The sequence below is a fragment of the Streptomyces sp. NPDC042364 genome, assembly GCF_056437585.1.
This window is the reverse complement of sequence record NZ_JBWKAJ010000009.1, coordinates 306295-357966: the sequence shown is the minus strand read 5'-3', so window position 1 is coordinate 357966 and position 51672 is coordinate 306295. Positions and strand designations below refer to the sequence as shown.

At 71.1% G+C, this 51672-nt stretch carries 39 protein-coding genes and 4 pseudogenes; 18 read left to right on the top strand and 25 right to left on the bottom strand.

Translation table 11 applies throughout. The annotated features are described in order from the left end of the window. A partial coding sequence (locus tag AC067N_RS20895; protein WP_478680371.1) for a maltotransferase domain-containing protein occupies positions 1-739 on the bottom strand: 739 nt, incomplete at its 3' end. Between the two features lie 229 nt (positions 740-968). Then, positions 969-2180, bottom strand: a complete 1212-nt coding sequence (locus tag AC067N_RS20890; RefSeq protein WP_478680385.1) for a S8 family peptidase — start codon at positions 2178-2180, stop codon at positions 969-971. 329 nt (positions 2181-2509) lie between these two features. Here AC067N_RS20890 and AC067N_RS20885 point away from each other — a divergent pair, with 329 nt between their 5' ends. Further along, positions 2510-5131: a glycosyltransferase family 1 protein gene (locus AC067N_RS20885; protein WP_478680370.1), complete on the top strand. Its 2622-nt coding sequence runs from the start codon at positions 2510-2512 to the stop codon at positions 5129-5131. A gap of 205 nt (positions 5132-5336) precedes the next feature. Here AC067N_RS20885 and AC067N_RS20880 read toward each other — a convergent pair whose 3' ends face one another. Continuing rightward, on the bottom strand, positions 5337-5828 hold the full coding sequence (locus AC067N_RS20880) for an LPXTG cell wall anchor domain-containing protein (RefSeq protein ID WP_478680369.1): 492 nt from the start codon (positions 5826-5828) through the stop codon (positions 5337-5339). A 376-nt stretch (positions 5829-6204) separates the two neighbouring features. Between AC067N_RS20880 and AC067N_RS20875 the strand changes: the two genes are divergently transcribed. After that, on the top strand, positions 6205-7020 hold the full coding sequence (locus AC067N_RS20875; RefSeq protein ID WP_478680368.1) for a glutaminyl-peptide cyclotransferase: 816 nt from the start codon (positions 6205-6207) through the stop codon (positions 7018-7020). A 141-nt stretch (positions 7021-7161) separates the two neighbouring features. Here the strand turns inward: AC067N_RS20875 and AC067N_RS20870 are convergent, their stop codons facing one another. The 9 genes and pseudogenes from AC067N_RS20870 to glgX all read right to left on the bottom strand — a co-directional run bounded on the left by AC067N_RS20870 (position 7162) and on the right by glgX (position 19358). After that, positions 7162-7770, bottom strand: a complete 609-nt coding sequence (locus AC067N_RS20870) for a hypothetical protein (RefSeq protein ID WP_478680367.1) — start codon at positions 7768-7770, stop codon at positions 7162-7164. A 38-nt stretch (positions 7771-7808) separates the two neighbouring features. Further along, positions 7809-8345, bottom strand: a complete 537-nt coding sequence (locus AC067N_RS20865; RefSeq protein ID WP_478680366.1) for a DUF1990 family protein — start codon at positions 8343-8345, stop codon at positions 7809-7811. 71 nt (positions 8346-8416) lie between these two features. Next, positions 8417-10078: a M4 family metallopeptidase gene (locus tag AC067N_RS20860; RefSeq protein ID WP_478680365.1), complete on the bottom strand. Its 1662-nt coding sequence runs from the start codon at positions 10076-10078 to the stop codon at positions 8417-8419. Between the two features lie 306 nt (positions 10079-10384). Continuing rightward, on the bottom strand, positions 10385-12469 hold the full coding sequence (locus tag AC067N_RS20855) for a M4 family metallopeptidase (protein WP_478680364.1): 2085 nt from the start codon (positions 12467-12469) through the stop codon (positions 10385-10387). Between the two features lie 279 nt (positions 12470-12748). Beyond that, positions 12749-13003, bottom strand: a pseudogene (locus AC067N_RS20850) (ABC transporter ATP-binding protein); the annotation flags it as partial. Next, a pseudogene (locus tag AC067N_RS20845) lies at positions 12999-13223 on the bottom strand (ABC transporter ATP-binding protein); the annotation flags it as partial. The pseudogenes AC067N_RS20850 and AC067N_RS20845, both read right to left, overlap by 5 nt. Before the next feature lie 71 nt (positions 13224-13294). After that, positions 13295-15157: an ABC transporter ATP-binding protein gene (locus AC067N_RS20840; RefSeq protein ID WP_478680363.1), complete on the bottom strand. Its 1863-nt coding sequence runs from the start codon at positions 15155-15157 to the stop codon at positions 13295-13297. Beyond that, entirely contained in the window at positions 15154-16989 is a 1836-nt protein-coding gene (locus AC067N_RS20835) for an ABC transporter ATP-binding protein (RefSeq protein ID WP_478680362.1), read from the bottom strand. The genes AC067N_RS20840 and AC067N_RS20835 overlap by 4 nt, the downstream gene beginning before the upstream one ends. A 110-nt stretch (positions 16990-17099) precedes the next feature. Continuing rightward, a complete protein-coding gene (gene glgX, locus AC067N_RS20830; RefSeq protein WP_478680361.1) occupies positions 17100-19358 on the bottom strand; it encodes a glycogen debranching protein GlgX in 2259 nt (752 codons plus the stop codon). Between the two features lie 204 nt (positions 19359-19562). Between glgX and AC067N_RS20825 the strand changes: the two genes are divergently transcribed. From AC067N_RS20825 to AC067N_RS20770, 12 genes and pseudogenes are all read left to right on the top strand, one after another. Next, positions 19563-20789 carry a L,D-transpeptidase gene (locus tag AC067N_RS20825; RefSeq protein ID WP_478680360.1) on the top strand — a complete coding sequence of 409 codons (1227 nt, stop codon included), beginning with the start codon at positions 19563-19565 and terminating at the stop codon, positions 20787-20789. Positions 20790-20994: 205 nt separating this feature from the next. Further along, positions 20995-22254 (top strand): L,D-transpeptidase, encoded by a 1260-nt coding sequence (locus tag AC067N_RS20820; RefSeq protein WP_478680359.1) that lies wholly within the window; start codon positions 20995-20997, stop codon positions 22252-22254. Between the two features lie 84 nt (positions 22255-22338). Beyond that, entirely contained in the window at positions 22339-23106 is a 768-nt protein-coding gene (locus tag AC067N_RS20815) for an enoyl-CoA hydratase/isomerase family protein (RefSeq protein WP_478680358.1), read from the top strand. 294 nt (positions 23107-23400) lie between these two features. Further along, positions 23401-23904: an ATP-binding protein gene (locus AC067N_RS20810; RefSeq protein ID WP_478680357.1), complete on the top strand. Its 504-nt coding sequence runs from the start codon at positions 23401-23403 to the stop codon at positions 23902-23904. Positions 23905-23946: 42 nt separating this feature from the next. Further along, positions 23947-24062, top strand: a pseudogene (locus AC067N_RS20805) (IS110 family transposase); the annotation flags it as partial. A 25-nt stretch (positions 24063-24087) separates the two neighbouring features. Further along, entirely contained in the window at positions 24088-24249 is a 162-nt protein-coding gene (locus AC067N_RS20800; protein ID WP_478680356.1) for a hypothetical protein, read from the top strand. A gap of 163 nt (positions 24250-24412) precedes the next feature. Then, positions 24413-25144, top strand: a complete 732-nt coding sequence (locus AC067N_RS20795; protein ID WP_478680355.1) for a hypothetical protein — start codon at positions 24413-24415, stop codon at positions 25142-25144. A gap of 26 nt (positions 25145-25170) precedes the next feature. Further along, entirely contained in the window at positions 25171-26694 is a 1524-nt protein-coding gene (locus AC067N_RS20790; RefSeq protein WP_478680354.1) for a radical SAM protein, read from the top strand. Then, positions 26660-29233, top strand: a complete 2574-nt coding sequence (locus AC067N_RS20785) for a CHAT domain-containing protein (RefSeq protein WP_478680353.1) — start codon at positions 26660-26662, stop codon at positions 29231-29233. The genes AC067N_RS20790 and AC067N_RS20785 overlap by 35 nt, the downstream gene beginning before the upstream one ends. 11 nt (positions 29234-29244) lie before the next feature. Then, the gene (locus AC067N_RS20780; RefSeq protein ID WP_478680352.1) at positions 29245-29724 is read left to right on the top strand and encodes an NUDIX hydrolase; all 480 of its coding nucleotides are present in this window, start codon (positions 29245-29247) and stop codon (positions 29722-29724) included. A 34-nt stretch (positions 29725-29758) separates the two neighbouring features. Beyond that, the gene (locus AC067N_RS20775; RefSeq protein WP_478680351.1) at positions 29759-30634 is read left to right on the top strand and encodes a carbohydrate kinase family protein; all 876 of its coding nucleotides are present in this window, start codon (positions 29759-29761) and stop codon (positions 30632-30634) included. Positions 30635-31173: 539 nt separating this feature from the next. Further along, positions 31174-32394: a YncE family protein gene (locus AC067N_RS20770; protein ID WP_478680350.1), complete on the top strand. Its 1221-nt coding sequence runs from the start codon at positions 31174-31176 to the stop codon at positions 32392-32394. A gap of 13 nt (positions 32395-32407) precedes the next feature. On the opposite strand, the gene AC067N_RS20765 is transcribed toward AC067N_RS20770, so the two are convergent. Then, the gene (locus tag AC067N_RS20765; protein WP_478680349.1) at positions 32408-33040 is read right to left on the bottom strand and encodes an N-acetyltransferase family protein; all 633 of its coding nucleotides are present in this window, start codon (positions 33038-33040) and stop codon (positions 32408-32410) included. Positions 33041-33257: 217 nt separating this feature from the next. On the opposite strand from AC067N_RS20765, the gene AC067N_RS20760 reads away from it, so the two are divergent. Beyond that, complete coding sequence (locus tag AC067N_RS20760) at positions 33258-33470, top strand: EF-hand domain-containing protein (RefSeq protein WP_478680348.1); 213 nt, start codon at positions 33258-33260, stop codon at positions 33468-33470. 93 nt (positions 33471-33563) lie between these two features. Here AC067N_RS20760 and AC067N_RS20755 read toward each other — a convergent pair whose 3' ends face one another. From AC067N_RS20755 to AC067N_RS20700, 12 genes are all read right to left on the bottom strand, one after another. Beyond that, a complete protein-coding gene (locus AC067N_RS20755) occupies positions 33564-35075 on the bottom strand; it encodes an NADase-type glycan-binding domain-containing protein (RefSeq protein WP_478680347.1) in 1512 nt (503 codons plus the stop codon). Continuing rightward, a complete protein-coding gene (locus tag AC067N_RS20750) occupies positions 35072-35629 on the bottom strand; it encodes a phage tail protein (RefSeq protein WP_478680346.1) in 558 nt (185 codons plus the stop codon). Before AC067N_RS20750 ends, AC067N_RS20755 begins: the two co-directional genes overlap by 4 nt. A 175-nt stretch (positions 35630-35804) precedes the next feature. Then, on the bottom strand, positions 35805-37763 hold the full coding sequence (locus AC067N_RS20745) for a putative baseplate assembly protein (RefSeq protein ID WP_478680345.1): 1959 nt from the start codon (positions 37761-37763) through the stop codon (positions 35805-35807). Beyond that, on the bottom strand, positions 37763-38197 hold the full coding sequence (locus AC067N_RS20740; protein ID WP_478680344.1) for a GPW/gp25 family protein: 435 nt from the start codon (positions 38195-38197) through the stop codon (positions 37763-37765). Before AC067N_RS20740 ends, AC067N_RS20745 begins: the two co-directional genes overlap by 1 nt. Before the next feature lie 191 nt (positions 38198-38388). Continuing rightward, on the bottom strand, positions 38389-40290 hold the full coding sequence (locus AC067N_RS20735) for a VgrG-related protein (protein WP_478680343.1): 1902 nt from the start codon (positions 40288-40290) through the stop codon (positions 38389-38391). Beyond that, entirely contained in the window at positions 40290-41015 is a 726-nt protein-coding gene (locus AC067N_RS20730) for a CIS tube protein (RefSeq protein WP_478680342.1), read from the bottom strand. The genes AC067N_RS20735 and AC067N_RS20730 overlap by 1 nt, the downstream gene beginning before the upstream one ends. Positions 41016-41031: 16 nt before the next feature. Beyond that, positions 41032-41457: a phage tail protein gene (locus AC067N_RS20725; RefSeq protein ID WP_055521704.1), complete on the bottom strand. Its 426-nt coding sequence runs from the start codon at positions 41455-41457 to the stop codon at positions 41032-41034. A gap of 76 nt (positions 41458-41533) precedes the next feature. Continuing rightward, the gene (locus tag AC067N_RS20720) at positions 41534-42370 is read right to left on the bottom strand and encodes an extensin (RefSeq protein WP_478680341.1); all 837 of its coding nucleotides are present in this window, start codon (positions 42368-42370) and stop codon (positions 41534-41536) included. A gap of 2985 nt (positions 42371-45355) precedes the next feature. Next, positions 45356-45514 (bottom strand): DUF6760 family protein, encoded by a 159-nt coding sequence (locus tag AC067N_RS20715; RefSeq protein ID WP_099970623.1) that lies wholly within the window; start codon positions 45512-45514, stop codon positions 45356-45358. Further along, the gene (locus AC067N_RS20710; RefSeq protein ID WP_478680340.1) at positions 45511-46032 is read right to left on the bottom strand and encodes a hypothetical protein; all 522 of its coding nucleotides are present in this window, start codon (positions 46030-46032) and stop codon (positions 45511-45513) included. Before AC067N_RS20710 ends, AC067N_RS20715 begins: the two co-directional genes overlap by 4 nt. Further along, positions 46032-46475 (bottom strand): phage tail protein, encoded by a 444-nt coding sequence (locus AC067N_RS20705; RefSeq protein ID WP_478680339.1) that lies wholly within the window; start codon positions 46473-46475, stop codon positions 46032-46034. The genes AC067N_RS20710 and AC067N_RS20705 overlap by 1 nt, the downstream gene beginning before the upstream one ends. 78 nt (positions 46476-46553) lie before the next feature. Continuing rightward, positions 46554-48134: a phage tail sheath family protein gene (locus AC067N_RS20700; protein WP_478680338.1), complete on the bottom strand. Its 1581-nt coding sequence runs from the start codon at positions 48132-48134 to the stop codon at positions 46554-46556. Positions 48135-48389: 255 nt separating this feature from the next. Here AC067N_RS20700 and AC067N_RS20695 point away from each other — a divergent pair, with 255 nt between their 5' ends. From AC067N_RS20695 to AC067N_RS20685, 3 genes and pseudogenes are all read left to right on the top strand, one after another. Further along, a complete protein-coding gene (locus AC067N_RS20695; RefSeq protein WP_478680337.1) occupies positions 48390-50078 on the top strand; it encodes an eCIS core domain-containing protein in 1689 nt (562 codons plus the stop codon). A gap of 123 nt (positions 50079-50201) precedes the next feature. Further along, positions 50202-51362: a hypothetical protein gene (locus tag AC067N_RS20690; protein ID WP_478680336.1), complete on the top strand. Its 1161-nt coding sequence runs from the start codon at positions 50202-50204 to the stop codon at positions 51360-51362. A 121-nt stretch (positions 51363-51483) separates the two neighbouring features. Beyond that, positions 51484-51672, top strand: a pseudogene (locus AC067N_RS20685) (hydrolase); the annotation flags it as partial.

Below are 51672 nucleotides of genomic sequence, written 5' to 3'. Positions count from 1 at the left end.
CCCGTTCCCGTTCCACCAGCAGCGGCAGCGGGTCGGAGGAGGTGACCAGCTCCCGCAGCGGATACCGGGCCAGCACCTCCTCCACCTCCGGTGCCGACGCCGCCGCGAGACGGGAGGCCGCCGGCCGTTCGGTGTCGCGGAGCGCGTCCACGGCGGCGAGGAGGGCACCACGGGCGCGCCCGCCCTTCGGGACCCCGGCGGCGGCGCGTTCGTGGAGCCGCGCGCCCTCCTCCAGGACCAGCTCCGTGTCGATGCCGGCCGGGACCTTGATCCGGGCGTGGTGGCGCCAGGTGGTGACCGGGTCGCCCCAGGCCTCCACCGCGTACGTCCACCGGCCCTCGCTCGGCGCGGAGACGGTGGCGCCCCAGCGGTCCGTGCCGGGGGCGAGTTCCCGCATCGGCGTCCACGGGCCCGGACGGCCCTCCGGGTCCGTCAGGACGACATTGGCGGCGACCGCGTCATGGCCCTCACGGAAGACGACGGCCGAGATCTCGAACTCCTCGCCCACGACGGCCTTCGCCGGCCGGCGGCCGTGGTGGACGGTGGGCCGTACGTCCAGAACCGGTATCCGGCCGACGGTCGCCGTGTCCGGTGGTGCGGCCGCCGGCGCGGGCGGGCCGGTGCGCGCCCGGCGTGCGGGGCGTGCGGCGGCGCTCGCGGTCGACTCTGAGGGGGTGCTGGCGTGCGCTGTGGTGGTACTGGTCGTCGGGGGTGCTGACGAGTGGTGCGTGGCGGGCATGACCGCTCCTGTCCGCGTCAACGTGGGTGGGCGGATGAGGGTGTGGGGAGGTGGGGCCAGCGGGATGTACCGGTGGAGCCTTCCCACACAGTGCGGGTGAGCATTCCGGCACTTTGTTAACTACTCACGCGTATGTCTACACACAAGACCGGCCTCGTCCGAGAGGGCCGAGGCCGGTCACTGTAGTCGCTTTGGGTAAAGGGGCGTTCACCTGTGGTGTTACAGGGGCCTACGGGACGGCGACCTGGAGAATCCGGTCCGGAGAGCCCGGAAATCCGTCCCTGACCTTGCCCGAAACCGCACCATGCACCAGCGTTTCGGCCACCTGGGCCGGTGTCGCCAGGGGGTGGTCGGCCAGGTACAGGGCGGCCGCGCCCGCGGCGTGCGGGGCCGCCATCGACGTACCGGAAGAGGTCGCCGTCCCGGTGTCGCTCCTGTGGGACGCGGAGGTGATGGACACCCCCGGGGCGAACAGGTCAAGGCTCCGGCCCCAGTTGGAGAAGCCGGCGCGGTTGTCCTTCTTTCCGGTGGCGCCGACCGTGATCGCCTGCTTCACCCGGGTGGGTGAGTAGAGGCTTGCCGCGAGGGCGTCGTTGCCCGCCGCGACCGTGTAGGTCACCCCCGACGCTATGGACGTGCGGACGGCGGCGTCGAGTTGGGCGTTGCGGGGGCCGCCCAGGCTCAGATTGGCCACGGCGGGCTTCCTCGCGTGCCGGGTGACCCAGTCGATCCCGGCGATGACCTGGGCCGTCGTGCCCGCCCCCGTGTCGTCGAGGACGCGCACCGCGACCACCTTCGCCTTCTTGGCGACCCCGAACCTGGTGCCGGCGACCGTGCCCGCGACATGGGTGCCGTGGCCGTTGCCGTCCTGCGCCGTCCTGTCGTTCTGGACGAAGTCCCAGCCGTGGCGGGCCCGCCCGCCGAAGTCCTCGTGGGTGATGCGTATGCCGGAGTCGATCACGTACACGGTGGTCCCCCTGCCCGCGGAATCCGGCCAGGTGTACCGCTTGTCGAGCGGAAGACCGGCCTGATCCAGGCGGTCCAGGCCCCAGGACGGCGGATTCCGCCGGCTGCCGTCGTCCCTGACCGCCGTGTCCTGGACCACGGAGGCCACGCGGGAGTCCGCCGCGAGCCGTCTGGCCTGTTTCTCTCCGGCCCTCACGGAGTACCCGTTGAGGACCGAGCTGTAGATGTGGCGTATTTTCGCCCCGTACTTCCGGGCGATGCCCTTCCCCTCCTCCGACGGGGCCGCCGTCCCCGCTTTGAGGGTCACGATGTAACTGCCGCCGACGGAACCGATGCCCCCGGCCCCCAGCACACGTCCCTCCGGAGCGGCGTGCGCGGGCGCGGGGGCGACCGAGAGCACCGCGGCCGTGATGGCCGCCGTGAGGCCTCCCGCCCAGCTCAGTCGCCTGTTTCTCGCCTCTTCCCCGTGCTGCATGGACACGGACCCCCTCCCCGGTCGGCCGGTACGCCATTCGGCAGCCTCTCGTGCGGGAAGAAGCGCCACAAGGTCGAGCAGAGGGGTGGAATCGGCCATATCGCCCGTGGGGTACATGTGAAGGTCGCGGCGAATTCAGGCCTGAAGGCGGGGGAGCGGACTGCGCGGCCGGGGGGCCGGGGTACGGATGCGCCGTAATTGCATACAGAGGGACGCGCCGTGCTTGCCGACCCGCCCGCCCGCCCGGCTACCGTCGTGGTGACGAACGGTCGCACGCAACAGGTGCGTCCCCTTGGCCCGTACGTCCTGGCGTGAAGGTGGAATCCTCTGTGAAGGCCATCCGCAGATTCACCGTCCGACCCGTCCTCCCCGAAGCCCTTCACCCGCTCAGCGAGCTGGCGCGCAATCTGCGCTGGTCCTGGCACGCGGAGACCCGTGACCTCTTCCAGTCGGTCGATCCCGAGTGCTGGACCGCGTCCGGCGGCGACCCGGTCCGCCTTCTCGGCTCCGTCTCCGCCCGGCGCCTCGCCGAACTCGCCGAGGACCGGCGCTTCCTGCGCCGGCTCACCGTGGTCGCCGACGAACTGCGCGACTACGTCACCGGCGACCGCTGGTACCAGACGCAGACCTCGGAGCCGCCGGCCGCCGTCGCCTACTTCTCGCCCGAGTTCGGCATCACCGCTGCGCTGCCGCAGTACTCCGGCGGCCTCGGCATCCTCGCCGGCGACCATCTCAAGGCCGCCAGCGACCTGGGTGTGCCCCTGATCGGCGTCGGCCTGCTCTACCGGCACGGCTACTTCCGGCAGTCGCTGTCCCGGGACGGCTGGCAGCAGGAGCACTACCCCGTGCTGGACCCGAACGAGCTGCCTCTGGTGCCGTTGCAGGAGGCCGACGGCTCCCAGGCCCGCGTCGGCCTGGCGCTCCCCGCCGGCCGCCGGCTGCACGCCCGTGTCTGGCAGGCCCAGGTCGGCCGCGTGCCCCTGCTGCTGCTGGACTCCGACGTCGAGGAGAACGACCACGGGGAGCGCGGCGTCACCGACCGGCTCTACGGCGGCGGCAGCGAGCACCGGCTGCTCCAGGAGATGCTGCTCGGCATAGGAGGCGTCCGGGCGGTCCGCACCTACTGCCGCCTCACCGGCCATGCCGAGCCCGAGGTCTTCCACACCAACGAGGGCCACGCCGGCTTCCTCGGTCTGGAACGCATCGCCGAACTCTGCGACCAGGGGCTCGACTTCGACGCCGGCCTGGAGGCGGTCCGGGCCGGCACCGTCTTCACCACCCACACCCCGGTGCCCGCCGGCATCGACCGCTTCGACCGGGAACTGGTGGCCCGGCACTTCGGCCCCGACGCCGAACTGCCCCGGATCGACGTCGAACGCATTCTCGGCCTGGGCATGGAGACGTACTCGGGCGGCGACCCGAACGTCTTCAACATGGCGGTGATGGGCCTCCGGCTCGCCCAGCGCGCCAACGGGGTGTCCCTGCTGCACGGCCAGGTCAGCCGGGAGATGTTCTCCGGACTGTGGCCGGGCTTCGACGCGGACGAGGTCCCCATCACCTCGGTCACCAACGGCGTGCACGCCCCGACCTGGGTGGCCCCGGAGGTCTTCCGCCTCGGCTCACGGCAGATCGGCGCCGAACGCACCGAGGACGCCATGACGGTCGGCGGCTCGGACCGCTGGGACTCCGTGGCCGACATCCCCGACGGCGACATCTGGGAACTGCGGCGGAGCCTGCGCGAGCAACTGGTGCTGGAGGTACGGGAGCGCCTCGCGGCCTCCTGGCGCCAGCGCGGCGCGGGCACCGCCGAACTCGGCTGGATCGACGGCGTGCTCGACCCGGACGTCCTGACCATCGGCTTCGCGCGGCGCGTCCCGTCGTACAAGCGGCTGACCCTGATGCTCCGGGACCAGGACCGCCTCATGGAACTGCTGCTGCACCCCGAGCGGCCGATCCAGATCGTCGTCGCGGGCAAGGCGCACCCGGCGGACGACGGCGGCAAACGCCTCATCCAGGAGCTGGTCAGGTTCGCCGACGACCCGCGGGTACGCCATCGGATCGTGTTCCTGCCGGACTACGGCATGGCGATGGCGCAGAAGCTGTACCCGGGATGCGACGTGTGGCTCAACAATCCACTGCGGCCGCTGGAGGCGTGCGGCACCAGCGGGATGAAGGCCGCGCTGAACGGCTGCCTCAACCTGTCGGTGCTGGACGGCTGGTGGGACGAATGGTTCCGGCCGGACTTCGGCTGGGCGATCCCGACCGCCGACGGTACCGCGACGGACGACGACCGCCGGGACGACCTGGAGGCCGCCGCCCTGTACGACCTGCTGGAACAGCGGGTGGCCCCGCGCTTCTACGAGCGCGGCCAGGGCGGACTCCCGGACCGCTGGATCGAGATGGTCCGCCAGACCCTCACCCACCTCGGCCCCAAGGTGCTGGCCGGCCGCATGGTCCGCGAGTACGTCGACCGTCTGTACGCGCCCGCTGCCCGCGCCCACCGCGCGCTGAACCCGGACACGGCACGGGAGTCGGCGGAGTGGAAGGCACGTGTCCGGGGCGCCTGGCACCACGTCAAGGTCGACCATGTGGAGGCGTCCGCGGTCCCGACGAGCACCGCCGAGCTGGGCGCGACGCTGATGCTGCGGGTCCGCGTGAACCTGGGGGAACTCGCCCCGGACGATGTCGAGGTGCAGGCGGTGTCGGGCCGCGTCGACTCCGAGGACCGGATCACGGACGCGGCGAGCGTCCCGCTGAAGCCGACGAGCGGCCCCGACGAGGAGGGCCGCTGGGTCTACGAGGGCCCGCTGGCCCTGGACCGCACCGGCCCGTTCGGCTACACGGTCCGCATCCTCCCCGCCCACCGGCTGCTCGCCTTCCCGGCCGAACTGGGCCTGCTGGCGGTGCCCTCGGAGGAGACGGGGGAGGGGGCCGGGGTGCTGATGCGCTAGCGGGCCGCCGCCCTGCCGGGCCGGGAGCGCCTTTGCTCCTGGCCCGGTACACGGCCGCGCGGGCGCTGTAGCGTGCGTTCACGGAGCACAGCGAACCGGCCGGCGGCCCACCCCCCCCGGTGCGGACGAGCCGCTGCCGAACGGGTGTGGTGCCGCCGGCCGGGTGGATGGCCGGGAAACAAGGGCGGGGAGAGGGCCGGGTCGCTCAGTTCTTCCTGAACCGGCGGGCGAGAAGCACGCCTCCGCCGCCGAGGGCCACCATGCCCGCGGAGCCGCCCAGCAGGAGCGGTGATGTGTTGCCACCGGTGTCGGCCAGACGCGGGAGCACCGTGAGCTTGGCCACGAGAACCCGCGTGGGCTTCCACGACTTCAGCATGAAGACGTGCTTGCCGGGCCTGGTCTTCTCGGGGATGACCACCTTCCCCTTGACCGTCCCCTGCTTGTCGGCCCGGAAGTACCCGAGCGTGACCTTCTTCGAGTAGAGCCGCGCCTCGACCGTCTGCCCGGAGACGAAGCCCGTGCCCGTGAAGGTCAGGGAGTCCCCCGGGGACACGACGGTGGAGCTCAGGGTGAGCCCCGGAGGCGGTGGCGGGTACTGGGCATGGGCAGGTTGGGCGCCCAAGAGCGGTACGGCGGCCAGGGTGGCGGAGGCTGCCGCGGCGCCGATGGCGGAACGCCACTTCGAGGACACAGTCATTCGTTTCACGCTCCCTCAGGTGACTCAAGGCCGAAGGCAGACACGACCCGCATTTCTTATACCGGGATCAATAGCCGGAAATGGTAGGAGTTAACGCATAGGTGCCGGGTCCACACCGGATGGCGTAAGCGGATCGCGGTCGGTGCCCCGGTTCGGCCGCCGCGAAGAGCGGTGCGGGGGCCGGCCGAGGAAGGCAACCGGTATCACCGAGCGGAGGAGGGACGCCGTGGCAGCCGAGGACCGTCATGCCGGGCCGCCCGGTGGCCTCCGCCGGGTCGGACGGCGCAGGCCCGGCCGTCTCCGGCGTCGGGGAACCGCCGCGCCGGATCCCCTCACCCCGCCGCCTCGCCGACGCCGGTCCCCGCGCTCGGTCCTCATGTTGTCGGCCGTCGCCGTCCTGGCCCTGACGGGCGCGCTGCCCGTCCGTTCGTGCGGCACCGACAGCGGCTCACCCGCCGGGACACGGCTGCGGGGCGGGACCGTCGAGAGGCGCGTCGAGCGACTGACGGTCAAGGTTCTCGGCACGCTGCCGCACGACCGGACCAGCTACACCCAGGGCCTGGAGATGAAGGGCCGCGGCACGCTCTACGAGAGCACGGGCCTGCCCGGAAGGTCGTCGGTCCGCCTCGGCCCGCCCGGCGGACCCGCCGACGTCCGCGCCGACCTGCCGGCACCGCTCTTCGGGGAGGGGATCACCGTCCTCGGGCCGACGCTGTGGCAGCTGACCTGGCGGGACCACGTCGCCATCGAACGCGACGCCGGAACACTGGCCGAACTGCGCCGGGTCCCCCTCGCGCGGGAGGGCTGGGGCGTGTGCCACCAGCGTCGTCGCGGCAGACTCGTCACCAGCGACGGCTCCCCCCGGCTGACCTTCCGCGACACCCGGACCCTGGCCCCCGTCGGCGAGGTCCGCGTGACCCTCCGCGGCCGTCCCGTGCCGAGGCTCAACGAGCTGGAATGTGTGGGCGACAGCGTGTACGCCAACGTCTGGCCGTCCGACCGGATCGTGCGGGTCGACGCCGGGACCGGCGCGGTGACCGCGGAGATCGACGCCTCGGGACTGCTGAAGGGGGAGGAACAGCGCCACGCCGAGGTACTGAACGGCATCGCCGCCATCCCGGGCACCGACGAGTTCTGGCTCACCGGCAAGTGGTGGCCCAGGATGTTCCGGGTGGTCTTCGCCGCCGCGTGATGCCGTCCGGTGGCACAGGGGGCCCGCTGTCGGAGACCGTCGATGCGGTCGAACGAGGCGAATCGGTCACCTCCCCGCGGAGCGGCTGCGCGCGCGGCGGCGGGCACCGCAACCGCTGAGGTCGTCAGGGGACCCGGCAGCTCACATCCCTCGCTCCGGCCCGTGCGCCTCCCGGGTGCGTTGGCCCGGCCTTCCCGGCAGGTACTCCAGTCGAACGGGGCCCGGGTGGAGGACCGCGCTGTCCCAGCCGGCCATCTCCTCGCCGGTCAGATAGCGGTACAGCCACTCGGAGAAGGCCATCGGGTGTCCTGCCCAGTCGCCTTCCGCGCCCTGCACCACCACGCCGCCTGAGAACCCGTGAACCTGCGGAGCTCCGAAGACCGTGGCTCCCTCGTCGGTCGAGGCAAGGGCAATGAGGCCATCGGCGGTGCCGAAGCCGAGATGCGGGAGCCCGCAGAACACGCGTGGGTCGTCGTCGGGCCCGGTGACGTAGGACTCCCATGCACTTTCCGCCCAAGCCGCCGACGTGGAGCGTATGTCCTCGCCCAGGTTGAACCACGTGGACTCCGGGTGGGCAAGGGTGAGGTGTCCGTTGATCTGCACGGGGGCATAGGAGTCGACGATCCGCTTGAAGTCCGTCGGGAGGGCCCTGCCGAGTTCCTGTTCCAGGCCGAGCCAGGCTGCAGGATCGGCTGGACGCCCGTCTCCCGGGCCGAGCATGGTGAGTACGGCCTCCAGGTAGTCGGTCATGGCTCCTCAGGGCGCGCTGCGGGAAACGTCCGGGTCGGTTACTTCTTCGGGCTCTCCGCCAGCCTCCGCAGCACCACCCCGCACCGCCGCGCGTACGCGTGCTGCAACCCCCTCGTCGCGGCGCCGCCGGCCTTCGCGTACCACTTCGCCGGGCGGCTGTACGCCGTCACCGTCAGCCAGACCGTGCCGTCGCCCGTGCGGGCGACCACGAAGGACTCCTCGCCGGATTCGGGGTGGCCGGGGAGCGTGCCGTAGGCCCAGCCCCTGCGGCGGGGTTCGTCCAGGGTCCAGACGACGCGGCAGGGGGCCTTGATGACGCCGCCCAGGGTGACCGTGACGTCGACGCCCGGTGCCGCCTCGGGCGCGTCCGTGTGGAGGCCCACGCCAAGGGCGCGGTGCATCTCCCAGGTGAGGACCGCGTTCGCCGCCCGTTCGAAGAGGGCCGTGCCCTCGCCGAGGCGGGTGCGGACCTGCATCTCGGTGAAGCCGGGCGGGCAGCGGCCCTCGCGGGTCGCGCCGACGGCCTCGTAGGTGAAGCCGTCCGGGAGGGGGTGTGAGCCGTCGGTGTGGGACATGGGGCCACAGCCTAGGGCGGCACCCGGAGTCGCCTTCTCTCCGGGTACCGCCCACGGAACCGCCTCGGGTACTACGCGGTCACGTTGACCGCCGCCCAGGTGGCGTTCACCGCGTTGTACTCCGCGCTGCCGGAGCCGTACAGGTCACGCGCCGCGTTCAGGGTCGCCGTGCGGGCGCCCTTGTAGTTGGTCGTCGAGGTCATGTACGTGGTCAGCGCCTTGTACCAGATCTGGACGGCCTTGGCGCGGCCGATGCCGGTGATCGTGGCGCCGTTGGACGTCGGGGAGTTGTAGGTCACCCCGTTGATCGTCTTCGAGCCGCTGCCCTCCGAGAGGAGGTAGAAGAAGTGGTTCGCGGGGCCCGAGGAGTAGTGCACGTCGAGGCTGCCCAGGGACGACGACCAGTAGTTGGCCGACGAGCCGTCCTTGCTGGGCTGGTCCATGTACCGCAGCGGGGTGCCGTTGCCGCGGATGTCGACCTTCTCGCCGATGAGGTAGTCGCCCGGGTCCTTGGTGTTGGCCGCGTAGAACTCGACCGCCGTGCCGAAGATGTCGGAGGTGGCCTCGTTCAGGCCGCCCGACTCGCCGGAGTAGTTCAGGCCCGCGGTGTTGGAGGTCAGACCGTGGGACATCTCGTGGCCCGCGACGTCCAGGGAGGTCAGCGGCTTGACGTTGCCCGCGCCGTCGCCGTACGTCATGCAGAAGCAGCTGTCGGACCAGAAGGCGTTGACGTACGCGTTGCCGTAGTGGACGCGGGAGTACGCGGCCACACCGTTGTTCTTGATGCCGTTGCGGCCGAGGACGTTCTTGTAGAAGTCCCAGGTGACCTGCGCGCCGTAGTGGGCGTCCACCGCCGCGTTCTGGTCGGTGGAGGAGCTCGACGCCGTGCCGGTGCCCCAGACGTCGTCCGCGTCGGTGAAGAGCGTGCCCGTCGAGGACGAGGTGGCGCGGGCCTTGTTGTACGTCTTGTGGCTGCCCCGCCCGGCGTCGGTCAGGTTGTACGTCGAGCCCGACTTGGTGGTGCCGAGGGTGACCTGGCCGTTGTACTGGCTGTTGCCGGTACCGGTCTGGACGGCCTCCCACTCGTACAGCTTCTTGCCGGTCTCCGCGTCGGTGATGACGTGGAGCTCCTGCGGGGTGCCGTCGTGCTGGAAGCCGCCGACGACCGTCTCGTAGGCGAGGGCGGGCTTGCCGCTCGCGGCCCAGACGACCTTGCGCGGGGCCTTGTCGGCCGCGGTCTTGCTGGAGCCCTCGGCCTTGGCGGCCTTCAGCGCCTGCTTCTCGGCGGCGGCCTTCGTCACGTCCGCGGTGAGGTCGGCGACCTTCACGGTGGCCTTCGTCGCCCTGGTGACGCTCTTGACGGCGCCGGCCTTGGTCTCGTGGACGACCAGGTCGCCGCCGAGGACCGGGAGGCCGCCGTAGGTGCGCTCGTAGCGGGTGTGGACCGTGCCGTCGGCGTCCTTGAGGACGTCACGGACGACCAGTTCCTCCTTGGCGCCGAGGCCTATCTCGTCGGCGGTCTCGGCGGTGGCCGCGTCCGCCTTCTTGATGAGGGCCGTGCGCGCGGCCGGCGTCAGCAGGACCGGGGCACCGGCCGACGTTGCCTTGCCGGCGGCCGGCGCGGGCTGGGCGGTGGCGCCGGTGGTCAGACCGGTGGTCAGCAGCGCACCGGCGGCGACGGCGGTCGCGATGGCCAGCGTGGTCCGCTTATGACGCGCGTAGAACGGAGTCACTCATGCTCCTTGGTGGGGGAGACCGGCCCGGCGTGGGGTCGCCGTCCGGTGAACTGAAGTTACGAGTGCGGCGGTTGGGTGAAGCGTGACACCAGGACGCGTACATGTCAGGAGGTTCAAGTGATGTTGGCCGAAAGTCAACTGTCTGGAAGTGTTTCCGGCAGGTGAATCCGCTTCGAACACGGCAAAGGGCGGGCCAAGCGGGCCTTGGAGAACGGCAAAGTGGGGCGCCGCCCCGGTGAGTTGGTTCCACCGGGACGGCGCCCTGTCATCGCCGGCCCCGTATGCGAAGGGCCGCCGAGTTCCCTACGGGAACGTCAGCTTCCAGCTGTTGATGTAGCCGGTGTCCCGGGCCGCGTTGTCCTGGACCCTCAACTGCCAGACACCGTTGGCGACCTCGGAGGACGCGTTGACGGTGTACGTCGTGTCGATGTTGTCCGCGCTGCCGCCGGTGCCGTACGCCTTCAGGGTGTAAGCCGTGCCGTCGGGCGCGACCAACTGCACCTGGAGGTCACCGATGTAGGTGTGGACGATGTCGACCGCCACCGCGAGGTTCGACGGGGCGTTCCCCGTCCGGCCGGAGACGGTGACGGGCGAGGTGACCGCCGCCCCGTTGTCCGGAATCGATACGTCGGCCGTGTTCTCGAACGACGTGCCGCCGCCACCGCCGCCACCGGGCCGGGAACCCACGTTGATGGCCGCCCACGCGTTCTGCACCGCCGTGTACTCGGCGGACGTGGTGCCGTACAGCTCACCGGTGGCCGCGAGGGTGCCGGTGCGGGCCGCCGCGTAGTTGGTGGTCGAGGTGAACTTGGTGGTCAGCGCGCGGAACCAGATCTTCTCCGCCTTGTCCCGGCCGATGCCCGTGACCGGCAGGTTGTCCGAGGTGGGCGAGTTGTAGCTGACGCCGTTGATGGTCTTGGCGCCGCTGCCCTCCGACAGGAGGTAGAAGAAGTGGTTCGCCGGACCCGACGAGTAGTGCACGTCGATCGAGCCGATGCCCGAGTACCACGAGTCCTTGGACGAGCCGTCCTTGCTCGGCTTGTCCATGTAGCGCAGCGGCGTGCCGTCGCCGTTGATGTTGATCTCCTCGCCGATGAGGTAGTCACCGACGTCGGAGGTGTTGTTGGCGTAGAACTCGACCGTCGCGCCGAAGATGTCCGAGGTGGCCTCGTTCAGACCGCCGGACTCGCCGGAGTAGTTGAGGCCGGCCGTGTTCGACGTGAGGCCGTGGGTCATCTCGTGCGCGGCCACGTCGATCGAGGTGAGCGGGTTGGCGTTGCCCGAGCCGTCGCCGTACGTCATGCAGAAGCAGCTGTCGGACCAGAACGCGTTGACGTAGTTGTTGCCGTAGTGCACCCGGGAGTAGGCGCCGACGCCGTCACCGCGGATGCCGCTGCGGCCGTGCACGTTCTTGTAGTAGTCCCAGGTCAGCGCCGCGCCGTAGTGGGCGTCCGCGGCGGCCGACTCCAGGTTCGACGGGCTGCCGTTGCCCCACACGTCGTCCGGGCCGGAGAACAGGGTGCCGGTGCCGGACGTGCCGCGGTTCAGGTTGTACGTCTTGTGGTTGCCCCGAGCGCCGTCGGTGAGGTTGTACGTCGACCCCGACTGCGTGGTGGTGAGGCTGACCGAGCCGGAGTACACCGTGTTGCCGGTGCCGGTCTCGATCGCCTCCCACTCGTAGAGCTTCTCGCCGGTCCTGGCGTCCGTGACGACGTGCAGTTCCTGCGGGGTGCCGTCGTGCTGGAAGCCGCCGACGACCGTCTCGTAGGCCAGGGCGGGCCTGCCGTTCGCGGCCCAGATCACCTTGCGCGGGGCGCGGTTGATCTCGGGGCTCTCGGCGTCCTCGGCCTTCGCCGCGCCGAGGGCCTGCTTCTCGGCCTTCGCGGCGGCGACGGCCGGCTTCAGCGAGGCGACCTTGATCGTGGCCTTGGTGGCCTTGACGATGCCCTCGGTCTCGCCCGCCTTCGAGGTCTCGACGACCAGGTCGCCGCCGAGGACCGGAATGCCGTCGTAGGTCCGCTCGTACCGTGTGTGCACGGTGCCGTCGCGGTCCTTGACCACGTCACGGACGACGAGCTTCTCCTTGGCGCCGAGGTTCAGCTCCTTCGCGGTCTCCGCCTTGCCGGCGTTGGCCTCGCGTATGAGCTCCGCCCGCTGGGAGGGCGTGAGCTTGACCGAGACCGAGCCCTGGTCGACCTTGCCCGCGGCCGACGGTGCCTTCTCCGGGGCGGCGGTGGCGGTGCCCGACTGGACGGCCGCGGCCAGCAGGGCGCTGACGGCGACGAGCGCGCCCGTGGCGGCGCGTCGCCGGGTGGAACGGGAACGGATGTCGCTCGTGTGGGAGGTGCGTCTGTGGGACTGGCGTCTCAACACTGACTCCTTCTGCATGGCCGCGGTTCGCGCGGCCAGGGGAGACCGGACGGTTGGTGGCCATCCGGGCAGAACACGGGTGGAACGCGAACACCACATGCGTGGACAGTGCTCCGCGGCACGGCGGGGGAGATTGTGAGGTTGCTGTGACGCGGTTGTGGGCAGCGTGGCAGGAGATCGCGCCATCTGTCAGGGGCGCGTCAATAAGTTGGCCGGAAATCGTTCGTTGACCGGATGGTCATGTTCGATATACGGGCTGTTTGCTGAGCCGTCGACCAAAGGGCCGAGCCGGGGGCGTCAGGCGGGGCGCTCGCCGTGCCACCTCGCCCACAGCGCCGCGTAGGCCCCGCCGGCCGTCACCAGCTCGTCGTGGGTGCCCAGTTCGGTGAGGCGGCCGTCCTCCATGACGGCGACCCGGTCGGCGTCATGGGCCGTGTGGAGGCGGTGGGCGATGGCGATGACCGTGCGGCCTTCGAGGACGGCGGCGAGCGCGCGTTCGGTGTGACGCGCGGTGGTGGGGTCCAGCAGGGCGGTCGCCTCGTCGAGCCACAGCCGCCGACCAGCCGGCCAGCGCGCCGTGGTCACCGGGCTGGAGGCCCTCGTCGATCGCCCGCGACAGCATGTACGGCGTCGCCGCGAGCAGCACCATCCACACGCAGGAGATCAGCGAGCCGAGCGCTGAGCGGCCCGCCTGCTTCCTGACCAGCCACCAGAGGTAGCGGGCCCCGCCCCGGCGGTCCGGGACACCCGGGTCCTCGTACGCGTCGACCATCGGCCCCCGATCCTCCCGCCGGACGTGTTCCTCGCCCATCCCGCCGTGCTTCGCGCGCGTGCGGACCCGACCTACGCCAGGCTGTCCCGCCACGCCCGGTGCAGATCCGCGAAGCGGCCCCTGCCCTCGATCAGCTCCGCGGGGGCGCCGTCCTCCACGATCCGGCCGTGTTCCATGACCAGGACCCGGTCGGCGATCGCCACCGTGGACAGCCGGTGGGCGATGACCACGGCCGTACGGCCCCGCAGGACCGTGTCCATGGCACGCTGGACGGCCCGTTCACCGGGGATGTCGAGGGAACTGGTGGCCTCGTCGAGGATGAGGACGGCCGGGTCGGCGAGCAACGCGCGGGCGAATGCGACGAGCTGGCGCTGCCCGGCGGAGATGCGCCCGCCGCGTTTGCGTACGTCGGTGTCGTAGCCGTCGGGGAGCGCGCTGATGAAGTCGTGGGCGCCGATGGCCTTGGCGGCGCGCTCGATCTCCTCGCGGCCGGCGTCCGGCCGGCCGATGGCGATGTTCTCGGCGACCGTGCCGGAGAACAGGAACGCCTCCTGGGTGACCATCACGACCCCGCGCCGCAGCTCGGGCATCGCCAGGTCGCGCAGATCGACGCCGTCGAGGAGGATCCGTCCGGACGAGGGGTCGTAGAAGCGGGCCAGCAGCTTGGCGAGCGTCGACTTGCCCGCGCCGGTGGAGCCGACCACGGCGACCGTGCTGCCCGCCGCGAGCGTGAGGTCGAAGCGGGGCAGGACCTCGCCTCCCGTGCGGTACGCGAACCGTACGCCGTCGAAGACGACCTCGCGGCCCGGCATCTCGGAGACCGGGGCGGGCAGCTCCCTCGGCTGAGCCGGTTCGGGCACCGACGGCCGCTGGGCCAGCAGCCCGGCGATCTTCTCCAGCGAGGCGGCCGCCGACTGGTACGAGTTGAGGAACATGCCGAGCCGGTCGATGGGGTCGTACAGCCGCCGCAGGTACAGCACCGCCGCCGCCAGCACACCCAGCGCGAGCGACTCGGAGGCCACCCGGTACGCGCCCCACAGCACGATCGCGGCGACCGTGACGTTGGCGACCACCCGCGAGCCGACGACATAGCGGGCCATCTCCAGGATGGCGTCGCCGTTGGTGCGCTCGTGGTGGCGGTTGAGGCGCCGGAACTCGGCGTCGTTCGCGGCCTCCCGGCGGAACGCGCGCACCGGCCGGATGCCGTTCATCGTCTCCGCGAACTTCACGATCACGGCGGCGATCGCCGACGACCGGGCCGCGTACACACCGGCCACGCGCCGCTGGTACAGCCGTACCAGCCCGTACAGCGGCACGAACGACGCCAGCGCCGCCGCGCCCAGGCCCAGGTCCAGCCAGAGCAGCATCGCCGAGATGTAGAAGAAGGCGAGGACCACGGTGACGAGTTCCTGAAGGCCCTCGTCGAGCAGCTCCCGCAGCGATTCGACGTCCGTGGTGGAGCGCGAGATCAGCCGTCCCGAGGTGTACCGCTCGTGGAAGTCGACGCTCAGCGCCTGCGCGTGCCGGAAGATCCGGCCGCGCAGATCCAGCAGCACATCCTGGTTGACCCGCGCGGACGCCCCGATGAAGGCGAACTGCAGCCCGCCGGCCGCCAGCGCGCACAGCAGATACGCGACCGCCACCGTGACCAGCGGCCCGTGCCTGCCGTCCCGGAACGCCGGCACGGCACGGTCGATCGCGTACGCCACCAGCAGCGGGCCCGCCTGCACCGCCGCCTGCTGGAGCAGGAGCAGCACACCCGTGAGGGCCACCCGTGCCTTCATCGGCGCGAGCAGGGAACGCAGCAGCGCGAGCGTGGCCCCCGGCGGAGTGGGCAGGTCGTCCCGGTCGAAGGAGTCGGCGGCTCCCTGCTCGACAGGGCGTTCGTCGTCGTCCGGTTCCCTGTTCGGCGCGGTCGTCGTCGGCGCCGTCATCGCGCGTCCCCCTCGGTCTCGGCGGTGCCCGACATCAGATGGGCGTACTCGGCGTTCGTCCGCAGCAGTTCGTGATGGGTGCCGACGGCGGCGATCCGGCCGCCGGAGAGCAGCGCCACCCGGTCGGCCAGCAGCACCGTCGACGGGCGGTGCGCCACGATGAGCGCGGTCGTCTCCGCCAGCACCCGGCGCAGCGCCGCCTCCACCGCGGCCTCCGTGTGCACGTCCAGCGCCGACAGCGGGTCGTCCAGCACCAGGAAGCGGGGCCGTCCGACCACCGCCCGCGCCAGCGCCAGCCGCTGCCGCTGCCCGCCGGACAGGCTGAGGCCCTGCTCGCCCACCCGGGTCGCGGTGCCGTCGGGGAGCGCGTGCGCGAAGTCCGCCTGCGCGACGGCGAGGGCGCGGTCCAGCTCGGGCCGCCCGGCACCCGGCCCGGCGCCCATCAGGACGTTCTCGCCGACGGTCGCGGAGAAGAGCGTCGGCTCCTCGAAGGCCACGGAGACCTTCGCCCGCAGCTCCTCCCTCGGCATCCCCGCGATGTCCTCCCCGTCCAGGGTGATCCGTCCGCCGGTCACCTCGTGCAGCCGGGGCACGAGCGCGGTGAGCGTCGTCTTCCCCGAGCCGGTGGCCCCGACGAGCGCCATGGACTCACCGGGCCGGATGTGGAGGTCGATCCCGTCTAGGACGGCGGGCGTGTCGGCCGGGGCGTCGGGGTAGCGGAACCGCACGCCGTGGAACTCCAGGCCGCCCCGTACGGCCTCCGCCTCCCGGGGACGCCGGATCGCCCCGGTGTCGTCGGCCCCCTCCGGCCGCGCGTCCATGACCTCGAAGTACCGCTCGGTCGCCGTGGCCGCCTCCTGGCTCATCGCGAGCAGGAAGCCGATGGAGTCCACGGGCCACCGCAGCGCGAGCGCCGTCGACAGGAACGCCACCAGCGTCCCCGCGGAGAGCGCGCCGTCCGCGACCTGCACCACGCCGACCACGAGCGCCGCCCCGATGGCCAGTTCGGGCAGGGTGATGATGACGCCCCAGATGGCCGAGAGCAGCCGCGCCTTGCGCAGCTCCGTCCCCCGCAGCGTCCGGGACAGCTCCCGGAAGGCCCGCGCCTGGCTGCGGTGCCGCCCGAACCCCTTGATGATCCGGATGCCGAGCACGCTCTCCTCGACGACCGTCGTCAGATCGCCCACCTGGTCCTGCGCGAGCCGCGCGACCCGGGCGTACTTCCGCTCGAAGACGACGCAGGTGACCACCACGGGCACGGCGGGCCCGAGGATGACCAGCCCGAGCGTCCAGTCCTGCATCAGCATGATGATCACGCCGACGAGGATCGTCACCCCGTTGACCAGCAGGAACGTCAGCGGGAAGGCGAGGAACATCCGCAGCAGCATCAGATCCGTCGTGCCCCGGGACAGCAGCTGCCCGGAGGCCCACCGGTCGTGGAAGGCGACCGGCAGCCGCTGGAGGTGCCGGTACAGGTCGGCCCGCATCGACGCCTCCACCCCGGCGAGCGGCCGCGCCACGAGCCAGCGCCGCAGCCCGAACAGCAGTGCCTCGGCGAGCCCGAGCAGCAGCAGGTACAGCGCGCCGAGCCACACGCCCGCCGGGTCGCGGTCCTCGACCGGCCCGTCCACCATCCACTTCAGGACGAGCGGGATGACCAGCCCCACACAGGACGCGACTATCGCGACGGCCGCGGCGACGGTCAGCCGCGCCCGCACGGGCCGTACGTACGGCCACAGCCGCAGCAGCGTGCGGACGGCGGAACGCCCCTCGGCCTTCCCCGGTCCCTGGGTCTGTTCGCTTTCCTCGGCGGTTGCACGTGTCGTGGCCATCAGCACCGAGCCTACGGATCGGTGCTGACGACGCCCACCGAGTTTTGGCCGGACCGCGTTTCCGTCAATGGTCCTACGACCGGTCCCACGAGGGGGCCCACCAGGGGCATCTATGCCACCACCCGCAGCAGCAACACGGTCCGGGCCGGTACACCGACCACCGTCCCCGCCCGGTGCACCACCCCCGGTCCCTCCGTCTGCTCCTCCCGTGAGGTGTCGACGACGACCTCGTACCGTTCGGCCCACGGTGTCCCCGGCAGCACGACGTCCACGGGCCGGTCGCCCGCGTGCAGGACCGCGAGGAAGCTGTCGTCGAGGATCTGGGCCCCACGGGCGTCGCGCCCGGGGATGTCACGGCCCGAGAGGTACATGCCGAGGGTCGCGGCCGGGGCGTACCAGTCCCCCTCGGTCATCTCGGTGCCGCGCGCCGTGAACCACGCCAGATCGCGCAGCCCGTCCGCCGAGTGCGCCCGGCCGGAGAAGAAGGCGCGCCGGCGCAGCACGGGGTGCTCATGGCGCAGGGCGATCAGCCGGGCCGTCAGATCGAACAGCGCCTTCCAGCCGGGGTCCTCCAGCAGCCCCCAGTCCAGCCAGCTGATCTCGTTGTCCTGGCAGTACGCGTTGTTGTTGCCGCGCTGGGTCCGCCCCAGCTCGTCCCCGGCGACCAGCATCGGCACGCCCGTGGACAGCAGCAGCGTCGTCAGCAGGTTCCGCAGCTGCCGGCGCCGCAGCGCCCGCACCCGCTCGTCGTCGGTCTCGCCCTCGGTGCCGCAGTTCCAGGACCGGTTGTCGTTCGAGCCGTCCCGGTTGCCCTCCCCGTTCGCCTCGTTGTGCTTGCGCTCGTACGACACCAGGTCCCGCAGGGTGAAACCGTCGTGCGCGGTGATGAAGTTGACCGACGCGTACGGCCGCCGCCCGCCCCACGCGTAGAGGTCGCTCGACCCCGACAGCCGGTAGCCGAGGTCCCGCACGTCCGGCAGCGCCCCGCGCCAGAAGTCCCGCACGGCCCCCCGGTAGCGGTCGTTCCACTCCGTCCACAGCGGCGGGAAGGCGCCCACCTGGTAGCCGCCCGAGCCCACGTCCCACGGCTCGGCGATCAGCTTCACCCGCCGCAGCACGGGGTCCTGGGCGATGACGGCGAGGAACGGGGAGAGCATGTCGACGTCGTGCATCGAGCGGGCCAGCGCCGCCGCCAGGTCGAAGCGGAAGCCGTCCACCCCCATCTCCGTCACCCAGTACCGCAGTGAGTCGGTGATCAGACGCAGCACGTGCGGCTGGACCACGTGCAGCGTGTTCCCGCAGCCCGTGTAGTCGGCGTAGTGCCGTGCGTCGCCCTGGAGCCGGTAGTAGCCGCGGTTGTCGATGCCCCGCAGCGACAGGCTCGGGCCGCGCTCGTCCGCCTCCGCCGTGTGGTTGTAGACCACGTCGAGGATGACCTCGATCCCGGCGGCGTGCAGCGCCCGCACCATCCGCTTGAACTCCCCGACCTGCTGTCCGGCGGTCCCCGACGCCGCGTACGCCGCGTGCGGGGCGAAGTAGCCGATCGAGTTGTAGCCCCAGTAGTTGCGCATCCCCCGCCGCAGCAGATGGTCCTCGTGGGCGAACTGGTGCACGGGCAGCAGCTCCACCGCCGTCACGCCCAGCCTCACCAGATGCTCGATCGCCGCCGGGTGGGCGAGCCCCGCGTAGGTGCCGCGCAGTTCCTCGGGGATGCCGGGGTGCAGCTTGGTGAACCCCTTGACGTGCAGCTCGTAGATGACCGAGTCCGCCCAGGGCGTCTTGGGCCGGCGGTCGTCCATCCATTCGTCGCCGGTGGCGTCGTCGTGCACGACCACGCCCTTGGGCACGTACGGCGCCGAGTCCCGCTCGTCGCGCACGGTGTCGGCGACATGCTGCTCCGGCCAGTCCCGGACATGCCCGTACACCTCGGCGGGCAGAGTGAACTCGCCGTCCACGGCCCTGGCGTACGGGTCGAGGAGCAGCTTCGCCGGGTTCCAGCGGGCGCCGGTCCAGGGGTCCCAGCGGCCGTGCACCCGGTACCCGTACCGCCGGCCCGGCAGGACTCCGGGCACGAAACCGTGCCAGATCTCGTGCGTCAGTTCGCTGAGCTTCAGCCGTGTCTCCTCGCCCTCCGGGGAGAAGAGGCACAGCTCGACGGCCTCCGCCCCGCCCGCCCACAGCGCGAAGTTCGTCCCGGCCACCCCGTCCGGCCCCACCCGGAAACGCGCCCCGAGCGGTGTGGGGGCACCGGGCCACACGGGCATGGGCTGATCCGCCTCGGCCTGCCTGCCGTTGAGCACGGCGGACCGGCGCGCGGCCGGCACCCCGCGCGTCTCCTCCACTGCCTCCTGCTCGGCTGCGCTCGACACCACGGCCTCCCGCGACTCGGTGGGCCGACGCGAAAACGGAGCCGGGTGTCCCAGCCCTGGTACCTGCCGCCTCAAGGGGGTGTGCTCACCCCCGTGGCCTGAGGGACAGGTCCCTGCTCCCCGTCGAGTTGTCTCCCATGGTTCTGCCCAGAGCACGCCTCGCACTCACGTTTCCCGGGGGCGTGCGCCGTCGTTGGGACGCACGTGAACCACGCACAGACGCACGCGCGCCGCTCCGGTGCCGCTCCGGCCGCCGTACTCATCGGGGCCGGTCTGCTGGCCGCAGCCGCCGGATGTACCCCCGTACCGCCGTTGACCAGCGAAAAGGCACCCGATGACACGATCCGGGTCACACCGGAGGACGGCAGCAAGGGCGTGCGCCCGGGGCAGCGCTTCGAAGTACGGGTGCCCAGCGGGCGCCTGGAGTCCGTCAAGGTGGTGAAGTCCCAGGACGCCCAGGAGTCACCCGTACCCGGCCGGGTGTCCGCCGACGGACTGACCTGGCGCCCCACCGGCTCACGGAAGCTCGCGCTGGCCGCGAAGTACACGGTCGACGCGGTCGCGTTGGACGCCCACGGCCGCCGCTCCGCCCGGCACGTCACCTTCAGGACGTACGTCCCCGACGAGCGTTTCATCGCCTACGTCACCCCCGAGAACCGCTCCACCGTGGGCACCGGGATGATCGTCTCCCTGGAGTTCAACCGGGAGATCGAGGACCGTGCCGCCGTCGAACGCGCCGTCCGGGTCACCGCGGAGCCGCCCGTCGAGATCCGCCCGCACTGGTTCGGCGCAGGCCGCGTCGACTTCCGTCCCGAGAGGTACTGGAAGCCCGGCACGAAGGTCACCGTCGCCCTGCGGCTGCGCGACGTCGAGGGGGCGCCCGGCGTCTTCGGCCGGCAGTACAAGACGTTCTCGTTCACCATCGGCCGCCACCAGGTGAGCGTCGTCGACGCGGCCCGGCACACCATGCGCGTCCGGCGCGGCGACGGCGTGCTGGCCACCCTGCCCGTCACGGCCGGGGCACCCGGGACGACGACGTACAACGGGAAGATGGTCGTCACCGAGATGCTGGAGGTGACCCGGATGAACGGCGCCACCGTCGGCTTCAAGAAGGCCGACGGCAAGGGCGAGTACGACATCCCCGACGTCCCGCACGCCATGCGCCTCACCACCTCCGGCACCTTCCTGCACGGCAACTACTGGGCCTCGGACCCCTTCGGCCGGGCCAACGTCAGCCATGGCTGTGTGGGCCTGCGCGATGTGAAGGGCGGCAGTTCCGGCACCCCGGCCGGCTGGTTCTTCGACCGCAGCCTGGTCGGGGACGTCGTCGAGGTGATCAACAGCAATGACAAAACGGTCGCCCCGGACAACGGCCTCGGCGGGTGGAACATGGGCTGGAAGGCGTGGAAAGCGGGGTCCGCCGTGAAGTAGACCGACATACCCGTACGCGCGCGACGGGAGGCCGGGGGTGGGGCCGCACCGGGGGCCGGGGATCGGGATTGTTCAAGTTGGGACTGAACGGTGACATTCGCCGGGGTCAATCCCGTCCGATCATCTGGTTAATGTACGTGCGGACGCGCGTGCTGCGCGGAGGGGTGCGGGCCTGCTCAAGGCCGTGCGAGGGGAGACAAGAGAGTTGAACGGGCGACCGATATCGGGGGCGTCGGTTGGCGCGCGGACACGGGGGAGCAAGGGGGTCCTGGCACTTCTGCTGGGCCTGCTGATGCTCGCCGTCACCGCGTGCGGGGGCGGAGGCGGGGGTTCGGACTCCGGCTCCGACGGCTACAAGGGCAACGGCTCGGACAAGAGCGCTTCGGGCAAGGCGGCCACGAAGCCGTCGGAGGCGGTGGTCTCCATCGCTCCCAAGAACAAGGCCGAGGACGTGGCCACCAGCGGCGCCCTCAAGGTGACCGCCACCAAGGGCAAGCTGGCCGAGGTCACCGTCGAGGACGACAAGGGCAGGAAGATCGCCGGCGAGATCACGGACGGCGGCGCCAGCTGGACGCCGTCCATCCACCTCAACTCGGCCACCGAGTACAAGGTGCACGCCGTCGCGAAGGACTCCGAGGGGCGTGAGGCGGCCGAGGAGTCGTCCTTCACCACGCTGACCCCGAAGAACACCTTCGTCGGCATCTTCACCCCGGAGGACGGTTCGAAGGTCGGCGTCGGCATGCCGTTCTCGATCCGCTTCACCCGCGGCATCACGGCCCCCGAGGACGTCGAGAAGGCCATCACCGTCAAGACCGAGCCGCCCGTCGAGGTGGCCGGCCACTGGTTCGGCAACGACCGCCTCGACTTCCGCCCGGAGAAGTACTGGAAGGCGGGCACGAAGGTCACCGTCGACCTCAACCTCGACGGCGTCGAGGGCCGCGAGGGCGTCTACGGCGAGCAGAACAAGAAGGTCTCCTTCACCATCGGCCGCAGCCAGGTCTCCGTCGTGGACGTCAAGAAGCTCACGATGAAGGTCAAGCGGGACGGCAAGCTCATCAAGACCATCCCCGTCACCACCGGCAAGCCCGGCATGGAGACCTGGAACGGCCAGATGGTCATCAGCGAGCGCCTGCGCGTGACCCGGATGAACGGCGAGACCGTCGGCTACGGCGGCGAGTACGACATCAAGGACGTGCCGGACGCCATGCGTCTGACGAACTCCGGCACCTTCATCCACGGCAACTACTGGGGCGGCGGCGCCTTCGGCAACTACAACGCCAGCCACGGCTGCATCGGTCTGCGCGACACCCGCGGCGGCTACGACCGCAAGGCGCCGGGCGCCTGGTTCTTCGACAACTCGATGGTGGGTGACGTCGTGGTGGTGAAGAACTCCAACGACCGCGTGGTCGACCCGGACAACGGCTACAACGGCTGGAACATGTCCTGGGACAAGTGGAAGGCATAGCCCTTCCGGTCCGACGTACGGCTCCGGTGCGCTGTGACGCAGCACACCGGAGCCGCTGTCGTTAGTCCCCGTTAACCTGCCTGCATGACTGTGCATCTCGAAGTCGCCGAAGGCGTCGGCACCATCCGCCTCGACCGCCCCCCGATGAACGCCCTGGACATCGCCACCCAGGACCGCCTCAAGGAACTCGCCGAGGAGGCGGCGGGCCGGGACGACGTACGCGCCGTCATCCTCTACGGCGGGGAGAAGGTGTTCGCGGCCGGCGCGGACATCAAGGAGATGCAGGCGATGGACCACGCGGCGATGGTCGTCCGCTCCCGCGCCCTCCAGGACTCCTTCAGCGCCGTGGCCCGTATCCCCAAGCCGGTCGTCGCGGCCGTCACCGGTTACGCGCTGGGCGGCGGCTGCGAGCTGGCGCTGTGCGCGGACTACCGCATCGCCGGGGAGAACGCGAAGCTCGGCCAGCCGGAGATCCTGCTCGGGGTGATCCCGGGCGCCGGCGGCACCCAGCGGCTGTCCCGGCTCATCGGCCCCTCCAAGGCCAAGGACCTCATCTTCACCGGCCGTATGGTCAAGGCGGACGAGGCCCTCGCGCTCGGCCTCGTGGACCGGGTGGTCCCGGCCGACGAGGTGTACGCGGCCGCGCACGAGTGGGCCGCGAAGCTCGCCCAGGGCCCGGCGATCGCGCTGCGGGCGGCCAAGGAGTCGATCGACGCGGGCCTGGAGACCGACCTGGAGACGGGACTCGCGATCGAGCGGAACTGGTTCGCGGGACTGTTCGCCACCGAGGACCGGGAACGCGGGATGCGCAGCTTCGTTGAGGAGGGGCCGGGCAAGGCGAAGTTCGTCTGACGGCTTCGGAACCGGGCCCCGGGCTCCGCTGCTCCACGTGTGGTGGACGGGACGTCCTGTCCGCGTCCTCCGTGGGGGCGGTTTATCGGAGCCTTAAGGCAGCCTTAAAAGAGCTTTGCCCAAGGCTTCGTTCCCTGACCGAAGTTCAGGCGATCCATGCAGGTCAGGTGGGCTGCCAAAGTGGTCTTGATGTCTTTGGCATATGACATCCGAAACCCCCGGAATGGTTGGTTCCGGGGGTTGTATTCCATCGGAACGGCCACGGACGGTGCTCCGGGCGGCCATGATGGGTGCATGGCGGGGCTGGAGGGTATCGAACAGCCGCGGCGGCACGGGAGTGCGACCGCGGCGCGTTGGTCGCCTGCGATCGAGGACGAACGGGCGTTGAAGGCCCTGGAGTTGTTCGGCGACCCCACACAGGGGGAGGTTCCGCTGCCGTCCCGCCCCGAGTCCGCGGCGACCGCCCGCCGGCTCGCCCAGGTCGTCCTCCTCCGTGAGTGGCGGCTCTCCCCCAGGATGACCGAGGACGCGGTGCTGCTCGTCTCCGAACTGGTCGGCAACGCCGTACGGCACACCGGGGCGAGGGTCTTCGGGCTGCGGATGAGACGCCGGCCGGGATGGATCCGCGTCGAGGTCCGAGACCCCTCACGCGGGCTGCCCTGTCTGATGCCGGTGCAGGAGACGGACATCAGCGGACGCGGACTCTTCCTCGTCGACAAGCTGTCCGACCGGTGGGGGGTGGATCTGCTGCCGCGCGGCAAGACCACCTGGTTCGAGATGAGGGTCGCGGACCGCTAGGGCCACACCCCCGATACCGTTCTGCCCGGTTGCCTACCCGCCGGGCTGACGATGCGGCGGATCGCCGACCTCTACCCGGGCGAGCGCAGACGGACACGAGGGACGCGTTCACCATCGCGGACGCGGCCCGCGCGATGTCTCACACGCTGCGGGCGATCGACGGCCACGTTCGCCGAGCTGGAGATGATCGCCGGGTTCGACGACGCCCTGGCGGGCGACACCACCAGGGCGGCCCAGAACAGCGGGACGCTCCTGTTCCGCTCCGACCGCCAGGGTGGAGTCGAAGCGGTCAACGCAGTCGCCCACGACCTCCTGTCCAAGTCCGCTGCCCGGGACAGCCCTTAGCAGGCCAGGGTTTCCGTGATCAGGTCCATGGCGGCGCAGGGCGGCCCCCGCCTCACCGTAGAGGGCGCCGTGGCGCAAAGTGGGGGCGCTTTACACAACGCAGTCCCAAAGTCGCGCAGAGTATGCCACGCTGACACTTCCGGGGCGGCTTCGGGGGTGATGTGTGGCTGCAATCCATGACCAGTACGTCAATGAGATGCGCCAGGAGTTCGGTTATCTCGCGGCGTGGCTGCCTGGAACATCTATCGCCCTTGGAGATGTCGGGGTGCTCCAGGGAAGGCGATTCAACGCTCACACCACTCTGGCCTCTCTGGGTGTGAGCTTCATGGCTCAGTCGGCGCGCCCCGTGGGCGATCTCGAGTACGCGTCTTCCGGGCAGGTCGATGTGGAGTGGCACGGGCGTGGAGGTTTGCTGAGCGGGACGGCGGCAGGGGCTGAGGGCGCGGTCACCGTTTCCTTCAAGCGGTCTCATGCCACGTTCTTCCAGGCAAGTGGCTGCGTCACCAGCGCGATTGCCGATCTGGCGACGGTGGAGCAGTCCTTGATCGGCTTGAGCAAGGAACGGTGGCGGCGCGATTGGGTCGTGGTCACGGAAGTCGTGGAAGCGCGGTCGGTCGCAGTCATCGTCTCGAGCCGGGCGGGCGGGCGGCTGGACCTGCGGCTTCGAGGTGGCGGTGGCGGGGGGTCGCTGGCTGAGGTGGCCTCGCGGCTCCAGGTTGCGTCGGAGGCGGGTATCGGGGCGCGTGTGCTGACGGCTTCGGGGTTGACGCCCTTGTTCCGGGTGTGTCAGCTGCGTGGGGGAAGGGTACGGCGCATGGCACTGGTCTATCGCGGGGGGAGCGAGGCGCGATCCGACAGTCGAGTCGTTGCGCGAGGCGCGGATGAGTCCCCGTGATGGGTGGGACGCGCACGCTGTCCGAGGTGCAACTGGCCGTTGGTCAAGCGTTGACTTCTCGTCGTTGTGTGCTGGCGCTCGAGAGGGCGAGGGTGCCGGCCCGGGTGGATGCGTTGTCCGGTGCCGTGCACGGGGCACTGTCTCGTGAGTTGTCGGGTGCTGCCTTGCCTGACGTCGGCTCGGGCGTGGCGCTGCCCATGACGGTGAAGGGCAGCAGCAGTCTGGTGCTGTTGTCCGCTACCGATGGGCGGGTGCGCGGTCATGGGGCGGTTCCCGTGCCAGGTGGGCGCTTTGTTCATGGGCCGGACAACATGGTTTTCGGGCGATGGAACGCGTTGGTTGCGGTATCGCCTGCCGCGTCTTGGCGTGTCATTCCGGCCCACGGGGGTGAGTTCATTCCGGGCAAGCTGGACGATCACGTGGAGCGGTTGCAGGCGGTAGCTCGGGGGGAGACCCGGGGGCCCATTCAGGTTGATTTTGATGTGAGCATGGCATGCCCCTCCGCGTGCTCGTTTTGCTTCTCCGCTCCATATCGTTCGACGCGCAGTGACGGGCGTCTCCTGGATGGCAGTCTTCTGCTGGCCCTGATCAGGCAGTGGGCGGAGGACGGTGTTCGCGTGGTGCGCTTCGATGGCGGGGGCGACCCTCTGACGCACCCGCAGCTGCCGACAGCCTTGGATCTGTGTTCCGAGATGGGTCTGCGCACTGCTGTGCTGACGGCCGGTGACCTTTTGTCAGAAGCGTTGCTGCCGACCCTGGTCGCGGCCCGAACGTATCTGCGCGTGAGTTTGAATGCGGCGTCGGAGGAGACACGGCGGGCGTTGCACGGTCAGCGACCCGGGCGCGGGGGGCTGGCGGCGATTTTGCGGGTGATTGATGTTCTGGTGCGGATGCGGGGCAAGGAGTGGGGGCCGGCGGCGGGTTCTGTGATGCCTTTGGGGGCGACATCGATGATCCATCCGGCTAACGTTGACGAAGTCGCCCCTTTGGCCAAAATGGCGCGCGATTCCGGTTTTGACCACCTTTCATTGCGAGTCATTCTGGGGAGAGACCACAGGGTGGCGTTCTCCGGCGAGCAGATTGCCTCGCTGAAGGAACAGTTCGCAGAAATTCGGCGCAGCGTGGCGAGTGAGCACTTCCAAGTGTTCTTACCGACACGTGACCTGACGGACACCGGCTACGTTCCCAGCCGCTATTTCACTGTGTGTCGTGCTTCCACTCACCGTGCTGTAGTGGAGGTGGGCAGGGCATCCGACCGGGCCGCTGTGGTGCCGTGTGGCCGCTACCGCGGCGAAGGCTACCGTGCCCAGGAAGTCGGCGCGCGCAGGGTGATGTTCGGTGAACTGGACGGGAAGACAACACTGGCCGGGTTACACACGAGCGCGGAAGGCCGCATGTTGGCTGCTGAGTTCCCGCAGCGGTGCGGTGACTGCATCGACCGCTCGGTCAACACAGCTCTGGAAGGCATGACCGAGTTCCTGCAGGAGTCACCAGGAGCGCAGTTCCATCCGTTCCATGCCGACGCGCTGGGAGATGATGCCTGTGCGTGACTACCTCGACTTCCGAGTGGAAATCTTCCCCGTGCATGCTGCCGAGTGGGCAGTGCACGCCTCATGCCCGCTGGGAGAGACGCGCAACACGACGGCCGTGCCGATCGACCGGGAGCGGATCGACCAGCTGGTGGCCGAGCTTGATGCCCGCGAAATCAGCGCCGGCGCGTGCTTTGAGCTGGGGACGCTGCTGGGGAGTTTGCTGCTGCCCGGTGAAGTCCTCGATCTCTTCCGGGCCGCGTTTCCGGCTGACTCTGACACGGGCCAGGGGATCCGCTTGAGGTTGGTCATTCGTGACAGCTGGGCTGCAAGCCTGCCGTGGGAACTGGCCCATGTGCCGCTGAAAGCTGTCGAGGAGAGCACCCCTTACCTGGCTGTTCATCCAGCGGTGTCCATCCTGAGGCATGAAGCCATTCCTGCTCCCCAGCCGATGCTGGCGGCAAGTGAAGGCGCCCTGCGCGTGCTGTGCGCCAGCGCTCGCCGCTTACCAGGCCTGGACGCGCTCAACGCGAGTGACCTGACAGGCCCCAGCCTGAACGGACTGGCAGGACTGCATATCGAGCACCTGCCGGACCCGGTGTCATTGGCCCCGTTGGAAGAAGCCCTGTGCTCTCCCTGGGACGTCTTTCACTTTGCCGGTCATTCGCTGCGCCGTCCGCGCCTGGACGGGACGGAGATGGTAGGTCTGGCGATCGCCGACGAGCGTGGAGAGAACGCGCTGCTCTCGGCAGATCGTCTGGCCGTTCTGCTGCAGGCCGCGAAAGTAAAGATCGCTGTCCTTGGCACTTGCAACCCCAATCAGGAACTCGGCGAGCACCGGCTTTCCCTGGGGACGCTTCTCGTTGAAGCGGGCATCCCGGCTGTGCTCGTCATGCAGTTCCCTGTAGAAGACGCCCACGCGAGCGCTTTCAGCCACGGCTTCTACCATGCACTGGCTTCAGGGGCGTCCCTGGACGAGTCCGTCACTGAGGGCCGGCGCAAGGTTCTGGGACTGGGCATCCTCACCGACTGGGCGGCTCCGGTCATGTTCTGCCGTTCTGCCCAAAACACGTTCTTCACCGGCCACAGGGAGCAGCTGAGCGGCCACACGCCCTCCTACCGGGCAGGAAACGGAGGCATGCGGCTCGCGGACGACACGCAGATCTGGGAGGTGCTCCGCAATCTATGCGATCAGTGGGAGCCGTCCGCCTCTGTTGATGAACGGAGAGAGATTACCCGGCTCACCACGATACGGCGGGCTGAAGCAGGCCAGAACGACGCTCTGGTAGCCGCTCTGGTCAAAGTCCTTGGAGAGGCGTATCCCGCGGCTGTTCCGGAGGATGAGGTGCGGGTGAAGCTCAGTCTGCCGGACCGGCGACGACTGACGGCACTGGTGAGGGAGGCGAATCAAAAACTGGCAGAGGATAACCGGAATGAGCTGTCGCGGTTCGTCATCTCGGGACCCAAGTCGACTGCACAGTCCTACTGCCTGCAGCGCCGCCCCATAGCCGATCTGATCGAGCGTTCCCCTACCGCACACGCCAAGCTTGATTACCACCTGCGGCTCGCATTCGGGCTCTACGACGTGGGCGACTACAAACAGAGCACAGCCAATCTCATCGACAGGCTGGATTCTTCTCACCGCAACAATGGCCTGCTGACCGTCCCGGAACATGCACTGCTCTTCTACTACCTATCGAAGTCCCTTTTGAAGCTCAATCGGTACGAGGAACTCCTCGCAGTCCTCGAGGGCCCCTACCGGAAACTTTCACACAGCGTGCTGGCCGACCTCGAGGTAGAACGGCTGCACGTCGCCGGCGTGCGCCACCGCCAGCTCGGTGAACTCTCTCCCGCGCAGACATGCTTCGAGCGCGCCATCGGCATGCTGAAGGGCACTCCGGAGACGGCTCAAGAACCCGCCGCACTCTGCAGCCTGGGCGACAGTTGGGTCCTTCTCGCCCAGTGCCGACTGCAGCAGGCACTGGACCGCTCCGTGCCGCTGATCGTCCGAGAAGCTGCTCTGGTCTCCGCCCAGGACGCTCTGCAGAACGCAGCCGTCCAGTTCACCGAGCTCCGCAAACTCACGGGCACTGGCACCCACTACGAGGGACGCCTCAACGGCACACAAGCCTTCGCAACCCTCGTAGCCAGCTTGATCAGTGCAGACTCCGTGACCGTGGCCATGTGGGACCAGGCGCAGCGCTTCGCAGAAGCGGGCTTCAAACCGGAGCGGGACCGCAAGCCCTTCGGCATCGTGGCCGGTAAGTTCGCGCTCAGCAGCGTCCTGCTCGCCTACGCGCGCTGGCATTGCCTGGCCAGAGGCGGTTCCGGCAGCAGCCAAGCCAGGGACTGCATCTCCCGGGCTCTCGAGCTCCTCAAATCATTGCGCACCGACCAGATGGAAGGAAAGCGAATCCACTTGGGACCCCGATTTGAGATACCCAGGATCGAACTCGCCACGCGCACCGCTGGCGAACTTGCGGCACACCCAGACATAAGCAACATCAAATTATGGGACGACATGGCCTCACGTGAGGCTGTCTGGAGCCCCCTGGTATGAGAAGAGGACTTATGTTCCAGCACCCAGGGCTGAAGATGAAGCACACACCCGTCACAAAGGAGAGTTATAGCCTGTACATGGCCGCAGCCTTCGCGTTCATCTTTTCACCAGACGGGAAACTCCTGCTCCTGAAGGAGGATGAGAAGAAGCGCAAGTACATGTGGGACCTCCCGGGAGGCACCCTCAACAACCGGGAAGAGCCGCTGCACGGCCTGCACCGTGAAGTGTGGGAAGAAACTGGCCTCCATATCAACCTGCTGTCGCAGGCGTGCTGGCTCAAGTGGGACCTCCACGACAGCGGAAATCCGATCCTTGTCGCCTTCTACCTCGCAACCACCAGTACCCCCCACGTCACCGTCTCGGAAGAGCACACGGCCTACCGGTGGGTCACATCCTCGGAATACTTCGACGAACACCTCAAAGTCTCCGCAGAGGAACCCATCGTGATGGACTGCTTCAACCGCTACCGAGAACTCACTGCGCATGGGTAAACCACGCCCGGCCCACGTCACCGTCCTTGGTGACGTGAACCTCGAAGTCACTGGCACGATGAACCAGCGCTTCCGAGATCTCACCACCAGTCAACTGATCTCCGCACCGCTGACCGTTCGGGTCGGAGGAACGGCCGCCAACTTCGCCATAGCGGCAGCCTCCCGCTTCGAAAAAGTCCGTCTCCTGGGCGCCATAGGAACCGACCGGCAGGGCAAATGGATCGAATCGTCACTGCGCTCACTCGGCATCGATACGCGGTTACATCGCAGCCAAGATCACCCGACCGGGACGGTCCTTGCCATCCGCGAAGGAGGCACCAACCAGGGCAGTCGACTCATGATTGCAAGCCCCCACAGCGCCAATGACACTCTTACCAAAGCCCATCTGCAGCAGCACAAGGACTGCCTGGACGTTCATATACTCGTCGCAGACGGTTACAGTCTTCTGCGCGAACCGCGGCGCTCCACTGTTCTATCGGCCATGAAACGCGCACGAACCGCCGGCGCCCAGGTGATCCTCGATCTCGTACCACACCACGTGCACCAGCTCATCAATCGCGTGGAGCTGCAAACCTGGCTGAAGCACGTCTCCATCATCGTCACCGAAGTCCTGACGGCCCGCGCACTGCTCCACCTACAACCACATAACGAAACAGCAGACATCCATGACGCCATCGAGACAGCCGTACATCTGGACCGCGCATTCCCTGGGCGGTCCCTGATGTTGCGCTTCGGCGCTCACAACATCGACGAATCGCTCGTATGGCGCTCCGCCGACCGCTGGGTCCACCGTCACACAGGCTTCACCCAGGCAGCGACAACGCATGGCTTCGGCGACCGACTCACTGCCGAAGAGGTGTCACGCTACTTCGCCGACTGCTTGCTGGAACAAGCCTGTGAACCACGATGACGAGCAACACCGGTGGCTCGGCATCGCCGTATACCGGCTCAGGCCTGGGTGCGGCACTGACACGCACCGGCCTCGCCGGCACCCCTGCCGACATAGCCCTCGCTCTGCTCATCGATCTGGCGGTCGGCACGCACGCTCCGTCTTCACCGCGGCCCCCCCCTCGCCATCGAACTGCAGCCGACCGCAAGGTGCCGAGGGCAACACACCCGACCCGGCGCCCCGGTCCCCGCCGTCAGGATCGAGGAACCGGCGTTGGTTGGTGCCCAGGCGCGCCGGCCACCGGCCTACGGTGCGCTCGCTGATCTGTGCTCCCTGAAGGGCCCGAGTGCGAAGGACTGACCGCCGAACAGCTCGTCGCCCTGGTCGACGCGGACGAATAGGGCCGGCGCAGCACATCGTGCTCTTGGATCGTCCCAGACGCCCCAACCCACACCCGGCCAGTTTGCCCAAAGGCATAGGGTCACGCCCCCGTGGCCGCGGATCTCCGCCGAACGGGCCAATCGCCGGAAAACGTGCTGGACTTCCCTATAAAGGTGCGGGTGACCACGCTCCGCGCCTCCCTCATGCAGCGCCACCTCGTCCAGCGCGCCGTTCTCGCGGTGGCCGCTCTCGCCGCCGTGGCCGCGTGCGGCGGCGGGACCGGGACCGACGAGCGGGAACAGCGGATCCGGGCCGACCGGGCCACCGCCGAAGCCGGCGAGCGGAAGGAGGAACAGCGGCCCGCGGTACAGGGTCTGCGGGGCATGCCGCCCGTCCTCGACCCCGAGGACGTGTACGCCGCCGACCGCCCCGGCCGGCTCTCCCCGGTCGTCAAGGACTTCCCGTCGCGGGTGTACGTCCCCAACAGCGAGTCCGACACCGTCTCCGTCATCGACCCCAGGACGTACGAGATCGTCGAGACCATCCCGGTGGGTCGCCAGCCCCAGCACGTCGTGCCGTCCTGGGACCTGAAGACCCTGTGGGTCAACAACAACCGGGGCCACACCCTCACTCCCATCGACCCCAGGACCGGCAAGGCGGGCGAGCCCGTCGAGGTGCACGACCCGTACAACCTCTACTTCACCCCGAACGGCGAGTACGCCGTCGTGATGGCCTCCCTCGACCGTGAACTCGTCTTCCGCGACCCGCACACCATGAAGCGGGTCAGGACCGAACCGGTCAGCTGCTACGGCGTCAACCACGCCGACTTCTCGCTCGACGGCAAGTACTTCATCGTCTCCTGCGAGTTCAGCGGCGAACTGCTGAAGGTCGACACCGAGAAGATGAAGGTGATCGGGCAACAGAAGCTGCCCTTCGAGGGCGCCATGCCGCAGGACGTGAAGATCTCGCCCGACGGCAAGCGGTTCTACATCGCCGACATGATGGCCCACGGCATGTGGGTCCTCGACGGCGACACCTTCGACGAGCCGGAGCTGCTGCCCACCGGCAAGGGCTGCCACGGCCTGTACGTCGGCCGCGACTCCCGCGAGATGTACATCTCCAACCGCGGCGAGGGCACCGTCTCCGTCTTCGACTTCACCAGGAACGAGCTCACCGGGAAGTGGCACCTCCCCGACGGCGGCAGCCCCGACATGGGCGGTGTCTCCGCCGACGGCAAGGTCCTGTGGCTCTCCGGCCGCTACGACTCCGAGGTGTACGCCATCGACACCCGCAGCGGTAAACAGCTCGCCCGTATCCCCGTGGGCAGCGGCCCGCACGGCCTCGCCGTGTATCCGCAGCCCGGCCGCTACTCCCTCGGCCACACGGGCGTCTTCCGGTGACACACGACAGCCCTCAGGGGCTCAGCAGGACCTCCGAGCCCACCGGCAGGAATCCGGCCGCCTGGAACGCCCGCAGACTGCGGGCGTTGCCCGCCGACACCTGGGCCCACACCGGCTCACCCCCGCTCAGCTGCCGCGCCGCCCGCGCCAGGGCCCGGCCGAGCCCCCGGTGCCGTCCTTCCTCGGCCACCTCGACCGCGGCCTCCAGCCGCCCCGCGACCCCGCGCCCGAGGACCAGTAGGCCGCCCCGGGCCGTCCACACCCGCACGCCGTCGCGCCGCCCGCGGGAACTCACCACCCTCGGGTGGCCGGTATCGGTGATCTCCTCCAGCGGCAGCGCCGGCGTACCCGGCAGCGGCGCGCCCACGGTCATCACGTCGATCGTGTCGCTGCGGCGTCCCGTGCGGTCCAGCAGAGCGGTGAGGAACCGCGCGTTCATGGATGCGCTCAGCGCGTCGCAGTCGAGCGCCGCCAGCGTCGCGTGCACCCACGCCGGGTCCTCGTCCGTGGCGACGACCGTGTGCGCGGTGAACGCGAAGACGCCGGCGTCCCGATGGGAGGGCTGCGGCACGACCGTCGTCCGGCCGTCCGGGGGCGGGAAGACACCCCGGGCCGCCCCGTCGAGAATGTCCCGCAACGTCTCCATCACCACTCCTTGAGTCTCCACCCGCTGGAAGGCCCAGACTCCCAGACATGATCGACGACGGCACCGGCCTTCTCGCCGTCGGACAGCTCGCCCGCCGCTCCGGCCTGACCGTCCGCAAGCCTGGGTGGTCGCCGCACTGCGCGCTCGGCCCGCCGGATAATCTGGGCCCGCCAACGATGGCTGTATCGCATGAAGAGCACGACGAAGGGGCGGACCGGTGGCGGACATCGAGGAAGCACGCAAGCAGTTCCAGCGGATCGACACGAACGGTGACGGTTTCATCACCTCCGCCGAGTTGAAGACCGCCCTGGCCCAGGAGGGCGACTGGAACGTCACCGAGGCGGTGGCCGAGGCCATCATCAAGAGCCGCGACCTCAACGGCGACAAGCTCCTGTCGTTCGACGAGTTCTGGACGTACCTCGACAAGTGACGTGCCCTGACGCAGGGGGCGCCCGCCGCACACCGCGGCGGGCGCCCCCTGCGCCATACCGGCCGGTCCCCCTCCGGACCTCCCGGCCGACGGTCAGGTGTTGCTGTTGGAGCGGCCGAAGAACTCTATCTCGGCGATGGACACCTGCTTCTTGTCGTCGGCGCCGTAGGCGGAGCGCAGGATGAAGCGGACGGCGATGACCTCGCCGACGCGGAACTTGCGCCGCTGGCCGCCGGCCCCCTGGTCGAGGTTGATGATCCTGGTGCTCTTCGAGCCGTCGGCGGCGGTGATCACGGCCTCGATGCGGTGCGGGCGGGCCGACTGCGACAGCTGGTCCACCTTGGTCGAGACGCCGGGTGTGATGACCACGTCCAGCAGCCGCGTCGGATGGTCGAACCGGGCCTCCAGCCACTCCCCTTCGCCGGACTGGGTGACACCCGGGCCCCACCAGGTGTTGCTGAGCTGGTCGAAGGCGAGCCGGGCGCCGTGGTCCGGGTACGAGCGGGACGCCTTCACCCGGTCCGGGCCGATCGGGGCGCGCTTGGCGAAGTGGTCCCGGGTCGCCTGGATGCCGTCGTCCACCTGGAAGGCGAGGGTGACGAGCAGGGCGAGCACCAGGGCGCCGACGACCCAGTTCACGACCCGGCCGAAGCCGCGCCGCAGCCGGGGGCGGTCACCCGCCCAGGGGGCCTGAGCGCCCCCGGGGTTGAGCATCCGCCGCCACCAGGGCTGCCGGCCCGGTACCTCCGCCCGGCCCGCCATCGGCATGGCGCACCGCCCGCAGAAGTGCCGGTCCGGCCGGTTGGGGGTCGCGCACCAGGGGCAGGGCACGCCGCCCTCGGTGCCGGTCTCCGGGCCGGGGGTCCGCACCTGGGGCCGCTGCGGGGCGGGCCGGCCCGGCAACACGGGTGCGACGGCCGGTTCCGCCGCGGGGCGGGGCGCCGGATCGGCGACGGGGACGAGGAGGGAGCGGGCCCGGTCGGCGGGGGTGGGCGCGGGATCGGGTGAGGGCGAGGGGGGAGGAGCCGGGGCCGCCGGGGAGTCGGGGGCGGGCAGGGGGGTGGTGGAGTCGTCGGTGTGCGGGTCGTGGGGTGGCGTGCCGGGTTCGGGGGCGGAGGGCGACGGGGCGGGCGCGGCGGGGGTGGTTGACGCCGCGGTGGGTGCGGTGGGCGCGGGGCCCGGTTCCGTGGTCGGCGCCGTGGGGTCCGGGTCCGTGGTGGGCGCGGCCGTTGCGGTGCGGGCCGGACGGGGGGAGTCGGGGCGCTGCGGGGCGCCTCGGGTGGCCGGTCCGGCGGGGGCCGGCGCCACGTCGTGGGCCGTGCGGGCGGTGCCCGTGCCCGCGCCCGGGCGGGCGAACGCGTCCCAGGCCGGTTCGCCGTCGGCCGTGGGGCGTCCGCCGTCCGCCGTGCGGTGTTCGCCGTCCGCCGGTGCCGGGGCCCGGTCGGGTGTGCGGTCGGTGTCCTGGTGGGCCGGGGCGCCTTCGGTGGTGCCGGACCAGCCGAGTACCGCGCCGCAGGCGTCGCAGAAGGACTGGCCGGGCTCCCCGCGGGTGCCGCACTCGGCGCAGCCGCGGGCACGGTCCGTGTCGGGGGTCTGGCTGGTCATGTCTCGGGCGTCCTTTCGGCGGCGGTCACGTGGACCGTGTAGGGCATGTGGGCGGGGCGGGCGGCGGCCACGAGGGCGTCCAGCCGGTGCTCGTCCGCGCGGGTCGGGTTCGGCAGTCGCAGGGTCACGCGCAGATGGGGGCGGCGGTCGCCGGGTACCGGGCCCAGGGGGCGGGCGTCCCAGGCGGCCCCGCCGCTCTCGGTGATCTCCGGTTCCACGCCGAACACCAGGCGTACGGCCTCGGACAGGCCGCGGCGGGTGCCCCGTACCCGGTGCAGATACGCGGCGGCCGCGACGGCCGCGCGCAGCCGGGCCTCCGGTTCCGTGCCGTCGGTCTCGGCGCCGACCCAGCCGGCCAGCCACCGGGTGAAGTCGACCGGGGCGAGGGCGGGCGTGAAGTAGGAGTCCAGGTTGTCGAGGACGGCCAGGATGGGGGCGAGGACCTCGTCCAGGCCCGCGACGAAGCGCTGGGCGAGGTCGTCGTCGGCGAAGACGGCGGGGAGCATGTGGCCGATGGGGGAGGACGAGCCGAGGCCGTCTATGGAGCCCCTCATACGCGGTCGCCTCTCGCCTCTGCCGCCCGCGCCGCCCCGGGCGAAGGGGCGCAGGGACGGGTGCGGCGCCGAAGCCGCAGCTCGCGCCCGCGGGGTGGAGCCGCGCATGGCGCGGCCCCGCGCCGCTCCCGGGGCCGCGCCCCGATGCCGGGCGGGCCCCAGTGGTCGAGATCCCTCACGGCTTGTCCCCGATCACCCGGACGCGGTGGTCGAACGAGAAGACCAGGGACGGGGGGCTGAGGTCGATGCGGTCGGTGGGGTCGCCCCGTTTGCCGGTCAGCGGGTCCGCGGGATGGAGCCGGACCTCGTCGACGAGTTCGACGCCGGGCACCCGTTGGAGGACGGCGAAGACCTCCCCGGACTGGACGGGACGGCCGAACGGCCAGCCCCGGCCGTCGGCGCCGCCGGTCAGGGGGTCGAGGTGGCGGTAGAGGGCGTCATGGGCCTGCCGGCGGACCCGGTCGGTGTCGGCGCCCCGGAAGGCGTGCAGCGTGGCGACGACCGTGACGCCCTGGTAGAACGGCGGCCCCACGGCCAACCGGGTCCCGATCAGGCGGCGTTCGTCGAGGTGGCGGGTGATCCGGCGCAACAGCGCGTCGCCGGGGACGAGTTGCTCGAAGCGCAGTCGGCCGCCGGGGTCGGGCACGGCCTGCGGGACCACGAGGACCCGTACCGCGTAAGCCCCGTGCTCGCCCTCCTCGCCCTCCAGACAGGTGATGCGGGCCGTCTCGGGGGCGGCGCGGCGCGCGAGTTCCTCGTAGTCGCGCAGGGTGACCGCGCGTTCCTGGGCGCGCAGGGTGATGGGCGCCCGGACCTTCGCCTCCTCCACCGTCTCGCCGTCGACTCCGCCGCGCGCGGCCTCCCGGTTGACGACCTCGGAGACGTACGGGATGGAGGTGCGCAGCACCTGTACGGCACCCCGGGCGACGTTGCCGGCGCGGCCGCCGCCGGTGCGGTAGCGGCGGGCACGGATGACGGCGCCCTTGGGGGCCACGGCCCCGTACTGGCGCAGGGAGCCGTCGGGTTCGCGGACCGCCGGGCCGAAGGCGATCTCGCCGGTGGCGGCGTCGAGGGTGATGTGCCGGTCGTACGGGGTGGACGCGGCGAAGGAGGGCACGACGTCCCAGTCGGTCCAGCCCTCGTGCTCGGCGGTCTGCAGCAGCACCGGCGGGGTGTCGCCGACCACGGGCGCGTGGGCCAGCCGCAGCCGCTGGCCGGGCAGCCCCGTGGACTCGCCGAGCGCCTCGTCGTACACCGTCTCGGCGTGCACGGCCGTGGTGGTGCCGCCGAGGGTGAACGCCTCGGCGGCGCGCACGGTCGGGGAGGTGGTGTAGAAGGGCTGGCCGGCCAGCGGCTCGGTGACCCGGCAGCGCAGCCAGCCTGCCTCCTGGCCGCCGGTGCGGGACAGGGTGTGGCCGCCGGGCACGTGCAGGACGACCGCGCCGGGCCGGTTCAGACCGCCCGTGCCGTCCCGGTCGACCTCGCACTCGGCCCAGCCGTCCTCCGTCCACGCCTCCCACACCAGCGGCGGCTGGCGGGGGTCCACACCGACGCCGTCGACGCGGCTGTCCAGCTCCAGCGCGACCGCGCACGACGGGATCGCGGCGCTCAGACCGAGCAGCATGCAGTCGCCGGGCCGCGGGGCCTCCGCGAAGCACATCAGGTCCTTGCCCTCCGCGAGGTCGGCGGTCCGGTCGGCGACCGGCTCACCGCTCTGCTGCACCACGAGATGCCGCAACGCGCACGGCACCACGGTCAGTTCGCGCTCGGTCGCGAAGACCACGGCCTCCTCGCTCTCGGTGCGCACGGTCGCGACCTCGGTGCCGACGGGCACCGGGACCGGCTCCTCCTGCGGTGCGGAGAGCCAGAACGTGACCTCCGTACGGGCGGCGGACGGCGGGAAGAGCGTGATGCCCACCAGGTCCAGGAAGGCGAGGTGGTTCTTCTCCGGCACCCGGTTGAGCCGGTAGACGATCTGGTCGGCCATGTGGGCCACCGTCTCCACGAGGGTGACACCGGGGTCGGAGACGTTGTGGTCGGTCCACTCCGGGGCGCGCTGCTGGATGTAGCGCTTGGCGTCGTCGACGAACTGCTGGAAGCGGCGGTCGTCGAGGTTGGGGGAGGGCAGGGCCATCAGCGGTCGCTTTCGGGAGCCCCGGACGTCAGGTCCGGCTCGTCGTGGGAGGGGATGACATAGAACGGGAAGACGAGGCTGCGCGGGTTGTTGGTGCCGCGGATCGCGTAGCGGACGTCGATGAAGAGCACGCCCTGTTCCGCGCCGGCGGTCACCTCCACCTCGCTGACCTCGATGCGCGGCTCCCAGCGGTCGAGGCTCGCGTACACCTCGTGCTGGATACGGCCGGCGGTGGCCTCGTTGACCGGGGCGAACACCAGGTCGTGGATGGCGCAGCCGAACTCCGGGCGCATCGGCCGCTCACCGGGCGCGGTGGCGAGGATGAGCCGGATGGCCTCCTCGATCTCGCGCTCCCCGCTGACCAGGGCGATGCCTCCGGTCGGCCCGATGCGCAGCGGGAACGCCCAGCCGGACCCGACGAACTGCTCGGCCATCTGCGGGCCGGCCTCCCTTCCTGACGTACGTGTGTGTCCGCGTTTCGTGTGTGTCGCGGTGCGTGTGTGTCCGCGGTGCGTGTGTGTCCGCGGTGCGTCTGTGTCCGCGCTGCGTGGGTCTCTGCGTTTCGTGTGGCGGACGGGCGGGTGTGTGCCCGACGGCGGTGGTCTCCCGGCGCGCTTCCCGGCCCTCACCCGAACGGGTACTTGATCGTGTTGACGAAGAACCCGCCGAATATGTCGACCTTGACGGCCTTGATGCCCAGCTGGCCCACGGCGTTGATCTGCACGGTCCCGGCCGCGTTGAGCGTCGTCGCGCCGGTCGCGCTGAGGTTGAGGGCGCCCATCGCGGAGACGTTGACCGCGCCGGTCAGCGATCGGAGACTGACCAGACCCTGGCCCTGGAGAGTGAGCGGGCCGCCGCTTCGGACGGTCAGGGACCGCCGCGCGCTCAGTGTCAGATCCGTGCCGGCGTTCACGGAGACGGACGTGCCGCCCCTGATACTGACGGCGCCCTTGCTGTCCACGGTGATCTCGGTCTTCGTACGGTCCAGGTGGACGATCAGCCGGTCGTTGCCGGTGGCCAGCCGTACGCCCTGTTTGCGCGGGCCCGTCTGCTGGCTGAGCAGGTCCACCCGGTTGCCGTCCCGGTCGGACAGGGTGTGCCGGATCGCCTTCTTCTTGACCGGGTCGTGCAGCCACACGTCCTTGACGGGGGTCGGCTTGTCGACGCCGTTGTAGAGCCCGCCGATGACGAACGGGTGGTCCAGCGTCCCCCGGTCGAAGGCGACCAGCACCTCGTCGCCGACGTCCAGCGGGAAGATCCCTCCGCCGCCCTTGCCGCCCAGCTGCACCGTCCGCGTCCAGTCGCTGACGTACGCGTCGTCCAGCCACGGGAACTGGAGCTTCACCCGTCCCTGCTTCAGCGGGTCCGCCACATCGGTGACCAGCGCGTTGGCCACACTGGGCAGTCTCGGGGCCGCCGCGGACCCTCCGGAGGTCAGACCGAACAGGGAACGCCACTGGCGGCCGCTGACCGTCACGAACGTCTCGTAGTGGCTGCCGTCGCCGAACGTGTGCCGTACGGCGGTGCAGGTGTACTTGCCCTCGAACGGGGCGCCCACGTCGGTGAGCGTGATCGGCACCCCGGGGCGCAGCTCGGGGTTGCCGCGCACCGTCACCTCCAGTTCGGCGAACGCGGAGGTGATGTCGTCGGCGAGGGAGCCCGCCGCGTGCGTGACCTCGTTCTGCCGGTCGTACGGCTGGTCGGTCTCGACCAGCTTCGCCGCCTTGAACGGATTGGCGGCCTTCTGCGGGGTGGTGCCGATGTCGACACCTGGGCTGGTGCTCGCCCTCGTCGTCGCCGTGAGCTTCTTCTTCGTGGTCACGTTCCAGCCCCGCGCCTCGACCTTGTCGACCTGGTCGGCGGCGGTCACGGCGGCCCGGCAGCGCAGCACGTCGACGCCGGCCTGGAACACGAAGGGGCTCTTCTCGCCTGGAGTGCTCGTCGCGGGCGCCCCCGACGCCGGCTTCGGCCTGACGAACTGGAACTTCCCCCGGGCGTCCAGCGACATCACCATCTCGTTCTCGTCGGCGAGCCGGGACAGGAAGTCCCAGTCCGTCACGTTCGACTGGCTGATGAACTCGTACACCGTCTTGGTGCTCTGGACCCGCCCGACCGGGATGCCGTTCGTCGATGCCAGCTTGCGGGCGATGTCGGCGGCCGTCTGGTTGCGGTAGGCGGCCACCCTGCGCACCCGCATCAGCCGGTGTCCGGGGTCGTAGCCGCGGACGACGGTGAAGGTGCCGGTGCCGTCGTAGTCGGTCTCCATTCCGGTGACCTCGCCGGTGAGCAGCGGGGAGCCCGCGCCCTTGCCGTCGGCGACGGACGCGATGACCACCAGCGAGCCGAACCTGATGTTCAGCTTGCCCAGCAGCAGCCCGTGCGGGTCGCGGAACGTCAGCCGGAACGCGCCAGGCACCCCCGCCCCCAGATCGACCCAGCCGCCGACGAGCAGGTCGGCGTACTCGGTCGGCAGCCTGCTGCCGTCGATGGTGACGTGGATGACGTTGGAGTGGGACGGCTTGACCATCAGCGACCCACCTCCTCGGCGGCCGGGAGGACGAGGACGACGCCCGTGGTCAGCCGCGTCGGGTCGTCGATGCCGTTGGCCTCGGCGATCGCCCGCCACGCCGCCGCGTTCCCGTACTCCCGCCACGCCAGCGACTGCAGCGAGTCGCCCGCCACCACCCGGTGCACGCTCTGCGCGGTCAGCGCGCCCGAGGTCGGGTTCTGGCCCTTGGTCTTGGTGGGGATCTCGTGCAACCGGACCTGACACGTGGCCCGGATCGGCACCCCCGTCGTGCCGAACAGGGAGTACGTGGCGTCCACGGAGCTGACGTACGCCGTGAACCGGGCCGTCGAGAACGCCCCCCACTGGAACTCCACCCACGGCGGCGAGGGCTGCTTCGCGGCGATGCTCTTCGACGTCACCTCACAGCACCCCATCAGCGACTCCACCTTCTTCAGCACGGTGTTGGCGCCCGGCCTGGCGGAGGAGTCCAGGAAGATCTCGACGGTCATCTCACGAGGCTCCGGCCCCATGAACTCGGGCACGGAGCCGTCGCGCACCGCCGCCGTCGGCGTCACCTTCCACTGGGCGCGCCGGCTCAGCTGCAACTGCGCCGGGTTGAAGTCGAAGCCGAACGTCTCGATCAGCGCGCCCTTGCTCGTGCTGTTGCCGACCGGCGGCTCGTGGATGGCGAGCGTGGCGCGCACGAGGCTCTTGCCGGCGCCGCTCTTGGTGCCCTTGGCCATGTCCTGTCCCGCCCCCTCAGTCCGTGAACCCGTGGTGGGTGATCTCCAGGACCTCCGTGGCGACGCTCGGGTTGGCCGGGTCCAGGGTGGGGCCCTGCCAGCTCACCGGCAGCACGTCGATCAGCCCCCAGTGCGCCACCTCCGACCCGTCGGCGCGCAGCGCGGCGATCTGCGCCGTCGGCCGCTTCACCCCCGTGGCGACGGACGAGATCCACGCCGCGACCTTCGCCGTGTCCGGAGTCAGCGGCCTGGTCAGCCGGATGGTGGAGAAGGTGACACGGGACGGCAGCTGCCACACGAACCCGTTGTTCCCGCCCTCCTGGCGGTGCTCGATCTCGACCGTCGACGAGAGTCCCTCGCACCCGTTGAAGTACCCGAGGCTCTCGCCGTCGATGGTCAGGGTGAAGAAGATGGTGGAGCCCGGGTCGAGATCGCGGGACATCGGGGCGGCCTTTCTGGGGCTTGGGTCGGGGTCGTGCGTGGCGCGGGATGCGTGGGCGCGCCGGGGTCGTGGTCGATCAGTGGCGGGGGTCGCGGAGTCTGCCGACCCGTTCGCGGTCGAGGCGGAGTTCGGTACGGACGAGCCGGGTGATCCGGCCGATCAGCCGGTGCGTCAGCTCGTCCAGCTGGAAGTCGCTCAGCGACCGGGGATCGAACTGTCCCTTGGGGATCGCGACGTACTCGGGTGGGGCGTCGGAGGCCGCGGCGGCGGCGTCGGTGGTGGGTGCGGCCGTGGCGGCGGGGCCCGGGGTGGCGCGGTGTGCGGTGACCTGGGAGACGGCGGTGGTGGTGCGCGCCGGGGTGGGGTGCAGGGGGTTGCGCTGGACGGGCGTGGGCGTGGGCGTGGGCGTTTGGGTGGCGGGCGCTGGGGTGGTGGGGGGTGCGGGGGTGTGGGGCCCGAGGGGGCTTCGCTGGACGACCGGCGGGGTGGGGCGCGCGCTCGGCCGTGACGGTGGGCGAGGGGGTGCCGGAGGGCTGCCCGGGAGCGGAGTGGTGGTGCGGGGCCGCGCGGACCCGTCGGCGGAGAGGCGTTGGACGGCAGGGGCGACCGCAGGGGACGACGGCGAGGAGGTGCCGTATGTCGGGGTGGGCTGACGCAGGGGAACGGCGACGGGGGTCGCCCGGCGCTGGACGGCGGGGGGTGCCGCGGGGGGCTTGGACGGGGTGAGGGCTCGGGTGGGGGCCAGAGGACGGACCGGGGGCGGGGATGGTGGGGTCGCCCGTTGGACCGGGGGGTGGGGCCGTGGGGCGGGGCCGGGAGTGCTTGTTGCCCTGGGTGCGGGTGCGGGTGCGGGTGCGGGTGCGGGTGCGGGTGCGGGTGCGGGGGTGGAGGTGGAGGTGGGAGTGGGCGGCATGGGTGCCGGTGAGTGATCAGGGACCGTGGGGGAGGAGGACGCGCTCGGGGGTGTTCCGGTGGTGCTGCCGGGTGCGGGTGCGGGTGCGGTGGCGAGGGTTGGGACCATCCGTGAGGTCGTGGTCGGCTCGGGGGTGGGTGTCCTGGGTGTGGTCGGGGCGTCGGGCGACGGCACGTTGACGGAGGTCGGGGCGCCCAGACCCATGCGCCCGGCCCGGCCGGTGGTGCTCCGCTGCAGCGGGCGTGGCGCCGGGAGGGGCGGGGTGCCAGAGGCAGTCGGGCCGGGGGCCTCGGTCGGCGTCGGGGCGCCCAGGCCGGTGAGGGGCGTGGGGGTGCCGCCGGGCCGGGGTACGGACCTCTGGATGTTCGGCACGGGGCTGTCGGGTCCGGCGGCGGTGGCACGGGGGCGCGCCGGTGCGGTGGCAGGGACGAGGGCGGGTGAACCGCTCGTCGGCGTGGCTGTGGTGCTGGTGCGAGCGTGGCCGGCAGCGGTGGGGTCGGTCGGCGTGGCCGCGGTGGGGGGTGCCGCGTCGGGACGCCCGGTGCTCCCGGCGGTCGGGTTCGCCGCAGTTCGGGTTCGGGGAGCCGCGTCGGCCTCGGGGCGCCGCGCCTGCCCGGCAGGGTCGGGAACGGCTGTCCCTGCGGCCGTCGCGGCCGTCGCGGCCGTCGTGGCGGCAGGGGTGGCAGGGATGGCAGGGGTGGCAGGGATGGCAGGGGTGGGAGGGGTGCGGTCCGGGGCGATGGCCGACCGCTGGACGCCGAGTGGGGACTGCGTGGTTCGCGGGACGTGCGGAAGCGGGGTGCCCACCGCCCGGTCCGAGCTGGTCGGGGTCGCCGTTCCACGCGGGGCGGTTGCGGCCGCCGGGCCGTACGGGGCGGTCGTCGCCGAACTGCCCTGGGCGGGCGATGGGTTGCCGGCACCGGCCCGGGGAGTGGTGGGACTGGCAGGGGTGCCGGTCGGGCCGGTCGAGGTGGGGGCGGGACTGGTCGACGTGCTGCTGAGGGCGGCTGCCGGTGTGGCGGAGCCGGTCGCCGAGTGGGTGGGGCCGGTCGCCGTTCGGGCAGGGCGGGGCAGCGCTCCGGACGGGTCGGCCGGCATGGGCCTCCCGGTGGCCGCGCTCCGCTGGACGTCGAGCCGTCCGCCGACGGGCCCCTTCGCCGCGGCGCCAGGGACCGGCACGCTCGTGCCAGTGCCAGTGCCAGTGCCAGTGCCAGTGCCAGTGCCAGTGCCAGTGCCAGTGCCGTTGGCCGTGTTGGTGGCGGTGGCCGGTGTGCCGGTGGGGTGGTCCGGTGCCCGCTGGACGTCGGCCACCCGGTGGCCGGGGCCGGCCGCCGTCCTGCTGGGGCCGCCCCTCGGAGCCGCGTACGAGTCGGTCGGGAGCGGCGCGCCCAGGTTGGGCCCGCCGGCCATGCCGTCATCGAGCCGGGGTTCCGTCGACCCGCGTCCCTCTCCTGCCGCGCGGCTCCGCTCCGTGCGCGCACCGCCGGGGCCGGCCGGCGTACGAGTGGGGTCGCTCGTCGCCCGCTGCACCGTGGTCCCCGTACGGCTGACCTCGGCGACGGGTCCACCGGGGCCGGTCGTCCCGCGGCCGGGGACGGTGGCCACCGTGCCGTCGACACCGGCGTGGGCAGGCCCTCCCGGATCGGCGGCCGGGCCACCGGGGCCTACCACCGCACCACCGGGGCCGACGGTCGCGCGCTGGACACCGATGCGCCCCGCCGCACCACCACCCCCAGCCGCACCACTACCCCCCGCAGCAGCGCCGCCGGCCGTCGCCGTCGGACCGCCAGTCGCCGCCGTACCGCCTCCCGACGCCGTAGCGGCCGAGCCGCCCGGCGACAGCGAGCCGCCGCCGGTCGGTGCCCCGGACGAGTCGTCGAAGCCGCTGCCGGGAACACTCGTCGTCGAGCCGCGGGCCGGACCGTCCGCCGCGCCGCCGTGCCCCGGAGTACCCGCCGTGGCGCCGTGCTCCGCAGCGCCGGCCGTCGTCGAGCCCCCGCCCGGAACGCCCGCGGCGACGGAGCCGCCCGTTGCCCCACCGGAGCTGGGTCCCCGGCCGCGTACCGCCGGAAGCGTGCGCCGCTGTACGGCAGGTGCGGCGGGGCCCTTGGTCAGCAGGGGCGGCCGGTCCGGGCGGGGCCGGGCCGCCGGACTCACCGGGGTCACCCGGGGCCCCGCCGGGCGGGACGCCCGAACGGGGTGCGTACCGTCCGCGCGCTGTACGGGCCGACCGTCGCCGCCCGACCGCACAGCTCCGGCCTGCCCCCCGCCCTCAGCCGGCCGCAGGTCGCCAGGCGTGTCACCGAGCGTGTCGGCGTACGCCACGCCGCCGGATGTGCCGAGGCCCGTCCGGTGGCCCGTCGGCTCGGCCTCGGCCGTCGTCGCCACCGGCAGCGTCAGCGAGGGCAGTTCGAGCCCGGCCGTGGGCCGTGCCGAGGCCGTCAGGACGTCCCTGACCAGCCCGCCCGGTGCGTCGGGCAGGACGGCGTGTGACAGCGACCCGGTGAAGGAAGGGTTCTGCCAGGTCGTCAGCCGCCCGCCGAACCCGGCGTCGGCAACGGCCGCGCTCCGCACGGCGGCCCGCTGGATCGGAGCCAGCCGCACCCAGCCGGCCACCGCGTCGTGCCCGGACGCATCAGCCGCCCGGGCAACCGAGTTCCCCGCGGGCGTCGCGCCGCCGGTGGGTGCCGGTCCCGCCGGTCCCCCCACCGCACCCGGACTCCCCCCGGCATCAGCCCCACGCCCCGCAGAGCCCTGCCCCGCAGAGCCCCGCCTCGCAGAGCCCCGCCTCGCAGAGCCCCGCCTCGCAGAGCCCTGCCCCGCAGAGCCCTGCCCCGCAGAGCCCCGCCCCGCGGCACCCTGCGCCGCAGAGCCCTGCCCCGCAGAGCCCTGCCCCGCAGAGCCCCGCCCCGCCGAGCCCTGCCCCGCCGAGCCCTGCCCCGCCGAGCCGGAACCGCCCCTGAAGCGGTCGAAGAAGCCCACCGCTCAGACCTCCGCCCCGCCCCTGGTCACCAGGGACGCGATCTGTTCCGTGAAACGGCGGCGGTCGGGGTGTTCGAGGTCCAGGATCTCCTCCAGGCTCCAGTGGAAGTGGTAGGCGACGTACGCGATCTCCTCGTGCAGCCGGTCGGTCGCGTACGTCACGATTCCCCCAGGCGGCTCCCGCCGAGCTCGACCTCGAAGGGCTCGGAGCAGTGCGGGCACTCCACGGCGGCGCGGGTGTGGCCCTCGGCGTTGACCTGGCGGTAGAAGTCCTGGAGGAACGCCAGGTCGGAGGCGAACATGTTCTCCACGATCCCGTCGTGCACCATCGGCAGCGTGCCGAGCCGGGTGATGACCCGGCCCAGCAGCACCACCGACAGGTACGCCGGGTTCTCCTGGACGCGGACGTCGCGCAGCGGGATCAGCTCGTCCCGGGCGGTGGCGAGACGCATCACGCCGTCCCGGTGGACCGTCCCCGCCTCGTCGACGTAGCCGCGCGGCAGCTCGAAGGGGAACTCCGTCCGCAGCTGCTGCCGCACCGGCACCGGTTCCGGAGCGGGCACCGGGGCGGGGGCGTTCACCACGGCCGCCGGCCCGGCCCCCGGCCCCGCGGGCGTACCTGCCACGGCCGTACCCGCCGCGGGCGCCCCCAGGGCCGTGCGTCCTGCCGTACGCCGCATTACTCGATGACCAGTTCTTCGAAGACGATGGTCACGGTCTCGGTGAGCGCGGACGCCTCGCCGGCCTTGAGGGTGCTCGCGTCGACCTTGCTGCACCAGGCGTTGCGCATGTTGTAGCGCTTCACCGGGTTGTTCTGGAAGTCCATCATGATGATCGACGCGTTCTTGCGGGCCGAGCCCATCTGACCGGCGATCGAGTCGTTGATCCACTGCGTGAACGAGGCGGACTGCGTCATGCCGCGTACGACGGTGCACTGCCCGCTGCGCTGCACACCCGGCAGGAGGTTGACCTCGGGGCGGCCCTGCGCGGAGTTCTGCTGGTAGGTGATGACGTCCTGCTCCAGGGAGAGGCCGCTGACCTCGGCGAGGTACTCGACCATCACCCCGTCGATCTGGAGGCCGAAGTTGTGTGACGTCAGGCTGTCGGCCTGCATGAGACTCATGGGTTAGCTGTCCTTCTGAGGAGTCGTCGGGGGAGTCGTCCGGGGAGTCGCCGGGAGGGGCCGCGGCGGAAGGGGTGCCTACTCCTCCAGCTCCCCGCTGCCGCTGGAGAACTGGGCCAGCCGGAAGATCACGAACTCGGCGGGCTTGACCGGGGCGATGCCGATCTCGCAGACGACCCGGCCGAGGTCGACGGACTCCGGCGGGTTGGTCTCCTCGTCGCACTTGACGTAGAACGCCTCCTCGGGCCGCTGGCCGAAGAGGGCGCCGCCGCGCCACTCGTTGACGAGGAACGCCGAGACGTTCCGCCGGATCCGGGCCCACAGGGCGTGGTCGTTCGGCTCGAACACCACCCACTGGGTGCCGATCAGGATCGACTCCTCCAGGTAGTTGAAGTACCGGCGGATGTTCAGATAGCGCCAGGCCGGGTCGGAGGACATCGTGCGGGCGCCCCAGACGCGGATGCCGCGGCCGGGGAAGGCCCGGATGCAGTTGACGCCGATCGGGTTGAGGAGGTCCTGCTCACCGCGGGTGATCTGGAGTTCGAGGTCCACGGCTCCGCGGACGACCTCGTTGGCGGGCGCCTTGTGCACCCCGCGCTCGAAGTCGTTGCGGGCCCAGACACCGGAGACGTGGCCGCTCGGCGGCACCAGGCGGGACTGCCCGCCGGCCGGGTCGAAGACCTTGATCCACGGGTAGTAGAGGGCCGCGTACTTCGAGTCGTACCCGGCGGTCTCCTGGCGCCAGACCCGGATCTGCCGGGCGTTGAGGCCGGGCGGCGGGTCGATGACGGCGACCCGGTCGCCCATCAGCTCGCAGTGCGCGATGAGGCCCAGCTGGACCGCCTTGACGGCCTCCAGGTCGATCGCGCCGCGCTGGTAGGCGGCCATCAGGTCGGGCACGGCCACCATGGAGATCTCGTCGACCGCCTCCAGGCCCCCGAAGCCGGTGCGGTCGGCGGAGTCCCCCAGGTACTCGCGCGGGCCGGGGTGCGTCTCGTCCGCCCCGCCGGCGGCGGGCGCCGGGGCGGGGGCCGCGGGTGCCGCCAGCGCCACGGTCTGGTTGTCGGGGCGTACGAGCTGCGCGGCGGGCGCCGCCTCCTGGAGCGCGATGAGCTTCGAGCGCTCCTTGACCTGGGTGACGACGTAGTTCCGGCCGCCCTTCTTGGCCGTCACGTCGAAGGTCTCCACGGCCTTGTCGCCGTCCTTGACGACCAGCCGGAACCGCTCCGCCGGGCCCTCGCCCTCCGGGTCGGTGACCTCGACGCTCAGCGAACCGCCCGCGATGGCGGCCACGGTGAAGGTGCCCAGCCGCTGCGGCTCGCCCGGCGGGAGGGCCGCCGGAGCGGCGGAACCGGTGACGGCGGCCGGGTTGCCGCTCCCGGCCGCCGCACCGTCCGTGCCGCCGACACGGACGACGTACGCGGCGCTGCCGCCGTTGTTGAAGAACCCGTACACCGAGTGCGCCAGGTAGTACCCGTCGGTGAACTCACCGAAGGCGGCGACGTACTGGGACCAGTTGGTCACCAGCGTCGGCTCGTTCAGCGGGCCGGTCGGGGCCAGGCCGACGAAGGCCGCCACCGAGGTGCCCACCCCCTCGATGGGGCGCGAGCCGCTGGCCACCTCCTCGACGTAGACGCCGGGCGACAGGTAGGACGGCATGCTCTGCTCTCCTCGGGGTACGAGACAGTTCGTCTGTCACCCTCACGCGCGAAGCGCGTCACCCGAAACGTCCTCCGGTGCCTGTCCGGGGGCATTCCCGTTGCCCGCAGGGGCATCCCGCCGTGCCTGGGTGACCGTCCGCCCACCCCGTCTGCCCGCGCGACTGCCCTCGCGGCTCTCCCGCGGCCGGGCCGGCCTCCGGTAGCCCTGGGAGCACGTACGTCCGGTACGTGCCCATGCCGTCGAGGGAGCCCCGTGCGCGCGCAGGACAAGGAGACCGACCAGCCCCGCGGGCGGGCGGCCGCGGGCCGTACGCCCGCGCCGGGCCCCGCCCCGGGACTCCTCGCGTTGCAGCGGGCCGCGGGGAACGCGGCCGTGGCCCGGGCGGTCGAGGAGCAGCGGCACGAGCACGACGCCCACTGCGGGCACGGCCCGTCGGTGCAGCGGTCGACGGTGCACGAGGTGCTGCGCTCACCGGGACAGCGGATGGACGACCCGCTGCTGAACGAGATGCAGGGCCGGTTCGGCGGCGAGGACTTCACCGATGTCCGCCTCCACACCGACGCGGCGGCCCTGGACTCCGCCGCGCAGATCGACGCGCAGGCGTACGCCTCGTACCCGCACGTCGTGTGGGACGGCGGCGACAAGACGGTCCTCGCCGAGGAACTGCACCACATCCGCCAGCAGAAGCGCGGGCCCGTCCCCGGCAAGGACAACGGCGACGGCCTGATGATCTCCGACCCCGGCGACTGGGCCGAGGTCGAGGCGCGGGAGGCCTCGCGGGAGGCGATGAGCGGGCCGGCGCCCGTGCAGCGGTCCGCCGCCGAGACCGACCTCGTGCGGCGGGACGGCGGGGACGCGGGCCGGCCGGCCGTGCAGCGGTCGCCGGCCGCCGGTTCTTCCTCCAGGACCGGCGGGGGCCGGGTCACCAAGGCCAAGGGGCGGGCCGGCGCGAAGGGCGCGGCGACCAGCCCCTCCGATGTGCTGAAGCAGGAGCTGATCGCCCTCGGCTGGGAGGCCCACGGCGCGAACCAGAGCCTGACGCTGCACAAGGTGGACCGGTCCCAGGCCACCGACGAACAGAAGACGGCCGCCGCGAAGGCCAACAAGAAGGGGCAGATGTACCTCGCCTCGGACCAGGCCGTCGGGTCCCGCAGCTACGAGGGTGAACGCACCAAGCAGGTGCTGCGCTGGATCTCCACCGTCGTCAACAGGGCCATGCTGCAGAAGAACGAACGGCCCGAGGAGGTCCAGGCGGGCATGGAGGTGACCGAGGCCACCCCGGACGTGGAGGCCGCCTTCAAGCTGTTCGTCTCCACCAACCGCACCAAGGTCAACAACGTGCTGCGCGAGGGCGCCGGCACGAGGGCCGCCAAGGAGTACATCGTCGAGTTGCTCGAGAAGGTCGTGGGGGAGACCGACCGCGAGACCCGGCATGTGAAGAAGCTGAAGGGCCTGCTCGCCATGGAGGCCGAGAAGGCGCCGGAGGAGTTCTGGGACGTCCTCCAGGCGCTCACCGGGCCGATGACCGTGCCGGTGCCGACCAAGGACGGCAAGCACGCCGAGCGCACCATCATCGGCGCCGCCGCGCCGGGCAGCATCTCGAACGACCACATCGCCGGTGTGAAGCGCCCCTGCGTCAGCTGCTTCATCGAGCTGTACGCGGGCTCGGCGATCCGGCCCGGACCGGCGTGGGTGAGCGGCGCCGCCAACACCGACATCGCGGACTTCAGCGTGGACAAGGCGCGGCAGCTGGCGAAGCGGATCGACACCACCGTGAGCGGCACGTTCGCCACGCTCCAGCTGCGCTGCGAGGAACACGACGGGGAGACGACGCAGGTGCCCACCGGGGTGACCTGGGACTACAACACCGACTCCGACTCACCGGCCAGCTCCAGCGACCGCGAGCCGGAGCCCGACGACCGCATGGACACCAGCGCCTGACCCGACCGGTCGGCCTCTTCTCCGGGGGACAGCAGTATGCGCGCACACCAGGACCGCGACACAGGGCGGCAGCCGCGAACGCCCGGGCCCCGGGCCCCGCTCACCGCGTCACCGGTCCCGCCGATGGCGGCCCTCCAGCAGTCGGCGGGCAACGCGGCCACCGCCAAGGCGATGCGCCAGGGGACCGGCCCGGTGGTGCAGCGGGCGGGCAGGGAAGGGTCGCCGGCCCGGCCGTCCTCCCAGGGCTCCGACATGTCGTCGGGTTCCGCGAAGTCGATGACACCGGCCGACGCCCGCAGGATCCGGTTCATCCAGGACAAGCAGCAGCTGTGGGCGCGGATCAACGAAATCCGCGCCCTCGCCGACATGGACTCCTTCAAGCAGGGCGTCACCGCCTTCCTCGCCAACATCGAACGGGACCTGGAGAAGGCCGACACCGACGAGACGAACCCCGTCGACCACGCGGCCATCGGCGCCGTCATCGCGGGGTTCCAGCACCCGACGGTGCAGGGCAACAAGATCCAGTACTCCTGGTACAAACAGAACCAGACCAAGCAGGGCTTCTTCGACATCCTGCAGCGGCACGCCGACGAGTCGGCGCAACGCGGCCAGCTCTGGTCGAAGATGGGCTCGGCGCAGGCCACCGAGGACGTCAGCGTGGGCCGCGGCACCGTCCTGGAGGCCTCCATCCAGGGACGCATCTTCGACGGCCTCCTCTTCGGCCTGCCGAGCTGGAGCGCCTCACCGGCCCTCGGCGAACTGTGGCGGCTGCTCTCGCAGACGTACGTGGAGGGGCTGAAGGGCTGGGTCACCGCCCATGTCCTGGACGGCACCACCCAGAAGAGCGTGCTCACCACGATCGAGTGGCCGCGGCTCAGGGCGCGGATCGCGGCCGGCCAGGTCGACGGTCTCAACATCGTCGTGTACCGGGCGGTACCCGGCCCGGGCGGCTCCGACCATGTCCTCGTCCCCGTCGACTCCTTCCTCGTCCGCAGCCAGGACGAGTTCGACAGCGTGCCCAAGGCGCCCGTCGACGGCACCGACGAGACGGCGCGCAAGGAGTGGGAGCAGATGCAGCGCCAGGTCGACCTGGAGCAGCGGAAGGCGCTGGTCAGGGTCTACTCCCGGGACGACGAGATCGAGCGGATGAACCACCACGTCACGGAGGTGCTGAGCAGGAAGCACGGGCCGGGCCTCGTCTTCCGGACGTCCCAGACCCCCCGCAACACCCCCGCGAGCACCTTCGCGCCCTCCCCGGCCGGGTCCGGTCCCGGATCGCCGTGACCCATGACGACATCGCCGTGACCCATGACGACCAAAGGGGCACCGCCCCGGGCCCGTTGGGGAACGAACCGTGCCCGGGAGCCACCTGCCCGGCGGACGCCCCATGGCTAGCGTCCAGGTGGTGAGCCTGTGGACTTCCCTCGAACCCCCGTCCGCGACCGTGGACCCGGGTGCCACGACCACCGTGCGTCTGAGGTTGCGCAACACCGGTGACGTGGTGGATGAGTACCGTTTCGAGCCGGTGGGTGACATCGCGCCGTGGGTGACGGTGGAGCCGCAGTCGTTGCGGTTGTATCCGGGGACGACGGGG

Coding starts and splice junctions, on each gene's coding strand:
- AC067N_RS20835 (WP_478680362.1), bottom strand. CDS start 16,989: ATGGCCACGACACGTGCAACCGCCGAGGAAAGCGAACAGACCCAGGGA.
- AC067N_RS20725 (WP_055521704.1), bottom strand. CDS start 41,457: ATGTCCCGCGATCTCGACCCGGGCTCCACCATCTTCTTCACCCTGACC.
- AC067N_RS20755 (WP_478680347.1), bottom strand. CDS start 35,075: ATGACCAGCCAGACCCCCGACACGGACCGTGCCCGCGGCTGCGCCGAG.
- AC067N_RS20815 (WP_478680358.1), top strand. CDS start 22,339: ATGACTGTGCATCTCGAAGTCGCCGAAGGCGTCGGCACCATCCGCCTC.
- AC067N_RS20855 (WP_478680364.1), bottom strand. CDS start 12,469: ATGCAGAAGGAGTCAGTGTTGAGACGCCAGTCCCACAGACGCACCTCC.
- AC067N_RS20800 (WP_478680356.1), top strand. CDS start 24,088: ATGATCGCCGGGTTCGACGACGCCCTGGCGGGCGACACCACCAGGGCG.
- AC067N_RS20735 (WP_478680343.1), bottom strand. CDS start 40,290: ATGGTCAAGCCGTCCCACTCCAACGTCATCCACGTCACCATCGACGGC.
- AC067N_RS20730 (WP_478680342.1), bottom strand. CDS start 41,015: ATGGCCAAGGGCACCAAGAGCGGCGCCGGCAAGAGCCTCGTGCGCGCC.
- AC067N_RS20875 (WP_478680368.1), top strand. CDS start 6,205: ATGTTGTCGGCCGTCGCCGTCCTGGCCCTGACGGGCGCGCTGCCCGTC.
- AC067N_RS20690 (WP_478680336.1), top strand. CDS start 50,202: ATGGCGGCCCTCCAGCAGTCGGCGGGCAACGCGGCCACCGCCAAGGCG.
- AC067N_RS20710 (WP_478680340.1), bottom strand. CDS start 46,032: ATGCGGCGTACGGCAGGACGCACGGCCCTGGGGGCGCCCGCGGCGGGT.
- AC067N_RS20780 (WP_478680352.1), top strand. CDS start 29,245: ATGTTCCAGCACCCAGGGCTGAAGATGAAGCACACACCCGTCACAAAG.
- AC067N_RS20810 (WP_478680357.1), top strand. CDS start 23,401: ATGGCGGGGCTGGAGGGTATCGAACAGCCGCGGCGGCACGGGAGTGCG.
- AC067N_RS20720 (WP_478680341.1), bottom strand. CDS start 42,370: ATGCCGCCCACTCCCACCTCCACCTCCACCCCCGCACCCGCACCCGCA.
- AC067N_RS20705 (WP_478680339.1), bottom strand. CDS start 46,475: ATGAGTCTCATGCAGGCCGACAGCCTGACGTCACACAACTTCGGCCTC.
- AC067N_RS20765 (WP_478680349.1), bottom strand. CDS start 33,040: ATGGAGACGTTGCGGGACATTCTCGACGGGGCGGCCCGGGGTGTCTTC.
- AC067N_RS20890 (WP_478680385.1), bottom strand. CDS start 2,180: ATGCAGCACGGGGAAGAGGCGAGAAACAGGCGACTGAGCTGGGCGGGA.
- AC067N_RS20870 (WP_478680367.1), bottom strand. CDS start 7,770: ATGACCGACTACCTGGAGGCCGTACTCACCATGCTCGGCCCGGGAGAC.
- AC067N_RS20740 (WP_478680344.1), bottom strand. CDS start 38,197: ATGGCCGAGCAGTTCGTCGGGTCCGGCTGGGCGTTCCCGCTGCGCATC.
- AC067N_RS20745 (WP_478680345.1), bottom strand. CDS start 37,763: ATGGCCCTGCCCTCCCCCAACCTCGACGACCGCCGCTTCCAGCAGTTC.
- AC067N_RS20865 (WP_478680366.1), bottom strand. CDS start 8,345: ATGTCCCACACCGACGGCTCACACCCCCTCCCGGACGGCTTCACCTAC.
- AC067N_RS20840 (WP_478680363.1), bottom strand. CDS start 15,157: ATGACGGCGCCGACGACGACCGCGCCGAACAGGGAACCGGACGACGAC.
- AC067N_RS20750 (WP_478680346.1), bottom strand. CDS start 35,629: ATGAGGGGCTCCATAGACGGCCTCGGCTCGTCCTCCCCCATCGGCCAC.
- AC067N_RS20880 (WP_478680369.1), bottom strand. CDS start 5,828: ATGACTGTGTCCTCGAAGTGGCGTTCCGCCATCGGCGCCGCGGCAGCC.
- AC067N_RS20785 (WP_478680353.1), top strand. CDS start 26,660: ATGCCGACGCGCTGGGAGATGATGCCTGTGCGTGACTACCTCGACTTC.
- AC067N_RS20700 (WP_478680338.1), bottom strand. CDS start 48,134: ATGCCGTCCTACCTGTCGCCCGGCGTCTACGTCGAGGAGGTGGCCAGC.